Source organism: Nocardiopsis sp. LOL_012, from assembly GCF_048060475.1.
Lineage (GTDB): Bacteria > Actinomycetota > Actinomycetes > Streptosporangiales > Streptosporangiaceae > Nocardiopsis.
In genome coordinates this window covers 55,016-111,483 of record NZ_JBHMIV010000017.1, presented here as the reverse complement: position 1 = coordinate 111,483, position 56,468 = coordinate 55,016, and the positions used below count along the sequence as shown (strand labels likewise).

Genomic DNA, 56,468 nt, shown 5'->3' with positions numbered 1-56,468 from the left:
TGGAGGAGCCGGAGGAGGGTGAGACCAGGAGCAGGTCCAAGGCCAAGGCCAAGCCGCGCACGGCCTCACTGCTGAAGTCGATGACCCTGGACACCGTCACGCTGGAGGACGCGCTCCGGCTGCTGTCGCTGCCCCGCGTGGTCGGTGAGCTCGACGGTGAGCAGGTCACCTCCCAGAACGGCCGATTCGGCCCGTACCTGAAGAAGGGCACCGACAGCCGCTCGCTGGAGACCGAGGAGCAGATCTTCACGGTCACCCTGGAGGAGGCCCAGGCGCTCTTCGCCCAGCCCAAGCAGCGTGGCCGGCGCGCGGCCAAGCCCCCCCTGCGCGAACTCGGCAAGGACCCCGAATCGGGTGCCTTGATGGTGATCAAGGACGGCCGCTTCGGCCCCTACGTCACGGACGGGGAGGTCAACGCCTCCCTGCGCAAGGGCGACGAGGTCGAGTCGATCACCGACGCCCGTGCCGCGGAACTGCTCGCCGAGCGCCGTGCCAAGGCTCCGGCGAAGAAGAAGCCCGCCGCGAAGAAGGCTCCGGCCAAGAAGCCCGCGGCCAAGAAGGCCGCTGCCAAGAAGCCCGCCGCGAAGAAGACGGGGACGACCACGGCCAGGAAGACCTCGACGGCCAGGAAGGCCGCCGCCGCGAAGAAGGACGGCACCCCCGGTTCGACCGCCAAGGGCTCCTCGGGCGGCACCTCCTGAGCCGTCTCCCGGGGGCGCCGCCCCCCACGGGCCTCCCCGCGTCCGACGAGGGCCCGCGGACCGTCCTCCGGTGACGAACGGTCACAGGCCGGTGCACCCCCTGTTGGCGGGTGATCTTCCGTACTAGTCTGTCTGTGACGGAGGAGAACACGTGAAACGTCTGTGACTTTCGGCTCCGTCTCCCGAATCATGTGGCGGGTCGCCGACCCGTCTGGCCCTATCCCCCGCACGGATAACCTTGAGCGCTATGAGCAGATCTGCACCCCTGGGAGCGCCGTCCGAGGCGCGCCACGTCCTGGCGATCTCACCTTTCAGAAGGCTGTGGATCTCGCTTTCCCTCTCCAGTCTGGGTGACTGGCTGAGCCTGCTGGCCCTGATGTCCCTGGCGGCGATCTTCACCGCCGACGGGTCGCGGATGGTGCAGTACCTGGCCGTCAGCGGCGTCGTGGTCATCAAGCTCGCCCCGCCGATCCTGTTGAGCCCGCTGGCCGGGGTGGTCGCCGACCGCCTCGACCGTCGCTGGACGATGGTCATCGGCGACATCCTGCGCGGTCTGCTGTACGTCTCCATCCCCCTGGTGGGGCTGGGCTTCCCCGGTTTCGCGCTGGAGTGGTTGCTCATCGCCAACCTCCTGGCCGAGATCGTCGCCCTCTTCTGGGCCCCGGCCAAGGACGCCACCGTCCCCAACCTGGTGCCGAAGAAGTTCCTGGAGCAGGCCAACCAGCTCAGTCTGCTGACCACCTACGGCACCGCGCCCGTGGCGGCCCTGCTCTTCGCCGCACTGGCCTCGGCGAGCAACGTGCTCGGGGCCCTGGTGCCCTCCATGGCCAGCCCCGAGGCCGACGTCGCCCTCTACCTCAACGGCGTCACCTTCTTCATCGCCGCGATCGTCATCGTCGGCCTGCCGATCCCCAAGCACAAGTCGCCGGTCGAAACCGACGACACCTCCGACAGCGGCATCCTCCGCGCGGTCTTCACGGGATGGCGCTACCTCGGTGGGACCCTGCTCGTGCGCGGCCTGGTGCTGGGCATGCTCGGCGCCTTCGCCGCCGGGGGCGCGGTCGTCGGTGTGAGCCGCATCCACGTCGAGCACCTGGGTGCGGGCAACGCCGGGTTCGCGGTCGTCTTCGCCGCCGTCTTCGCCGGTATGGCCCTGGGCATGCTCGCCGGGCCGCGCGTCCTCAAGAAGTTCAGCCGTCGCCGCCTGTTCGGCCTGAGCCTGGCCGTCTCCGGCCTAGCCCTGCTGCTGGCCGGAGCGGTCCCCGACATGGTGTTCACCGCGGTGCTCACCGGTGTGCTCGGCGCGGGTGCCGGGATCGCCTGGGTGATCGGGCTGACGATGCTCGGCCACGAGGTCGAGGACGCCTACCGGGGCCGGGTCTTCGCCTTCGTGCACGGCGCCGCGCGCGTGGTCCTCGTGGCGTCCACGGCGCTGGCCCCGCTGGCCGCCGGGCTCATCGGCGACTACAGCCTCCCGGTCGGATCGCTCACCTACGACCTGTACGGCAGCGGTGTGGTCCTCATGGCCTCCGGCCTGCTGGCGGTGGTCGTGGCGCTGGTCTGCTACGGCCAGATGAACAAGGGCGCGTCCGACTCCGGGCCCGGCCTGCTGCCCGAACTCTCCGCGGCCCTGCGCGGCGTCGACCTCTCCGACGAGGACGAGCAGCGGCAGGAGCGGCCGCCGGGGGTGTTCATCGTCGTCGAGGGCGGTGAGGGCTCGGGCAAGTCCACACAGGTCAGGGAACTGACGGTGTGGCTGCGCGACCAGGGCTTCGAGGTGCTCGGCACCCGCCAGCCCGGCGCGACCAAGCTCGGTATGCGCCTGCGCGGCCTGCTCCTGGACCGGGAGAACTCCCACATCACGCCCCGCGCCGAGGTCCTGCTGTACGCGGCCGACAAGGCCGACCACATCGACCAGGAGATCCTCCCGGCGCTGCGGCGCGGCGCGGTGGTCATCAGTGACCGCTACGTCGACTCGATGCTGGCCTACCAGGGCGTGGGCCGGGACCTGGACCCCGAGGAGATCCGTGGGATCGCCGACTGGTCGACCCGGGGCGTGGTCCCCGACCTCACCGTGCTGCTCGACGTCGTGCCCGAGGACGGCCTCGCCCGCCTGGGCCGCCCCGCCGACCGCATCGAGGCGGAGTCGCTGGAGTTCCACAAGCGGGTCCGCCAGGGCTTCCTGAGCCTGGCCAGGACCGATCCGGACCGCTACCTGGTACTCGACGGCGGTGAACCGCAGGACAAGGTCGGCCGGGAGATCCGGCGCCGGGTCCGTTCCCTGCTGCCGGACCCCGTCCCCAGCAGTTCGGAGGCGGTCACCGGGATGATCCCGGTCATCAGGAACGACTGACGCGGGCCGCGTCCGCCGTCACCGGTGGACGCGGTACCTCAGGTGGGTGACGCCCGGGGCCTCCACCGCCCGCTCCTGCTCCAGCACCGCGCCGTCGACGCCGTCGAACAGCCGCTCGCCGGCGCCCAGGAGCACGGGGACCAGGTGGAGGTCGAGCCGGTCCAGGAGACCGGCGTTCAAGCAGGCGCGCACCGTGGCGGCTCCGCCGGCCACCAGCACGTCCTGACCGTCGGCGACGGCACGCGCGTACCCCACGGCGGCCTCCGGGCCCTCCGTGACGAAGTGGAAGGTGGTCCCGCCCTTCATGTCCACCGGCTCCCGGGGATGGTGGGTGAGGACGAACACGGGGGCGTGGAAGGGCGGCTCCTCGCCCCACCAGCCCGTCCAGGGGTGCTCCTCGTCCCAGGGCCCCGGGCCGCCACCGAACATGTTCCGGCCCATCACCACGGCTCCGACGTTCCCCTCCACCTCCCGGAGCACGGCGGTGGAGGCGTTCTCCTCACCGCCGGACAGTCCGTGGCTTCCGCGCCACTCCGCCAGCGCGAAGGCCCACTCGTGCAGGGCCTTGCCCCCCACGCCCACCGGGTGGTCGACATCCTGTCCGGGGCCGGCCGCGTACCCGTCCAGCGAGACCGACAGGTGTGTCCTCGTGACGCCCATCTCCGGTTCCTCTCATGATCGGATGCGGGCACCGTACGCCATCGGGGTGACGAAGGACACCGCCGTCCTCATCCGGGGTCGGCCCTGTGGACACCGCCCGGGCGTCGGCGGCGGCTCCTATCCTGGACGGGTACATCCACGCCCGTCCCGGGGGAGCCACGTGACCGTCTTCGACGACCTCATCGGCCAGCAGAGTGCGGTGCGCCAGTTCCAGCGCGCCGTCGCCGGGGCGGCGGACCTCGTGGCGGGCGGTCCCGGCACCGGGATGACCCACGCCTGGCTCTTCACCGGCCCTCCGGGGTCGGGGCGCTCGGAGGCGGCCCGCGCGTTCGCCGCCGCCCTCCAGTGCGCCGACGGCGGTTGCGGGCGCTGCCCCTCCTGCCACCAGGTGCTCGCCGGGACCCACCCGGACGTGCTGTACGTGCGGCCCAGCGGACTCAGCTACGGCGTGAAGGACACCCGCGACCTCGTGCTGCGCGCCGCGTCCAAGCCGTCGGGTGGGCGGTTCCGCGTCGTCCTGTTCGAGGACGCCGACCGCGCCACCGAAGCCGCCTCCAACGCCTTGCTCAAGGCGGTGGAGGAGCCCTCGCCCCGCACCGTCTGGCTGCTGTGCACCCCCACCCCGGACGACCTGCTCGTCACCATCCGCTCCCGCTGCCGCCTGGTCACCCTGGCCACCCCGGGGACGCCTGAACTGGTCGATGCGCTGGTCCGGCGCGAGGGTGTCGATCCCCAGGCCGCGCGGGCCGCCGCGAAGGCGGCGGCGGGCCGGATCGACCGGGCCCGCCAACTGGCCACCGACCCCGAGGCACGCAGACGTCGGGAGGAGGTGCTGTCCATCCCGGCCCGGCTCGACGGCCCCGGCGCCTGCGTGGTCGCCGCGGCCCGCCTCTACGCCATCGCGGAGGAGGAGGCCAAGACCCTCACCGCCGCCCTCGACGAACAGGAACGGAGCGAGCTGAAGGCGGCCTTCGGCGAGGGCTCCTCGGGCAAGGGCGTGGCCAAGGCGGTCCGCGGTTCGGCGGGGGCGCTCAAGGAACTGGAGGAGCGGCAGAAGCGCCGCGCCACCCGGACCAAGCGCGACTCCTACGACCGGGCGCTGCTCGACCTCGCCGCCTTCTACCGGGACGTGCTCACCCTCCAGTTGGGCGCACGGGTGGAGCGGTCGACCGACGAGCGCTCCGGCGACCTCGAACGCCTGGCGCGCTCCGGTTCGCCCGAAGCCACGCTCCGCCGGATCGACGCGATCATGGAGTGCCGCGGGCGCATCGCCGCCAACGTGCACCCCCAGATCGCCATGGAGGCCATGACATCGGCACTCCTGGTCGGCTAGCGGGAGGGACCGGCCCCACCCGATGGTGAGGGAGGGCACAATGGTGCGGCAGCGACGGCACGCCGACCGTGGTCGGCCGGACAGGAAGAGGGCGACCAGGCGTGGGGACCAGGAAACGAGGGCCACTGGCGGCCGTGCTCGCGGGCGTGCTGTTGGCGTCCGGCTGTGCCTCCGGGGGTACCGGACCGCTGGAGGAGGCGTCCGAACAGGCCGCGGACGTCGATGCGCTGGCCGACGTCACCGGCCAGGAACTGGAGTGGGGCCCCTGTGAGGAGGGGCTGGAGGAGGCCGAATGCGCCCTCTTCGAGGTGCCCCTCGACTACGGTGACCCGGGCGGTGAACGGATCGAGATCGCGGTCAAGCGCCTGCCCGCCGAGGGCAGCGACCCCATCGGCTCCCTGGTGGTCAACCCGGGCGGTCCCGGCGGCTCCGGGTACGACTACGTCGACCTCGCCGCCTACACCGTCAGCTCCGAGGTGCGCCGGAGCTTCGACGTCGTCGGGTTCGACCCGCGCGGCGTGGGCCGCAGCACCCCGCTCACGTGCCTGGACGCGCGGGAACTCGACGACTACCTCGGCATGGAGGCGGACACCGCCGACGGCGACGCCGACATGACCGAGGTCACCGAGGAGGGGATGGCGGAGCTGGCGGAGAGCAACCGGGGCTTCGTCGAGGCATGCCGGGCCAACCATCCGGAGCTCATGCTGCACGTGGGCACCGTGAACGTGGCGCGCGACATGGACGTGCTGCGCGAGCTGCTCGGGGACGAGAAGCTCACCTATCTGGGCGCCTCCTACGGCACGCACATCGGTGCGGAGTACGCCGACCAGTTCCCGAGCCGGGTGCGCGCCCTCGTCCTCGACGGCGCGGTCGACCCCAGCCAGGGCCAGTTGGAGCTCAGCGTGCAGCAGGCCACCGGGTTCGAGACCGCCCTGCGCTCGTTCGTCGAGGACTGCCTCACCCAGACCGACTGCCCTCTCGGCAGGCCCGGGGACAGCGTCGAGGACGGGATCGCGGTGCTCACGGGCTTCCTGGAGGACACGGGGGAGGAGCCGCTCGCCAACCACCGCGACGACCGCGAGGTGAACCGGCCCCGCGCCGAACTCGGGGTGCTCGCCGCCCTGTACTCGGAGTCCTGGTGGCCGCGTGTGCGCGGTGCGCTGACCGAGGCGATGGACAGCGGCGACGGCACCGCGCTGGTCCTGCTCGGCGACGAGCTGTACGGGCGCTCCGACCCCGAGGAGTACGAGAACTCCACGGCGGCGCTCATCGCGGTGAACTGCTCGGACTCGGCCAGTCCCCGCGACATCCGGGCCTACGCCGAGGCCGCGGAGGACGCGGCCGAGGAGTCACCGATCTTCGGCCCTCCGCTCGCCTGGGGCGCGCTGGCGTGCGCCTACTGGCCGCAGGAGGCGGTGGACCCCGGCGGTGAGCTCGACGCCGCGGGTGCCGACCCGATCATGGTGCTCGGCACCACCAGGGACTCGGCCACGCCCTACGCCTGGTCGGTCGCACTGTCCGAACAGTTGGACTCGGGCTTCCTGGTCACCCGGGACGGTGACGGCCACACGGGCTACCGGATGGGCGACACGTGTATCGACGCGATGGTGGACGCCTACCTCATCGACCTGGAGGTCCCCGAGGACGGCATGGCCTGCGCGTGAATCCGGTGCTGCCGTGCGCCCGGCGTGTGCGAGACACCCTGGGGAGGCGCTAGACTGGTCACCGCTTCGCCGCGTTCCACGCGGTGCGGCGCCGCCTTAGCTCAGTCGGCAGAGCGATTCACTCGTAATGAATAGGTCGTCGGTTCGATTCCGACAGGCGGCTCCGCTGTGACCAGCACGAACGCCACCCCGGTACGGGGTGGCGTTTCGCTTTGGGGCCGGTCGGGTGGCCAATTGGGTGGCCAATGCCTGTGCCGAGCCCCGGAAGCGTTGACCTCACTCCCAGCACCGGTCCCGGGCGGGTGAGGCCCTGCATCGGAAGCAAGATCGAACCCGAGTGCTGACGTAGGGGCCCGGCGTGTCGCTGCCGGTCAATGGATGCTTACTGTACGTTCTGTGGATGAGTGTCTCTTATGGGCGGAATGCGGGTAGATGTGCGCCATGAGCTTAGTGTTCATGGTGTTCCTACTGGTAGCCGCTGTCCTCGCGATCGGGGGAGGCTCCTACGCGGTGCGGCGCGTCGTCGCCTCGCTGGAGGAGCGCCTCAGGCCGGGACCGGCGGCTCCGCCCGCCGACGTGGCGGACGCCCCGCCCCGGGAGGTGGGCGGCTACGTGGCGGCCCAGCGCCGGGCGGGGGAGCTGCCGCCGTCCCTGCGGACGCGGGTGCGGGGCCTCCTCGCCCTGGGGCGGACCGAGGAGGCGGTCCGCCTCGTACGCGAGCACACGGCCGAGGACGAGGAGACCGCCCGGGGGATCGTCGCCGACCTCGACACGGGTCGGGGGCCGGGACGGCTCCTGGAGCCGTAGACCGCCCCCGGTGCCGCTAGGGCCAAGTACCGTCCACCACGGTGCCGTGGTCGGGCTTGGTCCGGTCCAGCCACTCCTGGCGGCCGCGAGCGTACTCCAGCGCCCACGCCACCTGCTTCCTGTGCAGTTCGGCCAGTTCCAGTGCCGCCACCGCCGGGTGCCGGGCACCGATCTCCTCCGCCACGGCCAGTGCCGCGGAGGCGTCCGCCGCGGCCGTGTGGGCCTCGGTCAGGGCCACACCGTAGTACTCGCTCATCGCACCCAGGTTGCGCTTGCCCTTCCGGTAGGGCTCGACGCCGCGGTCGATCACCAGGGGGTCTACGACCGGTGCCACCTCGCCCCCGAGCCGGTCCTCCAGCGAGGCGAGCCCGTGCCGTTCCAGTTCCAGGGCGAGCACCTTCAGGTCGTAGGGGGCGTTGAACACGACCAGGCCCCGTGCGGCCCCCAGGTGCGCGGCGAGGGCCTCGGCGATCTCCTCCAGGCACTCGGCGGCGGGGCGCCCCTCGGCGCGCGCCCGCTCGGTGCTGATTCCGTGGATGGCCACCGCGTCGGCGGGGATCTCGCGCGGTCCGGGATCCACGAGCCAGGTGCGTCGGCCCCCGTCGCGGTCCACGAGCGCCGCCGAGACGAGGAAGGCGGTGCGGGGGTCGCGCGCGGAGGTCTCGGAGTCGAACCCGAGCAGGGCGGTGGTGTGCCATCCCGCGTGTGCCGCGCGCGGGGGCGGTACGGGGCGGGGTTCGTGGTCGGTGCAGTAGGTGCGCCAGCGCCCGGTCTCCTTGAGGACGACGCCCTCACCGGCGTCGACACGGACCGAACAGGTGGTGCAGGTGCCGGGATAGCGGTTGCGCATGGATTCCCTCTCCGCCCGGGTTCGCGGTGCCGCGGTGTACGGCGGTGATCGTGGATCATCGTAAGTCGGGGTGGGGACAGACCGGAGGGGAACGGCTCGGAACGTGCGGGTCTTGTGGGACGGGTGTGTGCGTCCGCCTGGTTGTGGGGTAGAGAAGGGGCATGAGTCTGGAAGAGGCATCACGCCAGTTGGAAGCAGCGATCCACGACGCGCGCGTCGCCTTCGACTGCATCCTCCTGGAGGAACTGGACCGGGCGCACACGAACGCCATCACCGCCCGGGCCGCGGTCGACGCCGCCGAGCAGGCGATCAGGGTCGCGCTGGAGAAGCAGGAGGCGGCCAAGGCCGGGGATTCCGAGGAGGACGAAGGGGCCGACGGCTCCGCGGGGGGCACGGTGAAGGCCGAGGAGGTGGAGTCAGCGGACTGATCCCCCAGGGGTATCGAACTTATTTTCGAACGACGGGTATGCTGAACGCATGCCCGATCAGTCGCTGAGGCCGGACTGGCCCGCGGGTGTGCACCCACCCGGGGCGGACTCCTTCGAACAGACGGCGCTGGTGTGGTTGTTCGACCACGTACCGGCCGACTACCGACTGCACGGGGTGCTGCGGCGTCATCCGGTCGCGCTCTCCCGGCTCGCCCACCAGTACGTGTCCGCCGCGCTGGAGGCGGCCAGGGAGGGTTACCGCACCGCCCGGGTGGACCTGCGCGAGCACCTGCCACCGCACGCCCTTGACCAGGTGATGAACGCCTACCGCGACGAAGGGCGGCGTATGGCCGCGCTCCTGCGCTCCGTCGAGGCGGTGGACGCCGAACTGCGCGCCGCCGCGACCGGCGGGGGCGGCGATGGGTGAGTACCGGTCAGGCGGTCACCCGGACCACCACGGCGACCTCGTCGCCGGTGTTGACCAGGTGCTGGCGCCCCCGCGCCGCGGACCCCACGACACGCGCCCGGCCCTGGGTGAGTTCGGCCGCCGACAGGATGGACCCGTCCGCCCCGGAGGCGACCAGGTGCGCCCGGCCGCCGACCAGGAACAGCACCTCCAGCGCGGGCCCATGGCCGGGGCGCCCCTCCGGCTCGGGGACGAAGCCGTTCGGTTCGAGCGCCACCACGCTCACCCGGATCCGCCCGGCCGCGTGGCGTCGTGCGGCGCGGGGCGCGGGCTGCCAGCGTCCCCGCAGGGACGGCCGCAGCGCGGGGCGGCCCAGCGCCTCGGCGGCACCGCGGGCGGCGGCCACCAGGCGGCCGACGGTGGGCAGAGGACGCTGCGCCAGGTGGGCGTAGCCGGAGCGGCGCCCGGCGTCGACCACGTCACCGATCCCTTCCAGGGAGACCTGGTCGGTACGGGCGGGGGCAGTGGGAAGCACGGAGGTGGAGGCCTGGTGCGGCATTGTGGAAGGATCCTTCGCGTGTGCGCGTCCGAGGGCCTCGGACGCGCGACTGTCGTCGACGGCCCCGCTCGGGCGGGGCGGTGGCGGTCAGGCGTCTCGACGCGCGAAGGCGGAGACGGCCGGTTCCGCAGGAGGAGCGGGCACCGCGCCGGGCGCGGGCGAAAGCCTCAGTGGCGACAGCGACAACACGGACACGTCGGGAACGCCTGGTGGCGAGAGGCCTCGAAGGCCGTGCGAGCCGTGGCGGACGACGTGTGCGGATGCATGCTCCCAAGGAGACCAGCAGAGCACGGGAGGCGTCAAGCGATCATGGATATTCGGGCGTGTCGATCACGCCACTCCGAGCGCGTCCGGCTTCTGTTGCGAGCGGCGCCACGGGGTGGTGACATGTGGGAACCGTGAACGGTGTGGGAGCGGTACCGACACGGGAAGTCCCCCGTCCCCCAGCCGCAGTGATCAGGAGAGGCCGCGATGGCGCCCAGCTCCAGAGGCCTTCGTTGACCCCGGGAACCCCGGGGCTGTGGGCGCGCGTGTTCGTACGCGCGCTCGTCGTCGTGGCCGCCGGGGTGATGGCGCTCGGCTTCCTCGGACCGGGGGAGGGGCTGCTCATCGCGGGCCTCACCACGCTCACGTACGTACTGATGTGGCTGCGCGGCCGGACCTCGGGCGTCGTGCCCGAGCCGCGGCGGGCGCCCGGGCCGGGAGGCGGGGAACCCGGGGCCGGGTGAGCACCTTCCGGGGCGGCCGGTCTTTCGGCAAAGGCCGGGGGGCGCCACCGGCGGCGGCGTAGATTCTAGGTCTATGACGGACCGGGACCTCCTCCGCGCCCTGCGCTCCAGCCGTACGTCCGCCGAGGACGCCTACACGTACCTGCTCGACGCCTACGGGGAGGAGCTGTACCGGAGCTGCATCCTGGCCCTGCGCGATCGGGATGCAGCGCACGTGGCGCTCAGGGACACGCTGATCGTCGCCCGTGCGCACATCCGGCACGTGCCGGACGCCTGCCGCCTGCGGGAGTGGCTGCACGTGCTGGCCGAGGCCGAGTGCGCTCGGCGCGCGGTCCGGGGAGCCGCTCCAGGACCGCAGTGGCGGATGCCGGAGCACGTCGAGTTCGTGCGGTCCAGGGTGCTCGACGGCATGGCCGGCCCCGGCCTCGACGCCTACCGGGCGCACGTGAGCGCCCGCGCCGACCACTTCGGCAGGGACGGCTTCCCGCTCCCGGCGGCGGCCCGCCCGCTGGCCAGGGGACTGGTCACCCTGCTGCCCGTCCTCGTGGTCCTGCTGTGCCTGCTCCTGGCGATCCTCGTGGCGGACTACCTCCTGGGCGGCGGCTGGGGCACGGCGCAGGAACCGCCGGTCGACGCCGTGCGCTGACTCTTCGTGTTCCCACAGCCCGCTCGTCACCCACCGCCGCCCTCAGCGGACGCCTGCGGCGCGGTTCTCTCGGGCGCTCGCGGCAGGTACGGACACGACGACGGCCCGGGTTCCTCCGGGCCGTCGTCGAGCGGTGCGCCGACCCCTACTGGGAGTCGCCGGTGGTGATGTGGGAGGCGTCGCCGTGGCCGCCCTTCTCCTCGGCGCGCTTGATCGAGGCGATGATCTCCTGCTCCGCCTCGTGGCGCCCGGCCCAGTTGGCGCCCTCGACGGACTTGCCGGGCTCCAGGTCCTTGTAGACCGTGAAGAAGTGCTCGATCTCCAGGCGCTCGAACTCGTTCACGTGGTGAATGTCACGCAGGTGCTCCTGGCGCGGGTCCGTCGCCGGGACGCACAGCAGCTTGTCGTCGCCGCCCGCCTCGTCGCGCATCCGGAACATGCCGACGGCACGGCAGCGGATCAGGCAGCCCGGGAAGGTCGGGGCCTTGAGCAGTACGAGGGCGTCGAGCGGGTCGCCGTCCTCGCCGAGGGTGCCCTCGATGAAGCCGTAGTCCGTGGGATAGGTGGTGGAGGTGAACAGCATGCGGTCGAGACGGATACGACCTGTCTCGTGGTCCACCTCGTACTTGTTGCGCTCCCCTTTGGGGATCTCGATGGTGACGTCGAATTCCATGCTGATCTCGGCTCCCATTGCGACTAATGTCGCCATATAACTACTACGTCTGACCGCGACACCGAAGGAAGGGCAGGTGCCCCGGGTGCGACGGATACGAGGCGAGGCCTACTGCGCTCTGGCCCTGCTCAACGTGTTCGTGCTGGTGGCTGGTCTGGTCGCCCTCGATGTGATCGAGGCGCGACCGGCCCCGGCCGAGCCCAGTCCGGTCACGAACGCCGAGGGTGCGGCGGTGGCCGTCCCCGCGGCTTCGGCCCCGGCCGATCCGGCCAGGGTCGCGGACGCCCTCGATGATCCCATGTCCACCTCCGGGCTCGCGGAGGGCCTCTCCGGTTTCGTGGTCGACTCCGCGACCGGAGAGACGCTCTTCGAACTGGCTCCCGACACACCGGTCACGCCGGCGTCGACGACGAAGATCGCCACGGCGGTCACGGTCCTCACCGCTGTCGGCCCCGATCACGTGCTTGAGACCGAGGTGTTCCTCGATGCCGGGCCCGGCCGCGTGGTGCTGCGCGGCGCGGGTGACGCGACGCTGACCGTGTCCGCTGATTCCGCAGCCTACCCGCAGGTAGCGACGCTGGAGTCGCTCGCGGACCGCACCGCGCGGGCCCTCGCCGACCACGGACTGGACACGGTGTCCGTCGGCTACGACGACACGCTCTTCACCGGACCCGACACGGCGCCGGGGTGGAAGCCCAACTACGTCACCGAGGGCAGCACCGCCACCGTCCACGCGCTGATGATCGACTCCGGCCGCTACTCCCCCGAGGCGCGCGGCTACGGTTCACGCGTTCCGGACCCGCCCCTGTTCGCGGCCCGGGCCTTCGCGGAGCAGTTGGAGGAGGCCGGGGTGGTCGTCGAGGGCACCCCCGCCCCAGCCGAGGCCACCGGGGAACCTGTGGCCGTCGAGGAGTCCCCGCCGGTGTCCGCGCTCGTGGAGCACATGCTGCTGGCCAGCGACAACAACATGGCCGAGGCGCTCGGCCGGATCGCCGCACTGGGGACCGGACATGAGGCCTCCTTCACCGGCGCAGCCGAGGCCACCCACCGTGTGATGGAGGACCTGGGCGTCAACGGTGTCCGGCTCTCCGACAACAGCGGGCTCAGCACCGAGAACCTCATCTCCCCCCGGGCACTGGTGAAGCTGCTCCGGGCCGCCTCGGACTCGGAGAACGAGCACCTGAGCGCGGCCGTGTCGGGCCTGCCCACCGCGCACTCCACGGGAACCCTGGCGGGCCGCTACTCGGCGTACTCCACCTCCCACGACGCCGCCGGCCTGGTGCGCGGCAAGACCGGCACCCTGAACGGGGTGAGCACCCTCGCCGGGACCGTCCGCGACCAGGAGGGGAACACGTTCCTCTTCGCCTTCATGGCCAACACGCCCTCCGCCTCCGGCCCCCGGCTGGACACCCTCGCCGCCGAGCTGAGCCGCTGCGGCTGCTCCTGAGGACCCCGGGACGGCATGGGGGACCTCCCGGGTCCTTCCCCGAATTCGTCCGCCGATCCCCGTGCCCTCCGGCGCCCCGTGGGTAGGCTGGCCGTGTGACTGTGATCGACTGGGACGTAGCCGTCAGCACCGGTGTCCGCCTCGTGCGGCCCGGACCCCAGGTGGACCTGCGCGACGCGCGGGAAGCCGTGGCGCAGTTGCGCGACCTCTCCGGCGCGGCCGCCGGGCACGTGCGCGACTTCACCGGGATGAACCCCCTCGAACCGGCCGGTCCGGCGGTCGTCGTCGACCGGCCAGGATGGATCCGGGCCAACGTCGACGGCTTCCGGACGGTGATCGAACCCGTCCTGGAGCAGATGGCCTCCGAGCGCCTCGGCAACGCCCCCGTGGCCGACCTCTCCGCCATCGGCTCCCGGATCACCGGTGTGCAGTTGGGCGCGGTCCTGGCCTACCTCGCCGGGAAGGTCCTCGGGCAGTACGAACTCTTCCTGCCCCCGGACCCGGACGGCAGGACCCCCACCGGGCGGCTCACCCTGGTGGCGCCCAACATCGTCGCCGCCGAACGCGAGATGGACGTCGACCCCCGTGACTTCCGCCTGTGGGTGTGCCTGCACGAGGAGACCCACCGCATGCAGTTCACGGCCACGCCGTGGCTGCGCGCCCACGTCCAGGACCTGATGCGCGAACTGCTGCTGTCGTCGGAGATGGACGCCTCCGACCTCATCGCCCGCCTGCGCGCCGCGGGCGAGGCCGTCGCCGACGCCGTGCGCGGCGGCGACTCCAATCTTCTGACCGCCTTCCAGAGCCCCGAGCAGAGCGAGATCATGGACCGCGTCACCGCGGTCATGAGCCTGGCCGAGGGACACGGCGACTTCGTCATGGACGCCGTCGGACCCGACGTCGTGCCGAGTGTGGAGCGCATCCGCGCCCGTTTCCGGAAACGGCGCGAGGCGGCCAACCCGCTGGACCGGATCATGCGCCAGCTCCTGGGCATGGACATGAAGATGCGCCAGTACGAGGAGGGCGCCGCGTTCGTCTCAGCGGTGGTCGCCCAGGTCGGCATGCCCGCGTTCAACAAGGTGTGGACCTCGCCGGAGACGCTGCCCACCCTGGCCGAGATCCGCGACCCGAACGCGTGGATCGAGCGGGTCGTGCGCCCCGCCGCCATCACCGAGTGAGCGGACCGCCCCCCGAGGTGGCCGCGGTGCGCTCGGCGGTCCGGCGGGCGCTGTGCACCCTGCCCGAGGACGCCACCGTGCTGGTGGCGTGCAGCGGCGGTGCCGACTCCCTGGCCCTGGCCGGGGCGGTGGCCTTCGAAGCGCCGCGTCTGGGCCTGGCGGCCGGGGCGGTCACCGTGGACCACGGGCTCCAGGAGGGGTCGGCGGAGCGGGCCAAGGCCGTGGCGGGCGTGCTGCGCGGTCTGGGCCTGGCGCCCGTCGCGGTCCGCCGGGTGGAGGTCGCCGGGCACGGCGGCCCCGAGGCGGCGGCCCGGCGAGCACGCTACGGGGCTCTCGACGCCGTCGCCGCCGACCACGGCGTCGTGTTGCTCGGCCACACACTCGACGACCAGGCCGAGACCGTCCTGCTCGGGCTCGCACGCGGTTCGGGTGCCCGTTCCCTGTCCGGAATGGCCGCGCGGACCGGGCGCTACCTGCGCCCCTTCCTCGAACTGGAGCGCGCCACCGTGCGCGCCGCCTGTGAGCGCATGGGGCTGGACGCCTGGGAGGACCCCCACAACACCGACCCGCGCTACGCCCGTTCGCGGGTACGCCACGAGGCGCTGCCCGCGCTGGAGCGCGCACTCGGCCCGGGGATCGCCGGGGCCCTGGCCCGGACGGCGGCCCTGCTCCGCCAGGACGCCGACACACTCGATGCGCTGGCCGCCGACCTGTACGCCGATGCCGGGGACGCTTCGGAGGCACCCGTGGACGGAACGCGGAGCGCAGGGCCGGTGCTCCGGGCGGAGCCGCTCGACGAGGCCCCCGCCTCCCTGCGCACCCGGGTCCTGCGCCGCGCCGCACTGGAGGCGGGCTGCCCGCCCAGCGCCCTCACCGCCCGGCACGTACGCGAGGTCGAACGGCTGGTCACCGAGTGGCGTGGCCAGTCCCACATCGATCTCCCGGGCGGGGTGCGGGCCCGCCGTGCCGGCAAGCGTGTGCGCTTCGAGCGGTGACCCGAGCGGGTTTCCTCGCTGTTCGCGGCCGTGTCCGGCACGTCTATCCTGGGTGCCGCACACGGGGAACCCAGCAGCGAGGACAGTGAGCGTGGACGCTAACGACATGGGCAGCGATCTTGAGAAGATCCTGGTCACCGAGGAAGAGATCAAGACGCGCCTCGCGGAGCTGGGGGAGCGTATCGACGCCGACTACGAGGGCAGGGACCTGCTCATCGTCGGTGTGCTCAAGGGGGCGGTCATGGTGATGGCCGACCTGGCGCGGGTCCTGCACAGACCGGTCTCCATGGACTGGATGGCGGTCTCCTCCTACGGTGCCGGGACCACCTCGTCGGGGGTGGTGCGCATCCTCAAGGACCTGGAGACCGACATCAAGGACCGCGACGTCCTGATCGTCGAGGACGTCATCGACTCCGGCCTCACGCTGTCGTGGCTGGTGGGCAACCTCAAGTCCCGCGGCCCCCGTTCGGTGGAGATCTGCACGATGGTCCGCAAACCGCTGGCCTTCGAGGTCGACCTCGACGTCAGGTACATCGGGTTCGACCTGCCCAACGAGTTCATCATCGGCTACGGGCTGGACTACGCGGAGAAGTACCGGAACCTGCCGTTCATCGGCACCCTCGCCCCGCACGTCTACAAGGACTGAGCCCGCGGGGCCGTCCCCCGGCGGACGTGTGCCCTGCCGGGCACGGGGATCCGGGAACAACGGCCCGGTCTCCGGTCGTTCGTTCTCATGACGGCCCGCCGGTGGTAGGGACCCGAGCGGTGTGCCCGCTCCGGGGGGCGAGGTGTACCGTCGATTATCCCGGCGTGATCGCAGGGAGCACGTGTCCGATTGGTCCTGCTTCGGAAAGTTCTCTGGGGCGGGGCGGCCTGGTCAGGAGGGACGGACCCGTCAGGGTTCCGCTCACATGAATCTGAAGCGTTTTTTCCGAGGCCCGTGGATCTGGATCCTGGCTGTCACCCTCATGCTCATCATCGGCTTCAGGGTGTTCGACATCGGCGGGGGGCCGCAACCCGAGCCGACCGACATCTCGACCGTGTACCAGCACATCGAGCGGGACGAGGTCGAGAGCGCGGAGATCATCGACAACGACCAGCGGATCCTGGTGACCACGACCGACGGGGACATCCTGGAGGCCTACTGGGTCGAGAACCAGGGCATGCAGCTCGCCGACCTGCTCCAGGAGCAGGCCGACGCCGAGGACGGCAACCTGGAGTCCTACAAGGTCTCGGTCGCCACCACACCCGTGTGGGCCTCCGCACTCTTCAGCTTCCTGCCGCTCATCCTCATCATCGCCATCTTCTGGTTCATCTTCAGCCAGATGCAGGGTGGCGGCTCGCGTGTGATGAACTTTGGCAAGTCCAAGGCCAAGCTCATCACCAAGGACACCCCGAAGAACACCTTCACCGACGTCGCCGGAGCGGACGAGGCGATCGAGGAGCTCCACGAGATCAAGGAGTTCCTGGAGAACCCGGCCAAGTTCCAGGCCATGGGCGCGAAGATCCCCAAGGGCGTACTGCTCATGGGCCCGCCCGGGACCGGTAAGACCCTGCTGGCGCGCGCCGTCGCGGGTGAGGCCGGGGTGCCGTTCTACTCCATCTCCGGCTCCGACTTCGTCGAGATGTTCGTCGGCGTGGGCGCCTCCCGGGTGCGCGACCTCTTCGAACAGGCCAAGGCGAACGCCCCCGCGATCATCTTCATCGACGAGATCGACGCGGTGGGGCGCCACCGCGGCGCCGGCATGGGCGGCGGCCACGACGAGCGAGAGCAGACCCTCAACCAGATGCTGGTCGAGATGGACGGCTTCGACGTCAAGGGCGGCGTGATCCTCATCGCCGCCACCAACCGCCCCGACATCCTCGACCCCGCGCTGCTGCGCCCGGGCCGCTTCGACCGCCAGGTCGTCGTCGACCGCCCCGACATGGACGGCCGCCGCGACATCCTCAAGGTCCACGCCAAGGGCAAGCCGATGGCCGAGGACGTCGACTTCAACGTCATCGCCCGCCAGACCGCCGGGATGACCGGCGCCGACCTGGCCAACGTCATCAACGAGGGCGCGCTGCTGTCGGCCCGCGCAGACGACAAGGTCATCACCCACGCCACCCTGGAGGAGGCGATCGAGCGGGTCATGGCCGGCCCGGAGCGCAAGACCCGGGTGATGTCCGACGAGGAGAAGAAGGTCATCGCCTACCACGAGGGCGGCCACGCCCTGGTGGGCCACGCCCTGCCCAACGCCGACCCCGTCCACAAGATCACGATCCTGCCGCGCGGCCGTGCGCTCGGCTACACCATGTCGGTGCCCACCGAGGACAAGTTCCTCACCTCCCGGTCGCAGATGATGGACCAGCTCGCCATGATGCTCGGCGGACGCGCCGCCGAGGAGCTGGTCTTCCACGAGCCCACCACGGGTGCCGGCAACGACATCGACAAGGCCACCAGTCTGGCCCGCAACATGGTCACCGAGTACGGCATGAGCGAGCGCCTGGGCGCGCGCAAGTTCGGCTCCGCCAGCACCGAGCCCTTCCTGGGCCGCGAGATGGCACACGCCCGCGAGTACTCCGAGGAGATCGCCTCCGTCATCGACGAGGAGGTGCGGCGCCTCATCGAGTCCGCGCACGACGAGGCCTACGAGGTCCTCGTCGAGTACCGGGACGTCCTCGACGACCTGGTCGTGGCCCTGCTGGAGAAGGAGACGCTCACCAAGGACCAGGTGTTGGAGATCTTCGCCCCGGTCCGCAAGCGGCCCTCGCGCGGCTCCTACACCGGCTACGGCAAGCGCAGGCCCTCCGAGCGGCCCCCGGTGCTCTCCAAGAAGGAGCTCGCCGAGGCCGACGGCCCGGAGGCCGCTGAGGAGGCCGCGCACGCCAACGGACGGCTGCCGGAGACCGCGTCCACACGCGGAGAGGGTGATGAGGGTTGAGCGAGACCTCGGAGCAGGAAAGACCTTCCAGGACCATCGACCGCCTGCGCATCGAGCGCGCCGTGCGCGAGATCCTCATCGCCATCGGAGAGGACCCGGACCGGGACGGGCTCCGCAAGACCCCCGAGCGGGTCGCCCGGGCCTACGAGGAGCAGTTCTCCGGCCTGGGACAGAAGCCCGGCGACGCGCTCACCACGGTGTTCGAGGCCGAGCACGAGGAGATGGTCCTGGTCAAGGACATCGAGCTGTACTCCACCTGTGAGCACCACCTGGTCCCGTTCTACGGCGTGGCGCACGTGGGCTACATCCCCGGTGCCGACGGCCGGATCACCGGACTCAGCAAACTCGCCCGGCTCGTGGACGTGTACGCGCGCCGCCCGCAGGTCCAGGAGCGCCTCACCGGCCAGGTGTCCGACGCCATCATGGACCACCTCCAGCCGCGCGGCGTCATCGTGGTGGTGGAGGCCGAGCACCTGTGCATGACCATGCGCGGGGTCCGCAAGCCCGGCGCCAAGACGGTGACCTCCGCGGTGCGCGGGATCTTCCGCAGCAGCGACCGCACGCGCGCCGAGGCGATGAGCCTGATCCTCGACCGCCGCTGAGCCCGCTCCCGCACCCCGTCGGGTCCCCGGGGCGTCGGCGTGTCCGGGGCCGGGCGGCCGGGACATAGGGTGATCCGTATGGGGCCGAAACAGACAGTTCCGGGCCTGCCCGACCGAGGGCGGTGTCTGGTCATGGGGGTCGTCAACGTCACACCGGACTCCTTCTCGGACGGTGGCGCCTGGTTCGATACCGAGCGTGCCGTCCGGCACGGGCTGGACCTGGTGCGCGAGGGCGCCGACATCGTCGACGTCGGCGGGGAGTCGACCAGGCCCGGGGCCCAGCGGGTCTCTGCGGAGGAGGAACTGCGCAGGGTCGAACCGGTCGTGCGCGAACTCGCCGCGCACGGCGTCGCGGTCAGCGTGGACACCATGCGGGCCGAGGTCGCCGAGCGCGCGGTCGACGCGGGGGCGGTACTGGTCAACGACGTCAGCGGCGGACTCGCCGACCCGGCGATGGCCCGACTCGTGGCCTCTTCCGGTGTCGCCTACGTGTTGATGCACTGGCGTGGGCATAGTCATGACATGCAGAGCCGTGCCGTGTACACGGATGTCGTCCAGGAGGTCCTCGATGAGCTCCGCGACCGTATGGAGGCCATGATCAGTGCAGGTGTCGACCCGGGCCAGATCGTCCTGGACCCGGGGCTGGGATTCTCGAAGGTCCCCGAACAGGGGCACAACTGGGCGCTGCTCCAGGAGCTCGCCCGGTTCCACGGACTGGGCCGCCCGGTGCTCGTGGCGGGGTCCCGCAAGCGTTTCCTGAGCCGACTGCTCGGCGGCGCCGAAGGGGACAGGCCCTTCACCGAGTGCGACGCCGCGACCGCCGCCGTCACCACCCTGGCCGCCCACCAGGGCGCCTGGGCCGTGCGCGTCCACGACGTGCGCCCCAATGCCGACGCGGTGCGCGTGGCCGCCGCCTGGTCCGCCGGGGGGCGGGGCCTCGACGCGGCGGGACGAGCCGAGCCGCTGGACCGGGGTCGCCCGTGAAGTCCCGCCAGGAGGTCATGGAGCGCGTCGCCGAGGCGAACGCGCAGTTCTACAGCGCCATCGAGAACGGCGACATCGACCTGATGCAGAGCGTGTGGGCCGACGAGCACGAGGCCCCCGACCTGGTGTGCGTGAACCCCGGCTGGCCCCTGTTGCGGGGGCGTGCCGAGATCATGCGGGCCTGGTCGCTGGTCATGGCCAACGTCACCTACATCCAGTACGTGCTGACCGAGACCCACATCGGGGTCGGCGGCGACATCGCCATGGTGACGTGTGAGGAGAACGTCCTGACGGCGGAGGACGACAGCACCGGGTTCGTCGCCGGCGGGAAGGTGGTCACCACCAACCTCTTCGTCGACACCGGAGAGGGGTGGCGGCTGTGGTCGCACCACGCCTCGCCGGTGCTCATGGACGACGAGGGTGAGGACGGGGACTGATGCCCGACCGCATCGCGCTCCGGGGCCTGCGGGCCCGCGGCCACCACGGGGTGTTCGGCTTCGAGCGCCGGGAGGGGCAGGACTTCGTGGTCGACGCGGTGCTGCGCGTGGACACCGCGCCTGCCGCGGCCAGCGACGACGTCGGCGACACCGTCCACTACGGTGAGCTGGCCGAGGACCTCGTGGCGGTCGTGGAGGGGGAGCCGGTGCACCTCATCGAGACCCTTGCCGAGCGGCTGGCGGCCGTGTGCACGGCCCACCCGCTGGTTGAGGGGGTGGAGCTGACGGTGCACAAGCCCTCGGCCCCCATCCCCCACGAGTTCGCGGACGTGTCGGTGACCGTGCTGCGGGGGGAGCGGCCGTGACGGCCGTCCGCGCAGTCCTGTCCCTGGGCTCCAACCTGGGGGACCGCCAGGCCGCCCTCCAGGGCGCCGTGGACGTGCTGCTGGAGGGCGGTGGAGCGCCGGTTCCGGTCGCCGTGTCCCCGGTCTACGAGACGGCCCCCGTGGGCGGGCCAGAGCAGGGGGCGTTCCTCAACGCGGTGCTGGTTGTGGACGCCGTCGGCGGCGCACGGGCGCTGCTGCGGCGCGCGCAGGCCGCCGAACGGGCCTTGGAACGGGTCCGCGGGGTCCGGTGGGGGCCGCGTACCCTCGACGTGGACGTCATCGCGTTCGGGGACGAGCGGGACGACGCCCCGGAACTCACCCTCCCGCACCCGCGTGCCCACCTTCGGGCGTTCGTGCTGAGGCCGTGGCTGGACGCCGACCCCGCCGCGGTGCTGCCCGGCCGGGGTCCGGTCGCCGATCTGCTCTCCGCCGTACTGTCGGCGGACACTTCGGGGGAACAGGAACTGCACCTCCGCGACGACCTGGAACTGCGGCTTCCGGAGGGGACGGGACACTGATGCCGGAGGAGGACGAGGGGCGGCTCCGCCCGACCGGGTGGCGGCTCCCCCTGGCGCTGGCTGTCTGCGGAGCGGTACTGGGCTGGCTCGTCACCGACGCCCTCAGGGCGCTGCCGCCGCTGCCGTGGACGGCCATCCCCACGCTGACGCTGTTGGCGCTGGCGGAGGCGTTCACGGCCAGGCGTACCCGCAGGCGCATTCGAAGGGAGCCCGGGACCGAACCGGTGCCCCCGATCAGCGCGGCGCGCCTGGTCGCGCTGGCCAAGGCCAGTGCCCTGTTCTCGGCGCTGGCGGCGGGCTTCTTCCTGGGCATGGCGCTGGAGGTCTCCCCGATGCTGGAGCTTCCCGGCCACCGTGAGGTGTTCCTGACGGCCCTGGGGACGTCGGTCTCCGCCGCCCTGCTGCTCGGCGCGGCGCTCTGGCTGGAGTTCGCGTGCCGGGTGCCCGATGACGGCCGCGGGGAGGACCCGCCGGGCGCGGTCTGAACCCCGGACCGGTCCCCACGGGCTGCGCCGCAGGCTCTCGGTTGAGGGTGGTGGAGGGTGACGGGGAGTTTGGCGGAGCCGCAGGCTCTCGGTTGAGGGTGGTGGAGGGTGACGGGCGGGCCGGTCCGGCCGACCCCCGCCCGACAATGGTTGACTGGGTCCGTGGAGACCAGCAGCCCTACACCGCCTCCGGACAGCCCCGGACCCCGACCGCTCGCCGCGGCGTTCGGCCCGCCGGAGGGCGTCGAGTGGCAGCGGGTGTCCCCCGCCCTGGCCGTGTACCGCAGGCTGGTCCTGGCCGCGCTGTGCCTGGTCGGGGGCGGCGTCGTCGCAGTTCTGGCCTACGCCTGGACCGGTCCGGTGTGGGCTTCCGTGTCGGGTGCCGCGGCGCTGTCGGCGCTCGTGTGCGGATGGTTCCTCGCCGGGCGCTTCCAGCGGTCGTGGGGGTACGCCGAGGCGCCCGAGGAGTTCTACACCACCTACGGGGTGCTCGTCCGGCAGATGATGGTGGTCCCCTACGGCCGTATGCAGGTGGTGGACGTCACCTCGGACCTACTGGAGCAGGCCCTGGGCCTGGCCACCGTCCGGGTGCGCACGGCCGCGAGCACGGCCGACACTCGTGTGGTCGGGCTCGGGCTGGAGGAGGCGGCCCGGTTGCGCGACCGTCTCGCGGCACGCAGTGAGAGCTTCTCGACGGGATTGTAGTGAACGGACCGATCCGGCCTCCGGGGCCCTTCCAGCCGCCGCACCGGCCTCCGCAGCCGCCGGGGTGGGGCCGCCCGCCCGTGCCGCCGCCTCCGGGTACCGTGCCCGCAGGGCCGGGGGCGGTCGCGGTGCCGTACGCGGGTCCGCGTTCGCAGCCCGTGCGGCGCCCCCGCCCGGAGGACGACGTCACCGCGGGCGTGTTCCGGCCCCACTGGTCGATCGTCCCGGCCCAGGTGGCCGTGGTGACCCTGGTGTTCGTGGCGCTCGGCGGTCCGATCCTGCTCACTTTCGGGGTGTCGTGGGTCCTGCTGCTGGTGATCGCGGTCGTCTCCGGTACGTTCGCCTACGCCCTGCCTGCCTGGTGGTACGGCACCTTCGGCCTGCGCGAGGACCATCTGGTGGTCCACACTGGACTGGTGATGCGCGAGTCGCGGGAGGTGCCGCTGAGTCGGCTCCAGGCCGTCGACGTGGTCCAGCCGCTGCTGATGCAGGTGTTCGGTCTGGCCGATCTGCGGATCGAACTGGCGGGCGGCGACGGGACCGCGATCCGCCTGAGGTTCCTGAACCGCCGGTTCGCGGAGCGGTTCAGGGCCGCGGCGCTCGCGTACGCGGCCGGGCTTCCCGGACGTGCGCCGGAGGCCCCCGAGTGGCCGTTCTACCGGTTGCCGTTCCTGCTCCTGCTGGGGGCGCTGACCTTCCGGGTACCGGTCCTGCTCGCTCTGGTCGCGCTGTTCATGCTGGCCACGGCGGGTGTCGTCTTCTTCGAACCCGGGGTGGCGGGTGCGATCGTGCCGCTGGTCCTGGGGCTGATCCGCTACTACTGGGGCCCTCTGGTCCGCTATACGGACTACTACGCCTCGCTCTCCTCCGACGGGCTGCGGCTGCGGTACGGCATGTTCCAGCGGCGCATGCAGACGGTGCCTCCGGGGCGCGTGCAGGCGGTCCGGGTCGTGGAGCCGCTGCTGTGGCGTGTCCTGGGGGTGGCGCGGGTCGAGGCCAACGTGGCGGGGTACGCGGGTGCCCGCCAGGGGGACTCGGCCGCCCTGCTGCCGGTGGCTCCGCGGCACAAGGCCTTCGCCCTGGTGGGCGAACTCTTCCCCGACGCTGAACCGGCCCTGGTACCGCTGGACTCCGACCGGCGCTGGGCGCCGCGGTCGGCAGGTGTCGACGCGCGACTGTTCGTCGGCGCGCACGGCCTGTTCTGCAAGGTGACGGAGATCGTTCCGGTGGAGCGTGTGCAGTCCCTGCGCCTAGTGGCGGGGCCGCTGTCGCCGCTCACGGGCCGGGTCTCTTTCGAGGTGGACACGCCTCCGGGGCCGGTGCGGGCGCGGACGCGCGGCCGGACGGCGCGTGAGGGTCGCGCTCTGCTGGATTCCCTGGTGGACTTCGGTAGGAGGGCGCGGGTACCCGAGGCGGGGACGGAGCGGTGGGAGACGCGGTCGACGCTGGGCCCCCGGGGGTGGGGCGGGGACACACCCGAGTGACGGTTGTGGCCTTGGTCACATGAGGGCCGGGGGTCTCTCCCCGTTGTCCGTTGCATAACGGATATGTCCGATGACTCTTGGAGATATTTCCTGGTCATGTCCGCGACAATTCTGCGATTCCGGTCTGCGCGGGGCCGCCGAGTATGGCTAAATGGTCTCCGAACACGGCGAGTGTTCACTGACATACACATCGTCAACGATTTGATCCGGTTGGCGCCCCCGCCAGCCGGTGACGGGAGACATTCATGCTGAAGAAGGCCTTCGCCACCGGTGCCGTCGTTGCCGCTGCCGCCGGTGCCCTGCTCACGGGTTCCCCGGCCATGGCCGACGACAACATCCTCACGTCTGGCAACGGTTCCATCCTCGGTGGCAACCAGCTCGTGGCCGACGTGAACATTCCGGTCAACGTCTGCGGCAACGGCATCGCCATCCTCGGTGTGGCCGGCGGTAGCTGCGTCGACTCCGGTGCCAAGGTCTTCGAGTAAGGAGCCGGGGCACCGCGGGCCCGCCCGGGGAGAGGGTGTCCGGCGGGGAGGCGTCCCGGCCGATTCGCCCCGAACGGGTCCGTAGCACCAAGCCTGGAGGGTGCCGTTCCGCGACCAGCGGAGCGGCACCCTTTCCTGTGTCCGTAAGTGCCCCCGAAACCGAGACCGGAACCCCGGCCCCCGTGCCCCGGCGTACACGCCCGGGGTGCCCGGGTGGGCAAGCGCCCCGGACCGCCGACGCGGGTGAGAGCACGGAGGGGCACGGCGCATGGAGACGACGCGGGGCCGACCTGCGGTCCGTCGCACCGGGACGGCTATCGTGTGCTCAGGCGCCACGGAAGACCGCGGGGCGCCGACGCGGGTGAGAGCACGGAGGGGCACGGCGCATGGAGACGACGCAGGGCCGACCGGCGCGGCTTCGGGTCGGTGTCATCGGTCCCGGCCGGGTCGGCTCCGTCCTCGCCCAGGCACTGGGCCGCGCCGGGCACGAGGTCGTCGCCACCACCGCGGTCTCCGACTCCTCCAGGGCCAACGCCGCCTCCCGCCTGCCGACCGCGCGTGTCCTCGAAGCCCCCCAGGTCGTGGCCGCCAGCGACCTCGTCCTCCTGACCGTCCCCGACGACGCGCTGCCCGACCTCGTCGAGGGCCTCGCAGCCACCGGCACCCACCTGCGCGGCACCCTCCTCGTCCACGCCAGCGGCGCCCACGGCCACGGCATCCTCGCCCCCGCCACGCTCGTCGGAGCGCTGCCCCTGGCCCTGCACCCGGCCATGACCTTCACCGGCCGCGACGAGGACATCGAACGCCTCCCGAACTGCGCCTTCGGCGTCACCGCCCCCGACCAACTGCGCCCCATCGCCGAAGCCCTCGTCGTGGAGATGGGGGCCGAGCCCGTGTGGATCACCGAGGACAAGCGCACCCTCTACCACGCGGCCCTGGCCGGAGGCGCCAACCACCTGGTCACCCTCGTCTCCGAGAGCGCCTCCCTGCTCTCCGCCGCCGGGGTGCCCGAACCGGGTCGGATGCTCGCCCCCATGCTCAGCGCCGCCCTCGACAACGCGCTGCGCCTGGGCATCCACGGCCTGAGCGGGCCGGTCCTGCGCGGCGACGCCGGAACCGTCGCCGGGCACATCGAGCAACTGCGCGAGAACGCCCCGGAGAGCGTCGCCAGCTATGTCGAACTGGCCCGGCTCACCGCGGACCGCGCCCTCAACGCCGGGATGCTCAAACCCGAGGACGCCGCGCGGCTGCTCGACGTCCTCCGGCGCTGAGCACCCGCACGGATCCGAAGGACCGGACGACACGGGTACCGCACCGCGGACCCGAGGGAGTACCGGCAAGGCCCTCACGGGAGAGAACGAGATGACCACGACCAGGACACCCGCCACGAGCGGGCCCGGTGTCGCACGCACGCCAGGGGAACTGCGCTCCGCGCTCGCCGGGGCCGGCCGCCTGGCACTGGTCCCCACCATGGGCGCCCTGCACGAGGGCCACCGCAGCCTCATGCGCCTGGCCCGCGCTGAGGCCGACACAGTGGTGGTCAGCGTCTTCGTCAACCCGCTCCAGTTCGGTCCGGGGGAGGACCTCGACCGCTACCCGCGCGACCTGCCAGGGGACGTCCGCCAGTGCGCCGAGGAAGGGGTGGACGTCGTCTTCGCCCCCGACACCGCCACCATGTACCCGCGTGAACAGATGATCACCGTCGACGCGGGCACCATGGGCGAGCGCCTCGAAGGCGCCTCCCGGCCGGGGCACTTCACCGGAGTGCTCACCGTGGTCGCCAAGCTCTTCCACCTGGTCCGCCCCGACCTCGCCGTCTTCGGGGAGAAGGACGCCCAGCAGATCGCCCTCGTCCGGCGTATGACGGCCGACCTGAACCTCCCGGTACGGATCGTCGGCGCGCCCCTCCTGCGCGACCCCGACGGGCTGGCGGCCTCCAGCCGCAACGCCTACCTCTCCGCGCGGGAGCGGGAGAGCGCCCTCGCCCTGCCGCGGGCGCTCTCGGCCGGCCGCGCCGCCGCGGACCGGGGGCCGGACGCCGTCCGCGCCGCCGCCCGCGCCGTCCTCGACGGGGCCGCGCGGGCCATCCCGCCGATCGCGCTCGACTACCTCGCGCTCGTGGACACGGCCACCTTCGACGAGGTCGGTGCAGACCACACGGGGCAGGCCTGCCTGGCAGTCGCCGCCCGTGTGGGGAGCACCCGGCTCATCGACAACGTGACCGTGCGCCTGGCGGCCGCGGACATTGGCGGCACTCCTGAAGGGGACAGCAGTTGAGCACACCCGAACAGACCCGGATGCACGCACCCGAGCCCTCGTGGACCGTCGGCGCCGACGTCGCCGTCATCGGTTCGGGCGTGGCCGGCCTGAGCACCGCCCTGCGCTACGTCCAGCGCACTGAGCGCGGACGCGTCGTCCTCGTCACCAAGGACCGCCTCTCCACTGGCTCCACCTTCTACGCCCAGGGCGGTATCGCCGCCGCTATGGCCCCCGGGGACGGCCCTGTGGCACACATGGTGGACACCCACATCGCGGGGGCCGGGCTGTGCGACCCCAACGCCGTGCACGTCCTGGCCAACGAGGGCCCCGGCGCGCTGCGCTGGCTCATCGGCCTGGGAGCCGACTTCGACCGCACGGACCGGGGCGAACTGGCCCTCACCCGCGAGGGGGGCCACCGTGCCGACCGGATCGCCCACGCCGGAGGGGACGCCACCGGTGCCGAGATCCAGCGGGCCCTCCAGGCGGCCGTCCTGGCCGAGGAGCGGATCGAGGTGATCGAACACGCCCTCGCCCTCGACGCCCTGCGTGCCCCCGGCACCGGCGCCGTGTGCGGTGCCACCCTCCACGTCATGGGCGAGGGGACGCGCGACGGTGTCGGCGCGGTCCTGGCGCCCGCCGTCGTCCTGGCCACCGGCGGGCTGGGACAGGTCTTCGCCGCCACCACCAACCCGCCGGTCTCCACCGGAGACGGCCTCGCCCTCGCCGCCCGCGCCGGGGCTCGCCTGCGTGACCTGGAGTTCATCCAGTTCCACCCCACCGTCCTCTGGTTGGGTCCCGACGCCCGGGGGCGGCAGCCCCTGGTCTCCGAGGCCGTGCGCGGCGAGGGCGCCTACCTGGTGGACGGCGACGGCAACCGGATCATGAAGGGCGTCCACGACCTGGCCGACCTCGCCCCCCGGGACGTGGTCGCCACGGCCATCGCCCGCACCATGGCCGCGACCGGGACCGACCACGTCCGCCTGGACGCGCGCCACTTCGGCCGGGCCCGGTGGGAGCGGCGCTTCCCCACCATCCTGGCCTCCTGCCGCGCGCACGGCGTCGACCCGGTCACCGAGCCGGTCCCGGTCTCACCCGCGGCGCACTACGCCTCGGGCGGGGTCGAGGTCGACATCGACGGGGCCACCGGGGTCCCCGGCCTCTGGGCCGTCGGCGAGGTGGCGCGCACCGGTGTGCACGGGGCCAACCGGTTGGCCTCCAACTCCCTCCTGGAGGGGCTGGTGTACGCCGACCGGATCGCGGCCCGTCTCGCGGAGCGGCGGCGGCCAGTCCCGGCCGAGGGGCTCGCCACCGGCACGGCCCTGCCCCTGGCAGCCCCCGAGGGGACCTCCCGGATGCGCGCCCTCATGTCCCGGCACGCCGGGGTGCTGCGCACCGGTGAGGGGCTGGCCGAGCTGACCGCCGACCTCGACGCCCTGGCCCGGGCGGGCGGGGGCGCGGCCCCCGACACCGCCTCGTGGGAGGCGACCAACCTGCTCACCGTGGCGCGGCTCGTGGCCGCCGCGGCACTGCACCGTACCGAGAGCCGGGGTTCGCACCAGCGTGCCGACCGCCCCGGGCCCGTCCCCGCGCTGCGCGTGCGGAGGAGTGTCCTGCGCCTGGAAGGGAACACGCCCGTGACCACCGACGAGGACTGGACCCCGTCCCTGCCGACCGCACTCGTCGCCGAACTGGACGCGATCACGTTCCCCCTGGCGACGGGCGGGGCCGAGCCGGACGCGCGCGCCGAGTTCACCCTTTCCTGCACCGCGCCGCACCGGTCCCACGTGGACCTGGTCCGGCGCGCCCTGTCCGAGGACCTCACCGCGGGGCCGCGCATCGACGTCACCACCGTGGCCACCATCCCCGAGGACCAGGTGCGCACGGCCCACGTCGTGGCCCGCGCGGACGGCACCGTGAGCGGTCTGCCCCTCGCCGAACTCGCCTTCTGGCTCGTCTGCTCCGGTGCCCTGGAGGTCACCCGCAGGGCCGTCGACGGCGACGCGGTCGCGCGCGGGGACGTGCTCATGTCCGTCACCGCCAGGACCCGGGACCTGCTCACCGCGGAGCGGACCGCGCTCAACCTGCTCACCCACATGTCCGGCATAGCCACCGCCACCCGTGCGTGGGTGGACGAGGTGGAGGGGACCGGGGCCCGGATCAGGGACAGCCGCAAGACCACACCCGGACTGCGCGCCCTGGAGAAGTACGCCGTCCGCTGCGGGGGCGGTGCCAACCACCGCTACGGTCTCAGCGACGCGGGGCTGGTCAAGGACAACCACGTGGTCGCCGCCGGCGGCGTCGGCGCCGCGGTGCGCGCCGTCCGTGAGCGCTTCCCCGAGCTGCCGCTGGAGGTCGAGGTGGACCGGATCGACCAGATCGAGGACGCCATCGGCGCCGGGGCCGGGGAGATCCTCCTGGACAACTTCACCGTGGAGCGGCTGCGGGAGGCCGTCGCCCTGGTCGACGGCCGCGCCCGGCTGGAGTCCTCCGGCGGGCTGACGCTCGACGTTGCGCGGGAGGTGGCCGAGACGGGTGTGAACTATCTGGCCGTGGGAGCCCTCACACATTCCAGTCCGGCATTGGATATCGCTCTCGACCTGTCGTGACTGTCCCTGTTGGTGCAAGATGCCCTGAGATAAGCGTTCCGACCATGGATGAGGGTCCCCAGCATGCTGCTCGCGATCGACGTCGGCAACTCCGAGACGGTGTTCGGTCTCTTCCAAGGCGATGACCTCGTCGAACAGTGGCGGGTGGGTACCGACCGGCGCCGCACCGCCGACGAGTGGGCGGTGGTGTTGCGCGGACTCATCGACGGCAGCGCGATGGGCGGTCAGGGGGACGTCGACGGCCTCTCGATGTGCTGCTCGGTGCCGTCGGTGCAGCACGAGATGCGCGACATGTTCCGGCGCCACTTCGGGGACGTGCCCGCCGTGATCGTCGAACCGGGGGTCCGGACCGGGGTACCGATCAGGATGGACAACCCCAAGGAGGTGGGCAGCGACCGGATCATCAACGCGCTGGCCGCCAAGCACCTCTACGGCGGGCCGGCCGTCGTGGTCGACTTCGGCACCGCGACCACGTTCGACGCGGTCAGCGTGAAGGGGGAGTACGTCGGGGGAGCGATCGCTCCGGGGATCGACATCTCGGTGGACGCCCTCTCCCGGCGCGGCGCGCAACTGCACATGGTGGAGATCGTCAAGCCGCGCGCGGCGATCGCCAAGAACACCACCGAGGCCCTGCGCTCGGGGATCGTGTTCGGGTTCGCGGGGCAGGTGGACGGGATCGTGGACCGCATGGTCACCGAGCTCACCGACGCCCCGGACGACGTCACCGTGGTCGCCACCGGCGGCCTGGCCCCGGTGGTGGTGGGGGAGTGCGAGACCGTGGACGTGCACGACCCGTGGCTGACGCTGGCGGGGCTGCGCCTGGTCTTCGAGCGCAACGTGGCCTGACACCGTCGCGCGGGGGCGGCGTGTCCGCCCCCGTGAAGGCTCCTAGGCCTGGTTGTGCCGCTGGACCCGCAGACGGGGGAAGACCTCGGCCAGGTGGTCGAAGTCCCGGTCGCAGTGGACGAGGACCGCGTCCGTGCGCAGCGCGACGGCGGCGATGAGGCAGTCCATGTGCTTTCTGATCGTCTTGCCCTTGGACCGGGCCGTTCTGTAGATGATCGCGGCTTCGCGGAAGTCGAACGTGGGCTCGACCGTCAGCCGGCTCTGTGCCTGGAGCATCGCGTCCAGTCGGAAGAACGCGTTCTCGGACCTGGCACCGGAGAGGAGCTCGCACATGACGGGGTCGGTGGTCGCCACCTCCTGTCGGGTGTCGCGCAGCTCCTTGACGAACAGGTGGGTCTCCGACCCCGTGCCCCCGATGTATTCGAGCCAGGCGGAGGTGTCGAGAAGGTAGGTCTTGTCCATGTGCCTATGCGTCCTCGAAGCCTGAACGGCGCATCTCGTCCAGATCGCCCTCCCAGATGTTGCTTCCTTCGAGTTCTTCCATCAGTTCGTAGCGGCGTCCCGTCCCGGCCACGTGGCGCAGTCCGAAGTCCACGGCTTCCCGTTTGGTGCGCAGACCGTACTTCTGCATGACCGATGTGACCAGTTCGTCGTCGATGTCAATGTTTGTGCGACTCATGCACCCAGTTTACACCTGTCGCGGAAGGTGATGAGTCAATCGCGCTATGTCCGCATTGTCGGATTGCGGGCGGGTGTCGGTGACCGGAAGCCGCCTGTGGACGGCGACATTCGGGTGCCGGGAGGAGAGTAGGATCGGGGCCGTGAATCACGCGCACGACGACACCTACGACGACCTGCCCGAACAGATGCGGGTCCGGCACCAGAAGCTGGACCGTCTCCGGGAGGAGGGCACCGACCCCTTCCCCGTGACCTTCCCGCGGACCACGTCGACCGGTGCCGTGCGAGAGAAACACCAGGGGCTGGAGCCGGACACCCACACCGGGGACAAGGTCGGCATCGCCGGCCGGGTGATGCTCTACCGCACCGGCGGCAAGCTGTGCTTCGCCACCCTGCGCGACGAGACCGGCGACCTCCAGGTCATGCTGTCCCTGGACCGGGTCGGCAAGGAACGCCTGGATGCCTGGAAGGCCGACGTCGACCTCGGCGACCACGTCGGGGTGGAGGGCGAGGTCATCACCTCCCGCCGCGGCGAACTGTCCGTCATGGTCACCTCCTGGACGCTGACCGCCAAGTGCCTGCGCCCGCTCCCGGAGAAGCACAAGGGGCTCACCGACCCCGAGGCACGGGTTCGCCAGCGCTACCTCGACCTCATCGTCAACCCCGAGTCCCAGCAGATGGTGCGCCGCCGGTCGGCGGCGGTCCGCGCGATCCGCGACGGGCTCAACGCCCGGGACTTCGTCGAGGTCGAGACCCCGATGCTGATGCGGGTGCACGGCGGGGCGACGGCCCGCCCCTTCACCACGCACATCAACGCCTACGACATGGACCTGTACCTGCGGATCGCCCCGGAACTGTCGCTCAAGCGGCTCGTGGTCGGCGGTCTGGAGAAGGTCTTCGAGATCAACCGCAACTTCCGCAACGAGGGCGCGGACTCCACGCACAACCCCGAGTTCACGATGCTGGAGTTCTACCAGGCCTACGCCGACTACAACGTCATGGCGGACATCACCCGGGAGCTCATCCAGGACGCGGCGCGGGCCGTGTTCGGCACCACGGTGATCGAACGCGACGGCCAGAGCTTCGACCTGTCGGGGGAGTGGCCGCAGGTCACCCTCTACGGCACCGTGTCCGAGGCGCTGGGCACCGAGGTCACCCCGCGCACACCGGTGGAGGAGCTCCGGCGCCTGGCCGAGGGGCGGGGCATCGAGTTCGACCGGGGCTGGGGGCCGGGCAAGCTGGCCGAGCACCTCTTCGAGGAGCTGGTGGAGCACACCCTCGTCCAGCCCACGTTCGTCAGGGACTTCCCGCTGGAGACGAGCCCGCTCACCCGCCAGCACCGGGAGGACCCGCTGCTGACCGAGAAATGGGACCTGATCGGCTTCGGTATGGAGCTGGGCACGGGCTACTCGGAACTGGTGGACCCGGTCGAACAGCGCCGCCGCCTCACCGAGCAGTCGCTGATGGCGGCCGAGGGCGACCCGGAGGCCATGCAGTTGGACGAGGACTTCCTCCGCGCCCTGGAGTACGGCATGCCGCCGTCGGGCGGGGTGGGGGTCGGTATCGACCGGCTTCTGATGGCCTTCACCGGAAAGAACATCCGGGAGACCGTCCTCTTCCCGATCGTCAAGGGCGAGTGATCCGGGACGGGTATCGGGGACACCACCGGCCCGAACGGCCGGACGGGGGTGCCGCGTGCCGACGCGGCGCCCCCGCCCGCCTTCCGGAGTGTGGTGTACGACACTGTGCCGGGTCCGCTGCCGAGCGATCCGGTCTGAACGCGCCGCCGTGCCGGGATATCTCCGGGGATACTGTTGCGTTCCCTGCACGGGAGTGTTTCCCAGGTCACTAGCGTGCGAAGTAGGTGGTCGACGCAGGGTGGTGCGCCGTACGTCGGTTCCCTTCATCCTCTCGGTCACCGAAGGGGACTCTTCTGCTGCACATGGTGATTTGCCAGGTCTTGACGGTATCCGTGCCGACGCCTAGCGTGCACATGCGGACCTTGGTCCGTGATCATCGAAGTGGATCGGATCCGACAGCGAACGAGGGAGGCCGCCCCGCGGTCTGAGAATCCCGTATGCACGCGCACTCCTCGCCGTGGCCTGACCGTCCCGGGCCGCTAGGAGCCGGTGCGTGCGACTCGTGTGCCCCCGTCCCGCCCCCTGTGCCAGAGGGGGCCGACGGCGGCAGGCGGGGTTCGCGCCCTTCGGGGCATCCGGTCCGCCCAGGTGAGGAGGTTGTTCCGCACTCACATGGATGAGGGAGGACGGAGTGGAACAGGCCGTACTCGCACGACGCGACGTCGAGGACCAGGACGTTCTACAGGAGCGGGAGCACCGGCCGAGCGTGGTCCCCTTGCAGGGCGGCTCGCGTGACGCGGCGCTCAAGGGCGTCTACGCCCCGCCTGAACTGGACCGCGAGGACCTGGAGCTGCTCGCGGAGATCGCCACCGGCGTCACCACCGAGGTGGCCGCACGGCACCTCGAACTCAGTGCCCGTACTCTGCGCCGCCGTATCCGTAACATTTGCGACGTGCTCGGGGTGAACACGTCCATCGAGGCGGTCGTGTGGGCGGCCCGCCGCCACCTGATCTGAACCGCGCCGCCCCGGTGCCTCGGGGCCCGCGTGGGGTCCACCCGGTCTGGGCGGGTGGACCGCACCCACCGGAAGGTGTTCCGGTGGGTGCGTGGACCCGGCGAGGCGTAGTCTGGTGCGGCTATGTCCGTTCGCCATGTCCGAGTGCGTCGAGCCAGAACGCGCGACGTACTCCATATCCGCCGTCTCGTCGACACGTACACGGTCGATCGCCGTGTGCTCTCCAAGAGCACGGTCAACCTCTACGAGGACGTCCAGGAGTTCTGGGTGGCCGAGACGGAGGCCGACGCGCCGCCACCGAACCCGTCGGCGGCCGCGGCTGAGGGCGGGCCGGCGCCGCGGGTCGTGGGGTGCGGTGCCCTGCACGTCCTCTGGGAGGACCTCGCGGAGGTGCGCACCGTCGCGGTCGACCCCTCCTTGCGCGGATTCGGGGTCGGTCACCGAATCGTGACCGAGCTGCTCGACACGGCGCGTGAGTTGGGGGTCCGCCGTGTGTTCTGTCTGACATTCGAGACCGGATTCTTCGCCAAACACGGCTTTGCCCCTATCCAGGGCACCCCTGTGTCGGCCCGGGTGTACGAGGAACTCCTCCGATCCTACGACGAGGGTGTCGCCGAATTCCTGGATCTGGAGAGGGTTAAGCCCAACACCCTCGGGAACACGCGGATGCTCGTGCACCTGGACGACGGGCACTGAAGCGCCTTGCCTAAAGGCTTTCGGACCGTCTCGGGCCGGAGTTCCCGATACCTCGTGTGTCGGCGCGAGTGTTCGGGTACGCCGGGTGACGCGGTTATACGCACCGCGCGGTATGCCGGTGCAACAAGCGGGGTAATGTGGAGTCGCCGGATCGAGTTCGGCCGGGCGGCTACCAAGGGTCGCGATTCGGGTTCGCTGTGCGGACCGTGGCCGGAGAGCACCGCGGATCCGAACACACCGACAGGGATTCGGGTTCGGTCACGGGCCCTGTGCCCAACCGCCGACATGCGATGGTGAAGCCGGGTATACGTTTGCACGCCGACTCAGTGGCATCCCTGAGAGCCGGACCCGACCCTGAGTCGGTTATTTGCTGCAATAAGTGACAAGCAGGAAGGGTGGCCGCTTCGATGGGTGACCTCATCTCGTCCGTGGTTCCCGCCGGGTTGATCGACGTATTGTCCGCGCTGATCCCCCCGGTGGTCGTCGCGTCCGTCTTCTCCGCCTTCGTCATCAAGCTGCTGCGCCGTGAGATGGCGCCGCGCAGGATGGACGGAAGCCGAGCCTCGGATAACGCCGCCGAGGTGAAGGACGACGTGAACGCCTCCGGAGGCTCCGGGGCCGAGACGGCGGACGGTACGCCGATTGTCGGGAGCGGGAACACCTCGGAATCCGACAGCCGTTGATACGGTACTCGCCGAGTCGGGCGCCCAGGGGCCGATCGGGCTGCCACCGCCGGTGAGCGCTGCCCGCTTCCGGCGGCCGATCCCCTCCGAAACCCTCCGGTGACCGGAAGGCCGATTACTGGCGCGCCGGGGAATTGTCTTTTGCGCACTCGCGAGATAGCTTTATATTCAGGTGCGAAGGCACCGCTCTTCCGAAAGGTTTGAATCCATGGCACAGAAGGTCCAGGTTTTCCTGGTCGATGACCTCGACGGCGGCGAGGCCGAGGAGACGGTGACGTTCGGTCTGGACGGCTCCGTGTACGAAATCGACCTCAGCGCGGGTAATGCCGCCAAGCTTCGCGAGGCCCTTACGCCCTTCGTCGACGCCGCCCGTAAGGCTCCGGCCAAGTCACCGCGCGGTACCGCCCGTAAGGGAAGCCGGAATGCACCCAGCCGTGAGCGCAGCGCCGAGATTCGGGCGTGGGCCAAGGCGGCCGGCAAGCCCGTCAATGAGCGCGGCCGTATCCCGGCGAAGATCGTTGCCGAATATGAGGCCGTCAAGGGCTAGTGCACCGACGGAGCCCGGGTTAGCCGAAATGTTGTGAGTTCTTGATCTGATGAAGGCCGCCGTCTTCGGTGGGCCGACCCGAACCTGAAGTCCCCGGACCCCCGGAACGTTGGGAGTCCGTGTGACGCGGGGATATGAGGGGATAGCCGGGAGTGCATCGGAACTCATAGTGAGGGGCCCGGCGAGAGGATGCCCGGCGCTCGGGGCGGCGGGCGGAGAACGCCGCGCGCATGATCCCGTGGCGGCGGAGGGTGTGCCGTGGCCGAGAGGGCCCGGTACGGCCTCGCGGTCCCCGTTCTCGCGGAGGCCCTCTCTTCCGCCCCGCGCCTCTGGGCGGAACCGAGCCTCCTCTTCTTCCGCGGTCCTATGCCGGGTCGTTCACAACTACACATCCGCGTGTTCGCTCAGAGCCGATTTTCGGGCTTACACAGGTGCGGTCCGGGGCTCCTGTGATGGATGGGAGCCCCGGACCGTTCGCCTTCGGCGTACAGGGAAATCTAGCGCCCTGATTAGTAGTTGGATGTTGGGTGAACGCCCTATCGTCGGGGAAAGTCTCTGGCACGGACGGCTGCGGCCGACCGGGCGGAGAGGCGTCCGACCGGTCGGCAGCCAGCCGCCCGGCAGGACGGGTGCGGCAGTGCTCCCCGGGGCGGTTATCCCTGTGGGGCCGATATGCGGAAGAGTTGGGTCGGCGAGTACCGTCCCTGCCTGACCGCTCTGTAGAGGAGCGACGAGACATGTTCGAGAGGTTTACCGACCGCGCGCGGCGAGTGGTTGTCCTGGCCCAGGAAGAGGCCAGGATGCTCAACCACAACTACATCGGTACGGAGCACATCCTGCTCGGCCTCATCCACGAGGGTGAGGGTGTCGCCGCCAAGGCCCTGGAGAGTCTTGGCATCAGCCTCGAAGCGGTTCGGCAGCAGGTCGAGGAGATCATCGGCCAGGGGCAGCAGGCGCCTTCGGGGCACATCCCCTTCACCCCGCGCGCCAAGAAGGTCCTGGAGCTGTCGCTGCGCGAGGCGCTGCAACTCGGCCACAACTACATCGGTACCGAGCACATCCTGCTCGGCCTGATCCGCGAGGGCGAGGGTGTGGCCGCCCAGGTCCTGGTCAAGCTCGGTGCCGACCTGAACCGTGTTCGCCAGCAGGTCATCCAACTGCTGCACGGGTACCAGGGCAAGGAGCCCCAGGCCACCGGGGCGTCCACCGAGTCCACCCCGTCCACGTCGCTGGTGCTGGACCAGTTCGGTCGCAACCTGACCCAGGCCGCCCGGGAGAGCAAGCTCGACCCGGTCATCGGCCGGGACAAGGAGATCGAGCGCGTGATGCAGGTGCTCTCGCGGCGGACCAAGAACAACCCGGTGCTCATCGGTGAGCCCGGCGTCGGTAAGACGGCGGTCGTCGAGGGCCTGGCGCAGAAGATCGTCAAGGGGGAGATCCCCGAGACGCTCAAGGACAAGCAGCTCTACACCCTCGACCTGGGCGCACTGGTCGCGGGCAGCCGCTACCGCGGTGACTTCGAGGAACGCCTGAAGAAGGTGCTCAAGGAGATCCGCACCCGCGGCGACATCATCCTGTTCATCGACGAGCTGCACACGCTGGTCGGCGCGGGCGCCGCCGAGGGCGCCATAGACGCCGCCTCCATCCTCAAGCCCATGCTGGCGCGGGGCGAGCTGCAGACCATCGGTGCGACCACGCTCGACGAGTACCGCAAGTACCTGGAGAAGGACGCCGCGCTGGAGCGCCGCTTCCAGCCGATCCAGGTGGACGAGCCGACCACCAAGCACGCCATCGAGATCCTCAAGGGGCTGCGCGACCGCTACGAGGCCCACCACCGCGTGTCGATCACCGACAGCGCCCTGGTGGCCGCCGCGCAGTTGGCCGATCGCTACATCAGCGACCGGTTCCTGCCGGACAAGGCGATCGACCTCATCGACGAGGCCGGCTCCCGGATGCGCATCCGCCGGATGACCGCTCCGCCGGACCTGCGCGAGTTCGACGAGAAGATCGCCGACGTGCGCCGGGAGAAGGAGTCCGCGATCGACGCGCAGGACTTCGAGAAGGCCGCGTCCCTGCGCGACGACGAGAAGCAGTTGCTGAACAAGAAGGCGCAGCGGGAGAAGGAGTGGAAGGCCGGCGACATGGACGTCGTGGCCGAGGTCGACGAGGAGCTCATCGCCGAGGTCCTGGCCGCCTCCACCGGCATCCCGGTCTTCAAGCTCACCGAGGCGGAGAGCTCCCGGCTGCTGCGTATGGAGGACGAGCTGCACCGGCGGGTCATCGGCCAGGAGGACGCCATCAAGGCGCTCTCGCAGGCGATCCGCCGCACCCGGGCGGGTCTGAAGGACCCCAAGCGTCCCGGTGGTTCGTTCATCTTCGCCGGCCCGTCCGGTGTGGGTAAGACCGAGCTGTCCAAGACGCTGGCCGAGTTCCTGTTCGGGGACGAGGACGCGCTCATCCAGTTGGACATGAGCGAGTTCATGGAGAAGCACACCGTCTCCCGGCTGTTCGGCTCCCCGCCCGGATACGTGGGCTACGAGGAGGGCGGCCAGCTCACGGAGAAGGTGCGGCGCAAGCCGTTCTCGGTGGTGCTGTTCGACGAGATCGAGAAGGCCCACAACGACATCTTCAACTCGCTCCTCCAGGTGCTGGAGGAGGGCCGTCTCACCGACGCCCAGGGTCGCAACGTCGACTTCAAGAACACGGTCATCATCATGACCACCAACCTGGGCACCCGGGACATCTCCAAGGGCGTGGCGATGGGCTTCGCCAAGGAGGACGACGCCCAGACCAACTACGAGCGGATGAAGGCCAAGGTCAACGAGGAACTCAAGCAGAACTTCCGGCCGGAGTTCCTCAACCGGGTGGACGACGTCATCGTCTTCCACCAGCTCACCGAGTCGGAGATCTTCCAGATCGTGGACCTGATGATCACGAGCCTGGACAGCCGCCTCAAGGAGAAGGACATGGGGATCGAGCTGCGCCCCGCCGCCAAGAAGGTGCTGTCCGAGCGCGGGTTCGACCCGGTGCTGGGCGCGCGGCCGCTGCGCCGCACGATCCAGCGGGAGATCGAGGACCAACTGTCCGAGAAGATCCTGTTCGGCGACCTCAAGTCGGGCCAGATCGTGGTGATCGACGCCGAGGGCGAGGGCACCGACGCCAAGTTCACCTTCAAGGGCGTGCCCAAGCCCGCGGAGGTTCCGGACACGCCCGCGGTCGAGGGCTCGGCCGCCGGCAAGGGCGAGTAGGGCGCCGACCGGTCCGCGGACCGGACGGCGTGCGTGAGGGGGCGTCCCGCCGGGGCGCCCCCTCCGCCGTGCGGGTACGCGGACCGGTTCTAGGATTCTCGGATGAGCCATCCCCAGGAACCGCAGGGGCCCGGTCTGCCGCCCCAACCCCCAGTCGGACCGCCGCAGGGCGGCCCTGCGCAGCCCCCTCACGGTCCACCGCCCCACTACGGTCCGCCGGGCATCCCACCTCCCGGATACGGGCCACCCGCTTATGGCCCGCCCGGTCCGCCGCCCCGGAAGAAGGGTGTCGGCGCCGGAACCGTCGTCGGTCTGGTCGTCGGTGCCGCGGTGCTGGCGGTCGCGCTCCTCGTCGGTACCACCCTGGTCCTCGTGAACCTGAGCGAGGAGGGGAGCGGAGGGGGCCTGGCAGACGGTTCCACGGGAGAGGTCAGCGAGTACGAGGGCCTGTCCCAGTCTCACGTGGCCGACGGCGTCACGGTCGACTACGCCGTGTTCCCGCCGGTGGGGGGCGACCACTACAACCGCTGGCAGAACTGCGGGGTCTACACCGAGCCCATCATGAACGAGACGGCCGTGCACTCCCTGGAGCACGGGGCCGTGTGGGTGACCTACGATCCCGCCGCCGTGGACACGACGGAGGCGGGGCTCCTGGGGGGCCTGTACTCACCGGGCTCCTACGTGATCGTCAGCCCGATCGAGGCGGGGATGCCGGCTCCGGTGGCGGCGTCGGCCTGGGGTGTGCAACTGCTGCTCGACGCACCCGACACCATAGCTCTGGAGGACTTCCTCCAGGAGCACGAGCAGGGGCCGAACACACCCGAACCCGGTGCCCCGTGTGCCGGGGGCTTCGGGGGCACCGCCGCCGACTTCCGGTCCTCCTTCGAGGGCACCACGGTCTGAGCGCCTCCTGCGGACCCTCCCGGGGTCACCCCGGGAGGGCGTAGCGGCCGTCGTCGAGGGGGTCCACGAGCCCGTCAGCCACGAGGGCGTCGAGCGCGCGCTCACGCTGGACACCCTCGTCCCAGACGGCGTCCAGCGCCTCCTTGGGCACCGGTTCGGCGGACTCGCGCAGCACGGCCAGCAGCCGCCCGCGCACCTGACGGTCGGTACCGGCGTAGCGCTGCCCCCGCCGGGGCGGCCCGTCGTGAGCGGGCTTTCCGGCCAGCTTCCAGGCGCACTGGTGCGCGATCGGGCAGTCCGCGCACGCGGGGGCGCGGGCGGTGCACACGAGCGCGCCCAGTTCCATGACGGCCACGCCCCACCGGGCGGCCACTGACGGTTCGGTGGGAAGGAGGGACTCGGCGAGCGTGGTCTCCGCCTTGGTCTGGGTTTTCGGCGGGTACTGAATGCCGGTTTCGGCTCGGGCGAGAACGCGGCGCACGTTGGTGTCCAGAATCGCGTGCCGTTGACCGAAGGCGAAGCTCGCGACGGCCGCGGCCGTGTAGGCGCCCACACCCGGAAGTGACAGCAAGGTCTCGTGGTCGTCTGGAACCTCGCCGCCGTACCGCTCGGTGAGCGCCACCGCGCAGGCGTGCAACCGGAGCGCGCGGCGAGGGTAGCCGAGCCGGTTCCACATGCGCACGGCCTCCCCGGAGGGTTCTTTCGCCAGGTCAGCGGGGGTGGGCCACCGCTCCATCCAGGAGTGCCAAGCGGGCAGGACCCGGACGACCGGGGTCTGTTGGAGCATGATCTCACTGACCAGGACGGACCAGGGCGAGGCGTCGGGAGTACGCCAGGGCAGGTCACGTGCGTGGGATTCGTACCATGCCAGAACCGTGGCGCTGTAAGGGTTATCGCTCATCTTTAACGGGAAATCGGCGGGTTGGGTGGGTGTGCGGCCCGAGAAACCGCAATACTACGGGCCATGGCGTCAAGTACCGGACATCCAGGAGCCGTCAGCCGCGAGATCTACTGGAGGAGGCGTGTGTTCGTCCTCGTGGGGGTCCTGTTGGTGTTGGCGGTGATCGCTGTCGCCTGCCTACCCTCGGCCGGGGACGAGACCGATCCGACCACGGCCCAGGCGGATGCCGGGGGAGCGGCGGACGTCTCCCCTTCCCCCAGTCTCTCACCCGAAGACCTCGCCGGGGACGAAAGCGGAGAACCCGAGGAGGAGGCCTCCGAGGGGGAGGAGGACTCCGAGGGCTCCTCCGGTGACGGGGATTCCGAGGGGGCCTCCGACGGGGAGGGATCACAGGAGGGCTCCGGCGGACCGGCGGTTCCCCAGCGGGCCAGTGACCCGTGCCGGCCCCAGGACGTCGTGGTGACGTTCGAGTTCGAGGAGGAGGACCGGCAGGTCTACGGATCGGGGCAGGAGCCCGGGTTCCGGATCACCGTGGTCAACACCGAGGAGCAGACCTGCACCGTGGACGTGGGCCCCGAGGCCATGGAGATCCGTATCCACTCTGGAGACGACCGGATCTTCTCCACGGCCGACTGCGTCGGCAAGGGCGCCGCCTCCGACGAGCAGCGGATCAGCCGGGGCGTGCCCTACGAGCACACGTTCACCTGGGGGCGGGAGCGCTCCTTCACCGACTGCCGTGACGCCACCGGCACCCGGCCGGGCTGGTACCGCGCCAACCTGCACGGGGACTACGCCGGCGGCACCGGGGAACTCGTGTTCCAGCTCAAGGTGTGAGCCGGGGCAGGGAGCGGCGCGCTCCCGGCTCGCCGACACGGGGCGCGGGTCCCGGGGCGGACGCACCGGCGCGGTTACGCTCTGTGCTCTGGTCCACGAGTTTTCCTGGAGTACCTGTGAAGCGATGGGGAATCGTCCTGGCCGGAGCCCTCGCCCCGGCTCTCGCGCTGCCGCTCTCCGCCCCCGCCCAAGCGGACGAGAGCGAACGGCGCACCTCCTACCGGATCCAGATCGAGCGGCAGGCCACGGGCCAGACGAGGGAGGTGACCCTGTTCTGCGGCCCGGACGACGGCACCCACCCCGACCCGGCCGGTGCGTGCACGCTCATCGAGGAGTTCGGCTCGATCGCCGACGTGGACGTCCGCAGCGGGTTCTGCCCGGCCGTCCACGACCCCGTGACCGCCAAGGCCTGGGGGGCTGAGCACTACCGGCGGGACTTCTCCAACCTGTGCCTGCTCCTGGAAGCCAAGGGCGCGGTCTTCGACCTCTGGAGCGGGGGGAACCGCGCCGGGGCCCAGGAGACGGAGGGGGCGGCCGAACGCGGTGACACGTGGGTCCGGGGCTACCACGGCTAGAGCCGGTCAGCCGCCCTTGGAGCGTTTGGAGCGGCGCGCCACCCAGGCGAGCGCTTCGGAGAGCTCCTCGACCTCGTGTGTGCGGATGCCCGGCACCGGGTCGCCGAAGTGCTTGGGGACGACCGCTTCGACGAAGCCCAGGCGCTGGGCCTCCGCCACCCGGCGCCGCACCCCGGTCACGGACCGGATGTCGCCCGCCAGCCCCACTTCGCCTATCGCGACGAACCCGCGCGGCAGGGGCACGTCGTTGTTGGAGCTTCCTGCGGCCAGCGCCAGGGCGAGGTCCACGGCCGGCTCGCCCAGCCGCACGCCGCCCACGGTGGAGGCGTAGACGTCCATGTTGGCCAGCCGCATGCCCGTTCGCTTCTCCAGGACAGCGAGGATCATGTTCACCCGTGAGGTGTCCAGCCCCGACGTGGCCCGGCGGGGGGCGGGCAGCGGGGTGGGCGCGACCAGCGCCTGGACCTCGGTGATGAGCGGGCGACGCCCCTCCAGCGTGACCGTCACGCACGTGCCGGGGACGGGGTCGGTGCGTTCGGTGAGGAAGAGGCCGCTGGGGTCGGGGAGGCCGACGATGCCGCTGTCGGTCAGTTCGAAGCAGCCGATCTCGTCGGTGGGCCCGTAGCGGTTCTTCACGGCGCGGAGCAGGCGCAACTGTGAGTGGCGCTCGCCCTCGAAGTGCAGCACCACGTCCACCAGGTGTTCCAGCAGGCGCGGACCGGCGATGGAGCCGTCCTTGGTGACGTGCCCGACCAGGACGGCGGCGATCCCGCGCTCCTTGGCGATCTGGATGAGCGCCCCCGTCACCTGGCGGACCTGGGTGACCCCGCCGGGGACACCGGAGACGTCGGGGGAGACCATCGTCTGGACCGAGTCGACGATGAGCAGGCGGGGGCCGACCGCGTCGACGTGGCTGACCAGGGAGGCGATCGAGGTCTCGGCGGCGAGGAACAGCTTGTCGGAGAGCGCGCCGAGCCGCTCCGCGCGCAGCCGGACCTGGCCCGCGGACTCCTCGCCGGTGACGTAGAGCACCGGGCCCTGCGCGGCGCGCTCGGCGGCCACCTCCAGCAGCAGGGTCGACTTGCCGACCCCCGGCTCGCCCGCGAGCAGCACCACGCCGCCAGGGACGGCGCCGCCGCCGAGGACCCGGTCGAGTTCGTCGACACCGGTGGGCACGGCCTCGGCGCTCTCCACGCTGATCTCGGTGATGGGGCGGGCCCGGGAGGTCACGGGCGCCGCCGCAACGGCAGCCGGGGCCGGGGCCCCTGCCTCCTCGACGGTGCCCCAGGACTGGCACTCCCCGCAGCGGCCCACCCACTTGAAGGTGGTCCACCCGCACTCGGTGCACTGGAACGTGGACTTCGCTTTGGCCATGTCCGACACGCTAACCGGTCGGTGGGACAGGCGGGGACGGCCTGTGGACAGGCCGGGGAGCGGGAAAGTTACCCGTGGGTCGGCGTCCTTGTCGCGCAGGACGTACAGGAGAATGCGTTCCGTCACCCTCGCAGTCCCCCGCCTTGGAGAGGAACCCGCGTGCCCCGCACCGACCGCAGTACGGCCGTGTCCGAAAACCGCTATCCGCGCTCCTTCCACGTGGTCGTCTCGCTCTCGGCCGTCCTGTGCCTGACCGCCTCGCCGGTGTTCGCCGACACGGGAGAGGGAGCCGGGTTCGAGAGCTACACGGCCCTGGGCGACTCGTTCACCTCGGGGCCGCTGATCCCTCCGCAGGCGCCGGGCGCCGATCCCCGCTGCCTGCGGTCCTCGGTCAACTACCCGAACCTGGTGGCCGACGCGCTGGGCGTCGCCGAGTTCACCGACGCGAGCTGCTCGGGGGCGGTCATCGCCGACCTGAGCGGTCCCCAGTACACGGAATTCGCCGACGTGCCCGCGCAGTTCGACGCGCTCGACACCGGCACCGACCTGGTGACGATCGGGATCGGCGGCAACGACCTGGGCTTCTCCGAGGTGTTCGCCGAGTGTGCCAAGAGGAGTCTGCGCAACCCGCTGGGGAACCCGTGCGAGGACCACTACGGGGACGAACTCGACCGCAGGGTCGAGGCGTTGCGGGGGCGTGTGGCGGGGGTCTACGCCGAGGTCGGTGAGCGCAGCCCCGGTGCGGTGGTCGTCGGTGTCGGCTACCTCCAGATCCTCCCGGAGAGCCGGGGATGCTGGCCCACCGCGCCCATCGCCTGGGGCGATGTCTCCTACCTGGACGGGGTCCAGACCGCGTTCAACCGGATGCTGGAGGAGGAGGCGCGGGCCGCCGGAGCCGTGTTCGTCGACGTCTTCGAACGCGGCCACGACGTCTGTGCGCCCGCCTCCGAGCGCTGGGTGGAGGGGCTGGTCCCGGAGAATGCGGCGGCCCCGGTGCACCCGAACGAGGCGGGGATGGCCGCTGTCTCCGAGCGCGTTCTGGCGGAGCTGGGGGCCGGGGTCCGCGTGTAGCCGGTTCGGGAAGATCATCCCGATGCTCGCAGGGGTGGACGTTTGCTACCTGATGAGTCATATGTCCGCGTTGTGTGTCGGGTTTTACCTTCTGCATACGCGACTTTGGCTACGTATGGTTATGAAACCATAGCCAAAAGTGACGAAGAGTGATGCGTTGGTTGCAGCACTCCGCGCTGAGGCGCGGGGGAGCACCACGCACCCGACCGAAGGGGAGAACCTTCGTCATGCTGCAGTCGTGTGATCACGAGCAAACCCGGGCCTGCCGTCCCTCCGACCCCGGGCGGCAGGCCTCGCCCACGCGGCCCACACGGCCCCGTCGGCGTACGCTCGCCGCCACCGCGGCGGCCACCGCGCTCCTCCTGACAGCGGTTCTCGCGCCCGCCCCGGCCCTCGCGGCGGCGGTGCCCGACCGGCTCCAGCCGGCCCTGCCCTCGTCGGTGGCCGAGACCGTCATCAGCGCCGCGCAGTCGAAGATCGGGGTGCCCTACGGCTGGGGAGGCACCGGGCCGCGCTCCTTCGACTGCTCCGGACTCGTCCAGTGGTCCTTCCGCCAGGCCGGGATCACCCTTCCCCGGGTCGCCCACGACCAGGCCGCGTCGGGCACCCGCATCCCCTACTCCAGCGCCCGCCGCGGGGACATCCTCTACTGGTCCAACCGCTCGGGGTACGTCTACCACGTCGGCATCTACCTCGGCGGAGGCCGGATGATCGACGCCCCGAAGACGGGCGACCACGTCCGCGAGCGTGACGTGACGATGTACAACCTCGGCGGAGCCGTGCGGCTGTGAACACGGTCGGCGGCGGGGCGCACGGCACGCCGTGCCCCCCGCCGCGGGCGGCGCTCCGGCCCGCGGAGCGCATACTCTGGGTCCCGTGAGCCCTATCGAGGTCCCAGACGCGCCCGTCGTCCTGTCGACGGCGTCGGTCTACCCGGAGAAGACCCCGGCCGCCTTCGAGATCGCCGCGCGGCTCGGGTACGACGGTGTGGAGGTGCTGGTCTCCTCCGACCCCGCCAGCCAGGACATCGACCTCCTGCGGCGCCTCTCGGACTACCACCGGATGCCCGTCACCGCCGTCCACTCCCCCTGCCTGGTCCTCACCCAGCGGGTGTGGGGTCGCGACCCCTGGGGCAAACTCGTCAAGTCCAAGGAGATGGCCGAGGCCCTGGGGGCGAAGGCGATCGTGGTCCACCCGGCCTTCCGCTGGCAGCGCGAGTACGCCAAGGGGTTCGAGACCGGCATCGCCCGCATGCAGGAGGAGACCGACGTCGTCTTCGCCGTGGAGAACATGTACCCGGTGCGCGTACGCGACCGCGAGGTGGTGCCCTACGCGCCCAGTTGGAACCCCCTCGACCGCGACTACGCCGACGTCACGCTCGACCTCTCCCACACGGCGATGTCCGGTTCCGACGCCATGGACATGGCCAGGCGCCTCGGCGACCGGCTCTCACACGTCCATGTCGCCGACGGGTTCGGCGGCCAGAACCTCGACGAACACCTCATCCCCGGCCGCGGACGCCAGCCCGTCGCCGAACTCCTGGAGCACCTGGCGGCGACCGGCTACGACGGCCAGCTCGTCCTGGAGGTGAGCACCCGCAAGGCCCCCGACCGCCGGACCCGCATGCGCGAACTGGCCGAGGCCCTGGCCTTCACCCGTCTGCACTTCGCGGGGCCCACCGGCGGCCCCGGGCGCCTGGACCGGCGCGAACGCGTCGCCACGGCTCGGCGCAGGCCCGCCGCGCCGCCCCGGCACTTCACCGTCGACCCCGAGGGCAGGGCCGAGGACACGGACGGGACGGAGGGGCCCGGCCACCCCTGAACCGGGTTTCCGCCGTCTGGGACGGGCGGTGCGCGGCGGTCCGTCCGGGCCGTTAGCGTGGAGGTGACCCGGAGAGAGGACACACCTTCATGATCGCGATCATCGGCGCTGGGAAGATGGGCGAGGCGCTTCTCGCCGGGATGCTGGCCGAGGGCCACGAGCCGGAGCGCGTCCTGGTCACCGAACCGCGCGCGGAGCACGCCGAGGAGCTCCGGCGCCACTACGGGATCGACGTGGTCACGGCCACGGACGCGGCCAAGCGCGCGGACACGCTGATCCTGGCGCTCAAGCCTCAGGACCTGCCCTCCCTGCTGGACGACATCGCGCCGCACGTGTCCCCGGACCTCCTCGTCATCTCGGTGGCGGCGGGGCTGACCACCGCCGTCCTGGAGGCGCACCTGCCCTCCGGCGTGCCCGTCGTACGGGCGATGCCGAACACGCCCGCGCTCATGGGCAAGGGCATGACCGCCATCGCGGGCGGCGCCGGAGCCGGATCCGGGCACCTGGACCGCGCCGAGGGCCTGCTGGGCTCGGTCGGCGACGTCATCCGGGTCGGCGAACAGCACATGGACACCGTCACGGCGCTCTCCGGAAGCGGCCCGGCCTACTTCTACTTCATCGCCGAGACCATGGTGGAGGCGGGCGTGGCGATGGGTATGCCGCGCGCCACCGCCCTGCGGCTGGTCCAGCGGACGATGACCGGTGCGGGTGCGATGCTCACGGACTCCGGTGAGCACCCCGTCGTGCTGCGGGAGGCCGTCACCTCGCCGGGCGGCACCACCGCCGCGGCGCTCAGGGAGCTGGAGCGCCACGGTGTGCGCGCCGCCTTCACCGATGCCATCGAGGCGGCGCGCGACCGCAGCAGGGCGCTGTCGGGGGGCTGAACCGGGGGGCCGGTGTGGCCGGGTCCGGCCGCGGGCGGGCGCGTCGATCGTCACGATTGCCGGATATGGTGCGAAGCAGGGACATGCCCTTCCTTGCTGGCCTCGTTGCATGAGGCCCTCCCGACCTCCCGACCCCCACAGGGTGCTCCATGACCTCACCTCCTCCGTTCGACCCTTCGCAGCCCCAGCCCGACGAAGGGGGCGCACAGCAGCCGGCGGGGCCCCAGCCCCCGCCGGGGCCTCCGCAGCCCCAGGGCCCTCCGCCCGGGCCGCAGCCCCACTCGGGCCCCCAGCAGCCGGGCCCGCCTCAGTACATGCCCCCGCACGGCCAGCCGCCGCCGGGCCCCTACGGGCCGCCGTCGGGCCCCTACGGGCCGCCGCCTCCGGGCGGGGAGCCGCCGCGGGGACAGTTCGCCGCGCCGCCGCCGGGCGCCGTCGGTATGGGACCCCCGCCGGGCGGAATGCCGCCGGGCGGAATGCCGCCGGGCGGAATGCCGCCCGGGCAGTTCGGTCCTCCTCCTCCGCGTCCGCCTCGGATGGGGTTGTTCTCGTCGCCTTCGGGTGTGCGTGCGGCGCTGCTCAACCTGTCCGGTCTGGGGATCGGGTACGCGTATCTGAAGCGGTGGCTGTTCTTCGGTGTGGCGCTGGCCGTGACGGTGGGTCTGCTGGTGGGTGCGGCTCTGCACGGTGCGGCCGACCACCTGTTGGTCTGGGTTCCGGTGCTGGTGGTGTGGTTTGCGGCCACGGCGGTGCACGGGTTGTTCGCCGGTCGTGCCCGTGATGAGCGGACCGTGGCCTCGGGCGCGCAGCCCGCGCGCAGGGGTGTGCCGGTGTGGGCGGCGGCGGGTGTGGCCGTGGCCGTGCTGGCCGCTTTCGTGGCAGTGTGGCAGGTGGGGGAGTGGCGGTTGCGGGTGGCCGACGCGGTGCACGCGCGTGGTGAGTGTGGTGAGGCGGTGGGTCTCTACGGGCAGGTGGAGGCCGGGTTCCAGTTGTCGATGAACCCCTCGCTGACCGAGCGCGCCCGCGACGGTGTCGAGGCCTGCGAACTGCTGACCCGTGCCCAGGACCAGGTCGCCTCCGAGCACTACGACCAGGCCCTGGACACCTACAGCACCTACTTCGACCACTCGGCCTCCCAGTGGGAGGACACCGACGGCGAGGTGGCGGGCACCTACCTCTCTTACGCGCGGACCGTGGCCGACACGGCCGCCGAGTCCTACACCGGAGTCGTCACGGACGAGATCCGCGAGGGCTTCCAGAGGGCCTACGAGATCTACAGCACCATCCCCGAGGACTACTCCGGCACGGAGGCCGCGGACCAGGTGCCCGAGGCGCTGGTCTCGCTCTACGACCTGGGGACCGGGGACTACGCGGAGGAGCGCTGGTGCGCGGCCTTCGACCAGATCGAGGTGTTCGCCGACCTGGACTGGTCGGCCGCGCCCGAGGTGGTCGACCGTATCGACGCCGAGGCTCCGGACGCGGCGCTCAAGTGCGGCTGGGCCGAGGTCGAGGACGGCTCCGCCGACACGGCGCAGGAGATGGTCGACTTCCTCGGCGCGGACTACCCCGGCCACGAGGCCGAGGACGTGGAGGACCTGGTGCGCCACGTGGGCGCCGCCCACCTCGAAGAGGAGATGGACTCGCTCACCGCCATCGGCGAGAGCGACTTCGACCCGGTGCCGATCGGTGGCGGGGGCGGCGACAAGACCGTCCTGGAGATCACCAACGACAGCCAGTACGAGATGCGGTTCCTGTACGTCGGCGAGGACGGGGTCCACGACGAGGTCACCACCCCGGCCTGTGACGACTGCGGGGAGTACAGCTCGCCGCCGACCGGCAACTCCTGTTTCGAACGGGGCGGGGAGGTCATGCGGCTGGAGCTGGAACCGGGTGAGTACCGCGTACTGCTCACCCGGGGCGGTTCGCTCTCCGTCCCGCTGCACGGCACTGTGGACTTCAGCGCCGGGGACACCTACGACCTCTGCTACTACGTCACCACTCAGCAGTAGCGGTGCGCGTTCCGGGGCGGCGGGGAGGAACCTCCCCGCCGCCCCGGCGTTTCTCCGCCGGGTCGGCTGTGCGTACTGTGTGCGGTAGAGCACGCTTACCTGGACGGGGGTCGGGACATGGGAGGGCGCACGCCCTGTTCGCTGCGGGTGGCCTGGGACGACGGACTCACCGCCTACGACTTCGGGCCCCAGCACCCCCTGGCGCCCATCCGCGTGGAGCTGACCATGGCGCTCAGCCGCGAGCTGGGAGTCCTCGACGAGCCCGGGGTCGCGCTCATCGACGTCGAACCCGCCTCCGACGAACTCCTCCAGCTCGTGCACGACCCCGCCTACGTGGCCGCCGTCAAACGGGCGGGCAAGACACTGCGTCCCGACGACGAGCACATGCTCGGCACGGCGGACAACCCGGTCTTCCCGGACATGCACGACGCGGCCGCGCTCATCTCCGGTGCCTCGGTCGCCGCGGCCCGAGCCGTGTGGAACGGCGAGGCCGCGCACGCCGCCAACATCGCGGGCGGGCTCCACCACGCCATGCGCGGCAACGCCTGGGGCTTCTGCGTGTACAACGACCCCGCGATCGCCATCGCGTGGATGCTGGAGCAGGGCGCCAAACGGATCGCCTACGTGGACGTGGACGTCCACCACGGCGACGGGGTGCAGCGGGCCTTCTACGACGATCCGCGCGTGCTCACCATCAGCCTCCACGAGTCGCCCACCACCCTCTTCCCCGGTACCGGGCACCCCTTCGAGACCGGAGGCCGCGGGGCCGAGGGGTACGCGGTCAACGTCGCCCTCCCGGCCGGGACCGGTGACGCCGGCTGGCACCGAGCCTTCGAGGCCGTCGTCCCGCCGCTGCTGCACGAGTTCCAGCCAGAGATCCTGGTGACCCAGCAGGGCTGCGACACCCACGCCCTGGACCCCCTGGCCAACCTCACGCTGAGTCTCGACGGCCAGCGCCGGGCCTACGAGGAACTGCACAGGCTCGCGCAGAAGACGGCGGGCGGCCGGTGGCTGCTGTTCGGCGGGGGCGGCTACGGTCTGGTGCACGTCGTGCCCCGGGCGTGGACCCACCTGCTGGCGGAGGCGGCCGGGGTGCCGATCGCCCCCCGGGCGGCGACCCCGCAGGCCTGGCGCGAGTTCGCCCGCGAGCGGACCGGCGAGACGGCCCCGCTGTACATGACCGACGGCCGCGAGGTGGAGTTCGCCCGGTTCGAGGACGGCTACGATCCGGGCGACCCGGTCGACAGGGCCATCAACGCGACCCGCACCGCCGTCTTCCCCAGCCACGGGATCGATCCGAGCCTGTGACGCCCTTCCCTTGAGCAAGGGGGAGAACACCTCCAACGCGGGTGTAGAGCGTCGAGTGGGTAGGAAGAGGTTGAATACCGGGCGAACGGGAGCAGGCGTCGTGGTGGTCGCACGGCGTGGCGCGTGCTCGCCGCGCATATGAGGAAGGGGAACACGTGACGCCGCCGACACGCGCTGAGCTCATCACCCATCTGGTGCGAACGGGGATCGCGGGGCATGTCGACACCCCCAGACAGAACAACCTCCGGCACTACCGCCGACTCGTCCAGGGGGACCCTTACCACCGGTTCGGCCTGACCTTCTCCCAGGACTGGAGCTTCTCCGAGGTCCTCTCCCTGATGAACAAGCGCTGCGGTGTGGTGGACGACGAGGAGCACGTGTGGGGGATCGACACCATCGACCCCGACCTGACGGTGGACGCCCTCGAAGGCGTGGCAGACAGGTTCGCCCTGGCAGCCGAGCGCCGTGAGCGCGTCATGTTCGCCACCGGACACCCGCTCAAGCTCAGGGAGACCTACCGGGCGTGGAAGGACGCGCTCGCCGCGCGCGGATGCCCAGTCGTGACCGCCGCCGCGGGGTTCAGGTACGAACTGGACACCGAGCGGCCCCCCAACGGCCGGATCGTGGAGTGGAGAGGCGGGGTCGCCATCGTGACCGACGGTCACACTCCGCGTCACAGCCATCACCCGTTCGCGATGCGCGCCATCCTCGACGACCTCTCCTCGCGTGGCGAACCGTGGCCGCAGTTGGTCATCGCCGATCACGGGTTCGCCGGTGCCGCGGCGGAGTCCGGAGTCCCCACCGTCGGCTTCGCGGACTGCAACGACCCCGCTCTGTTTCTCGCCGAACACGAGGGGAAAGTGCTGGTCACCGTGCCTTTGGACGACGGATACGAGACCGAGGACTACGTCCCCCTGCGTGATTACGTTCTCGCTCGGGCGGGGCTTATGTGACCAGGGTCGACCATTTATACCCACGCTTAAACATCCTTGGCGCCTTCACACGGGGGTGGCGCGGAAGAGAGGACAAACGCCCTTTCGCTCCGGCGAACTCCGCTCTACTCTGAAATACGGACGTGTCAGTAGTGACGGCATGACACACCGGCGTGGCGGTGGGACGGGCGCGCACCGGGGTCGCCCATCCATAGGGCCTCCGCGTCGGATTGAACGACAGACAATGCTCACGTCCGGAAATGAGGGCGTCGGAAGATGAACGGGAGCAAGCCTCCTCTCGACGAGGTCAGGTTTCTGACCGTGGCGGAGGTCGCCGAGATCATGCGCGTGTCCAAGATGACGGTTTACCGAATGGTGCACTCAGGGGTCCTCCCCGCGATTCGTGTGGGGCGTTCCTACCGGGTCCCCGAGCGCGCCGTTCACGACTATCTCCGTGAGGCCTTCGTCGAGGCCGGCTGACGACGGAGCGGCCGACCGGGACGGGACCGCGCACCCGCCCCCGGTCAGCCGACGGCCCCCGGGGCGGTGATCCTCCTCCTTCATCGCCCCGCACGGGGTCCTCGTGCCGCCGGGCGGCACGCGCTTCGACCGGGGCGCCCGAATCGGGCCCAGGGCATCTACTACACTTTGTCGTTGTTGTAGTCCGCCCTGTTCACGCCCCTTTCACGAGGTTCCCTGATGCCCAGTGCCAGAGTCGGCGCGCGGCGCCGTCCGCCGCGAACGGCGGTGACGCTGATCGCTGCCGTACTCGCCCTCTCCGGCTGCGGCGGGGGCAACGAGATCCAGAGCGGCGAGGGCGAGCGCTTCATCTCCGGTGACGGCAGCGCCACCGTGTTCGACACCGCCGACCGGGTCGAGGCACCCGAGGTCACCGGCACCACCCTGGAGGGCGACGGCCTCTCGCTGGACGACTACGAGGGCGGGATCCTCGTCCTCAACGTCTGGGCCAGTTGGTGCGGCCCCTGCCGCGCCGAGCAGCCCGTGCTGGACGAGGTGCACGCCGAGTACGCCGATCTGGGGGTCGACTTCCTCGGGGTGAACATGAAGGACGACGACACCGCGGCGCTCGCCTACACCTCCGCCCAGGAGGTGGGGTACCCCAGCCTCTTCGACTACCCGGGCGAGGTCGCCCAGGCCTTCCGCGACACCGTGCCGCCCAGGGCCATCCCCAGCACCATCGTCATCGACCCCGACGGCCGTATCGCCGCCCGAGTGATCGGCCCCACCACCTACGGCCAACTCACCGGGCTGCTCGACCCGCTGGTGGTCGAGTTCGGCCTCGGAGACCCCGCAGAACGTCCGCGCGTGGCCGACGAGGAGGCGGCGGCCTCCGACACCGGGGACCCCGAGTCGGCCGGGTCCCCCTCCGCGTCCGGGGGCGGCTCCGGCGGAGGCGGTGGCTGATGGGACCGATCGACAGCACCGTCCTCTCCGGCTCCCTGCTCCTCGCCGTGCCGCTCGCACTGGCGGCAGGGCTCGTGTCCTTCCTGTCGCCGTGCGTCCTGCCCCTGGTCCCCGGCTACCTGTCCTACGTGACGGGCATGAGCGGCACCCAGGTGCGCGAGCGCGCCGCCGCCGGGGGCGCGGCCGTCGACACCGACACGGCGCTGGCCTCGCGCCGCTGGACGATGGTCACGGGCAGCGCGCTGTTCATCGCCGGGTTCACCCTCGTGTTCGTGGCGTTCGGCGGCTTCGTCGGCTGGCTCGGCGACCTCTTCATCGACCACACCGAGTCCATCACCCGGGTTCTGGGCGTGCTGACCGTCGTCCTCGGACTGGCCTTCATGGGCCTCTTGCCCGGGTTCGGGCGCGAGTTCCGGTTCCACCGCCTGCCGCGCGCGGGCCTGGCCGGGGCGCCGCTGCTCGGCGTGCTGTTCGGCCTGGGGTGGACGCCGTGCATCGGCCCGACCCTGGCCGCGGTGCAGACCCTGGCCTTCGTGGAGGGCGGCGCGGGACGGGGCATGCTGCTCTCCCTCTTCTACTGTGTCGGCCTGGGCCTTCCGTTCGTCCTGGCCGCGCTGCTCTACCGCAAGGCGCTGGGCGCGTTCGCCCGGCTCAAACGCCACACCCGGACGGTCACCGTGGTCGGGGGTGCCATGCTGGTCCTGGTCGGCCTGCTGATGGTGACCGGCCTCTGGAACGGCGTGACCACCGCTATGCAGGGCTGGACCGGCGGCTTCCAGACGGTGATCTGATGACCAAGACAACGACCGGCGCGTCCGCCGGCGCGAGCACCGGACCGGAACGCTCCCCCGGACCGCGGGGGCTGGGCCCCCTCGGGTGGTTCCGCTGGGCCTGGCGGATCCTGACCTCGATGCGCACCGCCCTGATCCTGCTGTTTCTCCTGGCCGTGGGCGCCATTCCGGGGTCGATCCTGCCGCAGAACGTCGTCAGCGTCGACGAGGTCGCCACCTACTTCCGCGAGCACCCGGAACTGGCGCCGTGGCTGGACCGGTTCTACCTGTTCGACGTCTTCTCCTCGCCCTGGTACGCGGCGATCTACCTGCTGCTGTTCGTCTCACTGGCGGGCTGCGTGATCCCCCGGGCCCTCACCCACGCCCGAGCCGTGGGGGCCCGCCCCGTGCGCACGCCGCGCCACCTGGACCGCATGCCCTACTCGGCCCGGTTCACCACCGGTGCGAGCCCGGAGACCGTCCTGGAACGGGCCCGCGGCTCCCTGAGGGGCTACCGGACCGAACAGTACGGCGACTCGGTCTCCAGCGAGTCCGGATACCTGCGGGAGGCCGGGAACGTCCTGTTCCACCTGGCGCTCCTGGGGCTGCTGCTGGCCCTGGCGGCGGGGTCCTTCTTCGGCTACCGAGGCAACATGCTCGTCGTCGAGGGCGACGGGTTCGCCAACACCCTGCCCTCCTACGACGCCTTCTACCCCGGGCACTGGACCGACGTCGACGACCTCCAGCCCTTCACGCTGCACCTGGACGACTTCGAGGCCGCCTTCATCGAGGAGGGCGACCTGCGCGGCCAGGCCGCCTCCTATGTCGCGGACATGGCCTACACCGAGGCGCCCGGCGCCGAGGAGGGGCGGCACCGGCTGGAGGTCAACCACCCGCTCACCGTGGACGGTGTGCAGGTCTACCTGCTCGGCCACGGGTACGCGCCGGAGTTCACCGTCCGCGGCGCCGACGGCGAGGTGGTCTTCGACCAGGCGGTGCCGTTCCTGTACCGGGAGACGGCGAGCTTCACCTCCGACGGTGTCGTCAAGGTGCCCGACACCGGAGGCGAACAGCTCGGGTTCGTCGGAGTCTTCCTGCCGACCGCCGCCGCCGACGGGGCCGGCGGCCTGGTCTCCACGTTCCCGGACGCGGAGGACCCGGTGGTCACCCTGGAGGGATACCGGGGCGACCTGGGGCTGGTCGAGCCGCAGTCCGTCTACCAGCTCAGGACCGGCGGCATGGAGGAGCTCGGTTCCTCGCCCGCGCTGCGGATCGGCGACACCTGGGAACTGCCGGACGGGGCCGGGTCGATCACCTTCTCCGGCCTGAGCGAGTACGTCAGCCTCCAGACCAACCGCGACGCGGCCCGCCCGTTCGCCCTCGGATCCGCCGTCACCGCTGTCGCCGGACTGCTCCTCACCCTGTTCGTCCGGCCGCGCCGCGTGTGGGTGCGCGCCACCGGGGGAGCCGACGGCCGCACGGTCGTGGAGGTCGCCGGGCTCGGCAAGACCGAGGCCGCGGGTGACAACGCCGCGTTCCACGACATCACCACCCGGCTCGCGGAGCGGCTGCGAGGCGAGGAGCCAGAACCCCGACCAACGAGACCAGGGAGTGACCGGTGACGTACACCCTCTCCGCACCGGCGAACGACGCGATGGCGTCGGCCAGCGACACGCTGATCATCGGCATGATCGTCGTGTACGCGGCTGCGCTGTTCCTCTTCGCGATCGAGGCCGCCTACGGCCGCCGCACCAAGCTGAAGGCGGGGCGGCTCATGCCCGTCGCGGCCGGGTCCGCGGAGTCCGGGGCCGACGACGACGGCATCGAGGTGAGGGTCCGCACGAACGAGGGCGAGGCCCGGGCCTCCCAGAGCGTCCTGGGCCACATCGCCCTCGGTGTGACGGCGGTCGGCTTCCTGATGAGTGTCGCCCAGATCGTCACCCGCGGTATCGCCGCCGAACGCTGGCCGTGGGGCAACATGTTCGAGTTCGTCGTGGCCCTGTGCCTGGTGGCGGTCGCCGGGCTGCTGTTCGCCTCACTGCGGTTCCAGGCCCGCTTCCTGGGCGCCTTCGTCCTGGTCCCGGTGCTCCTGCTGCTCGGCATCGGGGTCCGGTGGCTGTACGTGGAGCCCGGCCCGCTCATCCCGGCGCTGCACTCCTACTGGGTGCCCATCCACGTCACCGCGCTCATCGTCGCGGGCGGCGCGTTCATGGTCTCCGGCGCGGCCGGGATCACCTACCTGGTCTCCCACCGAACCGAGGCCAAGCGGTCCCGCGGCGAGGAGGTCACCGGTATCGCCGGACGCCTGCCCAGCCCTGAACTGCTCGACCGGATCTCCCACCGCTTCATCCTGTTCGCGTTCCCGCTGTGGACGTTCGGCATCATCGCGGGCGCCGTCTGGGCCGACGAGGCCTGGGGCCGGTTCTGGGGCTGGGACCCCAAGGAGGTGTGGTCGTTCATCTCCTGGCTGATCTACGCCGCCTACCTGCACGCCCGCGCCACCGGCGGCTGGCGCGGCCCGAAGGCCACCTGGATCAACGTCCTCGGCTTCGCGACCGTCATGTTCAACTTCTTCGCCGTGAACTACGTCTTCAGCGGACTGCACTCCTACGCCTGAGGGAAACATGAAGGTGGGGCCGCACCCAGAGGGTGCGGCCCCACCTTCATGTTCCTGCTGTGCTATTCGTCCGGATCGATACGGCGGTCGAGCCGCCTCAGGAACTCGGGGTCGTCGTCCGGCCCGAGAGGATGCGGGCTGCCCGAGGGCCGGGTGAAGTCCGACGGGTCAAGGTCGTCGGTATCCATCGTCGTGGTGGACGTGCCGCCGTAGACCGGGGCCGCCTGGCGGGACCGTCCCAGGAAGAGCCAGAGAAGCGAACCGAGCGGCATGAGCACCGCGATGACGACAAGCCAGAGGACCTTCGGCAGGATCCGTATCTGCTGCTTGGGAGTGGTGAGCGCATCGCAGAACGCGTACACCCACAGAACGATCGTCGCGAAAGTGATCAGGCCACCGAGCCACACCATGTTCCCAGGGTACTCCGGCCTGTCGACTCCTGACAGCC

The 56,468-nt window shown here is 71.2% G+C and carries 57 protein-coding genes and 1 tRNA gene (1 of these 58 cut by a window edge); 49 read left to right on the top strand and 9 right to left on the bottom strand.

The features are described 5' to 3' along the window. Together topA and tmk are read left to right on the top strand one after the other, a co-directional pair. Positions 1-701, top strand: the 3' end of a protein-coding gene (gene topA, locus ACFHWE_RS13360) for a type I DNA topoisomerase (protein WP_416601626.1). Its footprint begins 2,158 nt before the window's first position; only the last 701 of its 2,859 coding nucleotides appear in the window; its start codon lies beyond the left edge, outside the window; it ends in the stop codon at positions 699-701. Between the two features lie 247 nt (positions 702-948). Then, entirely contained in the window at positions 949-3,054 is a 2,106-nt protein-coding gene (gene tmk / locus ACFHWE_RS13355; RefSeq protein WP_416601625.1) for a dTMP kinase, read from the top strand. 18 nt (positions 3,055-3,072) lie between these two features. On the opposite strand, the gene ACFHWE_RS13350 is transcribed toward tmk, so the two are convergent. Next, entirely contained in the window at positions 3,073-3,714 is a 642-nt protein-coding gene (locus tag ACFHWE_RS13350; RefSeq protein ID WP_416601623.1) for a dihydrofolate reductase family protein, read from the bottom strand. Positions 3,715-3,874: 160 nt separating this feature from the next. On the opposite strand from ACFHWE_RS13350, the gene ACFHWE_RS13345 reads away from it, so the two are divergent. The 4 genes from ACFHWE_RS13345 (at position 3,875) to ACFHWE_RS13330 (ending at position 7,518) form a co-directional block, all read left to right on the top strand. Then, the gene (locus tag ACFHWE_RS13345) at positions 3,875-5,047 is read left to right on the top strand and encodes a DNA polymerase III subunit delta' (protein ID WP_416601622.1); all 1,173 of its coding nucleotides are present in this window, start codon (positions 3,875-3,877) and stop codon (positions 5,045-5,047) included. A gap of 101 nt (positions 5,048-5,148) precedes the next feature. Further along, complete coding sequence (locus ACFHWE_RS13340; protein WP_416601621.1) at positions 5,149-6,711, top strand: alpha/beta hydrolase; 1,563 nt, start codon at positions 5,149-5,151, stop codon at positions 6,709-6,711. Positions 6,712-6,801: 90 nt separating this feature from the next. Then, positions 6,802-6,874 (top strand) — tRNA-Thr (locus ACFHWE_RS13335). Positions 6,875-7,152: 278 nt separating this feature from the next. Then, positions 7,153-7,518, top strand: a complete 366-nt coding sequence (locus ACFHWE_RS13330) for a hypothetical protein (RefSeq protein WP_416601619.1) — start codon at positions 7,153-7,155, stop codon at positions 7,516-7,518. 16 nt (positions 7,519-7,534) lie between these two features. On the opposite strand, the gene ACFHWE_RS13325 is transcribed toward ACFHWE_RS13330, so the two are convergent. Beyond that, positions 7,535-8,368, bottom strand: coding sequence for an exonuclease domain-containing protein (locus ACFHWE_RS13325; protein WP_416601617.1), 834 nt, complete (start codon positions 8,366-8,368; stop codon positions 7,535-7,537). Between the two features lie 161 nt (positions 8,369-8,529). Between ACFHWE_RS13325 and ACFHWE_RS13320 the strand changes: the two genes are divergently transcribed. Both ACFHWE_RS13320 and ACFHWE_RS13315 read left to right on the top strand, forming a co-directional pair. Further along, positions 8,530-8,796 carry a hypothetical protein gene (locus tag ACFHWE_RS13320; RefSeq protein WP_416601616.1) on the top strand — a complete coding sequence of 89 codons (267 nt, stop codon included), beginning with the start codon at positions 8,530-8,532 and terminating at the stop codon, positions 8,794-8,796. A gap of 49 nt (positions 8,797-8,845) precedes the next feature. Further along, entirely contained in the window at positions 8,846-9,223 is a 378-nt protein-coding gene (locus tag ACFHWE_RS13315) for a hypothetical protein (RefSeq protein WP_416601615.1), read from the top strand. Between the two features lie 7 nt (positions 9,224-9,230). Here the strand turns inward: ACFHWE_RS13315 and ACFHWE_RS13310 are convergent, their stop codons facing one another. Next, on the bottom strand, positions 9,231-9,761 hold the full coding sequence (locus tag ACFHWE_RS13310) for a hypothetical protein (RefSeq protein ID WP_416601613.1): 531 nt from the start codon (positions 9,759-9,761) through the stop codon (positions 9,231-9,233). Between the two features lie 497 nt (positions 9,762-10,258). On the opposite strand from ACFHWE_RS13310, the gene ACFHWE_RS13305 reads away from it, so the two are divergent. Next, positions 10,259-10,489, top strand: a complete 231-nt coding sequence (locus ACFHWE_RS13305; protein ID WP_416601612.1) for a hypothetical protein — start codon at positions 10,259-10,261, stop codon at positions 10,487-10,489. Between the two features lie 73 nt (positions 10,490-10,562). Continuing rightward, on the top strand, positions 10,563-11,135 hold the full coding sequence (locus tag ACFHWE_RS13300) for a sigma-70 family RNA polymerase sigma factor (RefSeq protein ID WP_416601610.1): 573 nt from the start codon (positions 10,563-10,565) through the stop codon (positions 11,133-11,135). 145 nt (positions 11,136-11,280) lie between these two features. On the opposite strand, the gene ACFHWE_RS13295 is transcribed toward ACFHWE_RS13300, so the two are convergent. Next, complete coding sequence (locus tag ACFHWE_RS13295; RefSeq protein ID WP_197024147.1) at positions 11,281-11,808, bottom strand: inorganic diphosphatase; 528 nt, start codon at positions 11,806-11,808, stop codon at positions 11,281-11,283. Between the two features lie 76 nt (positions 11,809-11,884). On the opposite strand from ACFHWE_RS13295, the gene dacB reads away from it, so the two are divergent. From dacB to ACFHWE_RS13205, 18 genes are all read left to right on the top strand, one after another. Continuing rightward, positions 11,885-13,255 carry a D-alanyl-D-alanine carboxypeptidase/D-alanyl-D-alanine-endopeptidase gene (gene dacB / locus ACFHWE_RS13290; protein ID WP_416601608.1) on the top strand — a complete coding sequence of 457 codons (1,371 nt, stop codon included), beginning with the start codon at positions 11,885-11,887 and terminating at the stop codon, positions 13,253-13,255. Between the two features lie 101 nt (positions 13,256-13,356). Further along, on the top strand, positions 13,357-14,433 hold the full coding sequence (locus ACFHWE_RS13285) for a zinc-dependent metalloprotease (RefSeq protein WP_416601635.1): 1,077 nt from the start codon (positions 13,357-13,359) through the stop codon (positions 14,431-14,433). Then, positions 14,430-15,428, top strand: a complete 999-nt coding sequence (gene tilS, locus ACFHWE_RS13280; protein ID WP_416601607.1) for a tRNA lysidine(34) synthetase TilS — start codon at positions 14,430-14,432, stop codon at positions 15,426-15,428. The genes ACFHWE_RS13285 and tilS overlap by 4 nt, the downstream gene beginning before the upstream one ends. Positions 15,429-15,519: 91 nt before the next feature. Next, positions 15,520-16,074, top strand: coding sequence for a hypoxanthine phosphoribosyltransferase (hpt, locus tag ACFHWE_RS13275; RefSeq protein ID WP_028646650.1), 555 nt, complete (start codon positions 15,520-15,522; stop codon positions 16,072-16,074). 265 nt (positions 16,075-16,339) lie between these two features. Beyond that, complete coding sequence (gene ftsH, locus ACFHWE_RS13270; protein WP_416601604.1) at positions 16,340-18,352, top strand: ATP-dependent zinc metalloprotease FtsH; 2,013 nt, start codon at positions 16,340-16,342, stop codon at positions 18,350-18,352. Next, positions 18,349-18,954: a GTP cyclohydrolase I FolE gene (gene folE, locus ACFHWE_RS13265; RefSeq protein ID WP_416601603.1), complete on the top strand. Its 606-nt coding sequence runs from the start codon at positions 18,349-18,351 to the stop codon at positions 18,952-18,954. The genes ftsH and folE overlap by 4 nt, the downstream gene beginning before the upstream one ends. Positions 18,955-19,086: 132 nt before the next feature. Then, complete coding sequence (gene folP, locus ACFHWE_RS13260) at positions 19,087-19,938, top strand: dihydropteroate synthase (RefSeq protein ID WP_416601602.1); 852 nt, start codon at positions 19,087-19,089, stop codon at positions 19,936-19,938. Further along, on the top strand, positions 19,935-20,375 hold the full coding sequence (locus tag ACFHWE_RS13255; protein WP_416601601.1) for a nuclear transport factor 2 family protein: 441 nt from the start codon (positions 19,935-19,937) through the stop codon (positions 20,373-20,375). Before folP ends, ACFHWE_RS13255 begins: the two co-directional genes overlap by 4 nt. Continuing rightward, complete coding sequence (gene folB / locus ACFHWE_RS13250; RefSeq protein ID WP_416601599.1) at positions 20,375-20,740, top strand: dihydroneopterin aldolase; 366 nt, start codon at positions 20,375-20,377, stop codon at positions 20,738-20,740. Before ACFHWE_RS13255 ends, folB begins: the two co-directional genes overlap by 1 nt. After that, entirely contained in the window at positions 20,737-21,279 is a 543-nt protein-coding gene (folK, locus tag ACFHWE_RS13245; RefSeq protein ID WP_416601597.1) for a 2-amino-4-hydroxy-6-hydroxymethyldihydropteridine diphosphokinase, read from the top strand. Before folB ends, folK begins: the two co-directional genes overlap by 4 nt. After that, complete coding sequence (locus tag ACFHWE_RS13240) at positions 21,279-21,764, top strand: DUF3180 domain-containing protein (protein ID WP_416601596.1); 486 nt, start codon at positions 21,279-21,281, stop codon at positions 21,762-21,764. Before folK ends, ACFHWE_RS13240 begins: the two co-directional genes overlap by 1 nt. Before the next feature lie 258 nt (positions 21,765-22,022). Beyond that, positions 22,023-22,469 carry a PH domain-containing protein gene (locus ACFHWE_RS13235; RefSeq protein ID WP_416601634.1) on the top strand — a complete coding sequence of 149 codons (447 nt, stop codon included), beginning with the start codon at positions 22,023-22,025 and terminating at the stop codon, positions 22,467-22,469. Between the two features lie 128 nt (positions 22,470-22,597). Further along, entirely contained in the window at positions 22,598-23,953 is a 1,356-nt protein-coding gene (locus tag ACFHWE_RS13230) for a PH domain-containing protein (RefSeq protein WP_416601595.1), read from the top strand. A 245-nt stretch (positions 23,954-24,198) separates the two neighbouring features. Next, the gene (locus ACFHWE_RS13225; RefSeq protein WP_416601593.1) at positions 24,199-24,438 is read left to right on the top strand and encodes a DUF320 domain-containing protein; all 240 of its coding nucleotides are present in this window, start codon (positions 24,199-24,201) and stop codon (positions 24,436-24,438) included. Between the two features lie 386 nt (positions 24,439-24,824). Further along, the gene (locus tag ACFHWE_RS13220) at positions 24,825-25,709 is read left to right on the top strand and encodes a Rossmann-like and DUF2520 domain-containing protein (RefSeq protein WP_416601591.1); all 885 of its coding nucleotides are present in this window, start codon (positions 24,825-24,827) and stop codon (positions 25,707-25,709) included. Between the two features lie 91 nt (positions 25,710-25,800). Continuing rightward, entirely contained in the window at positions 25,801-26,715 is a 915-nt protein-coding gene (gene panC, locus ACFHWE_RS13215) for a pantoate--beta-alanine ligase (RefSeq protein ID WP_416601589.1), read from the top strand. Further along, complete coding sequence (locus ACFHWE_RS13210) at positions 26,712-29,303, top strand: L-aspartate oxidase (RefSeq protein ID WP_416601587.1); 2,592 nt, start codon at positions 26,712-26,714, stop codon at positions 29,301-29,303. Before panC ends, ACFHWE_RS13210 begins: the two co-directional genes overlap by 4 nt. A gap of 63 nt (positions 29,304-29,366) precedes the next feature. Further along, positions 29,367-30,149 carry a type III pantothenate kinase gene (locus ACFHWE_RS13205; protein ID WP_416601586.1) on the top strand — a complete coding sequence of 261 codons (783 nt, stop codon included), beginning with the start codon at positions 29,367-29,369 and terminating at the stop codon, positions 30,147-30,149. A gap of 42 nt (positions 30,150-30,191) precedes the next feature. Here the strand turns inward: ACFHWE_RS13205 and ACFHWE_RS13200 are convergent, their stop codons facing one another. Both ACFHWE_RS13200 and ACFHWE_RS13195 read right to left on the bottom strand, forming a co-directional pair. Continuing rightward, positions 30,192-30,611, bottom strand: coding sequence for a PIN domain nuclease (locus ACFHWE_RS13200; protein WP_416601584.1), 420 nt, complete (start codon positions 30,609-30,611; stop codon positions 30,192-30,194). Positions 30,612-30,615: 4 nt separating this feature from the next. Beyond that, positions 30,616-30,828, bottom strand: coding sequence for a type II toxin-antitoxin system VapB family antitoxin (locus tag ACFHWE_RS13195; protein WP_416601582.1), 213 nt, complete (start codon positions 30,826-30,828; stop codon positions 30,616-30,618). Between the two features lie 142 nt (positions 30,829-30,970). Between ACFHWE_RS13195 and lysX the strand changes: the two genes are divergently transcribed. The 7 genes from lysX to ACFHWE_RS13160 all read left to right on the top strand — a co-directional run bounded on the left by lysX (position 30,971) and on the right by ACFHWE_RS13160 (position 39,499). Next, positions 30,971-32,467, top strand: a complete 1,497-nt coding sequence (gene lysX / locus ACFHWE_RS13190) for a bifunctional lysylphosphatidylglycerol synthetase/lysine--tRNA ligase LysX (protein WP_416601581.1) — start codon at positions 30,971-30,973, stop codon at positions 32,465-32,467. 631 nt (positions 32,468-33,098) lie between these two features. Next, positions 33,099-33,422 (top strand): LuxR family transcriptional regulator, encoded by a 324-nt coding sequence (locus tag ACFHWE_RS13185; protein WP_416601632.1) that lies wholly within the window; start codon positions 33,099-33,101, stop codon positions 33,420-33,422. 123 nt (positions 33,423-33,545) lie between these two features. Beyond that, a complete protein-coding gene (locus ACFHWE_RS13180; protein ID WP_416601579.1) occupies positions 33,546-34,118 on the top strand; it encodes an amino-acid N-acetyltransferase in 573 nt (190 codons plus the stop codon). 407 nt (positions 34,119-34,525) lie between these two features. Continuing rightward, positions 34,526-34,801, top strand: a complete 276-nt coding sequence (locus ACFHWE_RS13175) for a hypothetical protein (RefSeq protein WP_416601578.1) — start codon at positions 34,526-34,528, stop codon at positions 34,799-34,801. A 208-nt stretch (positions 34,802-35,009) separates the two neighbouring features. Continuing rightward, positions 35,010-35,348, top strand: coding sequence for a histone-like nucleoid-structuring protein Lsr2 (locus ACFHWE_RS13170; protein WP_028646632.1), 339 nt, complete (start codon positions 35,010-35,012; stop codon positions 35,346-35,348). Between the two features lie 737 nt (positions 35,349-36,085). Then, complete coding sequence (locus ACFHWE_RS13165) at positions 36,086-38,596, top strand: ATP-dependent Clp protease ATP-binding subunit (protein WP_081748527.1); 2,511 nt, start codon at positions 36,086-36,088, stop codon at positions 38,594-38,596. Positions 38,597-38,698: 102 nt separating this feature from the next. After that, positions 38,699-39,499 carry a DUF3105 domain-containing protein gene (locus ACFHWE_RS13160; protein WP_416601576.1) on the top strand — a complete coding sequence of 267 codons (801 nt, stop codon included), beginning with the start codon at positions 38,699-38,701 and terminating at the stop codon, positions 39,497-39,499. A gap of 25 nt (positions 39,500-39,524) precedes the next feature. Here ACFHWE_RS13160 and ACFHWE_RS13155 read toward each other — a convergent pair whose 3' ends face one another. After that, a complete protein-coding gene (locus ACFHWE_RS13155) occupies positions 39,525-40,400 on the bottom strand; it encodes an A/G-specific adenine glycosylase (protein ID WP_416601574.1) in 876 nt (291 codons plus the stop codon). 63 nt (positions 40,401-40,463) lie between these two features. Between ACFHWE_RS13155 and ACFHWE_RS13150 the strand changes: the two genes are divergently transcribed. Together ACFHWE_RS13150 and ACFHWE_RS13145 are read left to right on the top strand one after the other, a co-directional pair. Beyond that, the gene (locus ACFHWE_RS13150; protein ID WP_416601573.1) at positions 40,464-41,234 is read left to right on the top strand and encodes a hypothetical protein; all 771 of its coding nucleotides are present in this window, start codon (positions 40,464-40,466) and stop codon (positions 41,232-41,234) included. Positions 41,235-41,350: 116 nt separating this feature from the next. Next, positions 41,351-41,809: an SSI family serine proteinase inhibitor gene (locus tag ACFHWE_RS13145; RefSeq protein WP_416601572.1), complete on the top strand. Its 459-nt coding sequence runs from the start codon at positions 41,351-41,353 to the stop codon at positions 41,807-41,809. 6 nt (positions 41,810-41,815) lie between these two features. On the opposite strand, the gene radA is transcribed toward ACFHWE_RS13145, so the two are convergent. Beyond that, a complete protein-coding gene (gene radA, locus ACFHWE_RS13140; protein WP_416601570.1) occupies positions 41,816-43,183 on the bottom strand; it encodes a DNA repair protein RadA in 1,368 nt (455 codons plus the stop codon). 159 nt (positions 43,184-43,342) lie between these two features. Here radA and ACFHWE_RS13135 point away from each other — a divergent pair, with 159 nt between their 5' ends. The 12 genes from ACFHWE_RS13135 (at position 43,343) to ccsB (ending at position 56,020) form a co-directional block, all read left to right on the top strand. Continuing rightward, positions 43,343-44,254 (top strand): SGNH/GDSL hydrolase family protein, encoded by a 912-nt coding sequence (locus ACFHWE_RS13135; RefSeq protein ID WP_416601568.1) that lies wholly within the window; start codon positions 43,343-43,345, stop codon positions 44,252-44,254. Between the two features lie 227 nt (positions 44,255-44,481). After that, a complete protein-coding gene (locus tag ACFHWE_RS13130) occupies positions 44,482-45,045 on the top strand; it encodes a C40 family peptidase (RefSeq protein WP_416601566.1) in 564 nt (187 codons plus the stop codon). Between the two features lie 85 nt (positions 45,046-45,130). Continuing rightward, entirely contained in the window at positions 45,131-46,075 is a 945-nt protein-coding gene (locus ACFHWE_RS13125) for a sugar phosphate isomerase/epimerase family protein (protein WP_416601564.1), read from the top strand. A gap of 89 nt (positions 46,076-46,164) precedes the next feature. After that, positions 46,165-46,959, top strand: coding sequence for a pyrroline-5-carboxylate reductase (proC, locus tag ACFHWE_RS13120; RefSeq protein ID WP_416601562.1), 795 nt, complete (start codon positions 46,165-46,167; stop codon positions 46,957-46,959). 476 nt (positions 46,960-47,435) lie between these two features. Further along, complete coding sequence (locus tag ACFHWE_RS13115) at positions 47,436-48,968, top strand: DUF1109 domain-containing protein (protein ID WP_416601560.1); 1,533 nt, start codon at positions 47,436-47,438, stop codon at positions 48,966-48,968. A gap of 147 nt (positions 48,969-49,115) precedes the next feature. Further along, entirely contained in the window at positions 49,116-50,276 is a 1,161-nt protein-coding gene (locus tag ACFHWE_RS13110; protein WP_416601630.1) for an acetoin utilization protein AcuC, read from the top strand. Between the two features lie 155 nt (positions 50,277-50,431). Next, a complete protein-coding gene (locus ACFHWE_RS13105) occupies positions 50,432-51,229 on the top strand; it encodes a phosphatase (RefSeq protein WP_416601558.1) in 798 nt (265 codons plus the stop codon). 255 nt (positions 51,230-51,484) lie between these two features. Then, the gene (locus ACFHWE_RS13100; RefSeq protein WP_028646619.1) at positions 51,485-51,688 is read left to right on the top strand and encodes a helix-turn-helix domain-containing protein; all 204 of its coding nucleotides are present in this window, start codon (positions 51,485-51,487) and stop codon (positions 51,686-51,688) included. Between the two features lie 219 nt (positions 51,689-51,907). Then, a complete protein-coding gene (locus tag ACFHWE_RS13095; RefSeq protein ID WP_416601556.1) occupies positions 51,908-52,633 on the top strand; it encodes a TlpA family protein disulfide reductase in 726 nt (241 codons plus the stop codon). Beyond that, positions 52,633-53,424 (top strand): cytochrome c biogenesis CcdA family protein, encoded by a 792-nt coding sequence (locus ACFHWE_RS13090; RefSeq protein ID WP_416601553.1) that lies wholly within the window; start codon positions 52,633-52,635, stop codon positions 53,422-53,424. The genes ACFHWE_RS13095 and ACFHWE_RS13090 overlap by 1 nt, the downstream gene beginning before the upstream one ends. Continuing rightward, positions 53,424-55,025, top strand: a complete 1,602-nt coding sequence (gene resB / locus ACFHWE_RS13085; protein ID WP_416601551.1) for a cytochrome c biogenesis protein ResB — start codon at positions 53,424-53,426, stop codon at positions 55,023-55,025. The genes ACFHWE_RS13090 and resB overlap by 1 nt, the downstream gene beginning before the upstream one ends. Further along, entirely contained in the window at positions 55,022-56,020 is a 999-nt protein-coding gene (gene ccsB / locus ACFHWE_RS13080) for a c-type cytochrome biogenesis protein CcsB (RefSeq protein ID WP_416601549.1), read from the top strand. The genes resB and ccsB overlap by 4 nt, the downstream gene beginning before the upstream one ends. A 62-nt stretch (positions 56,021-56,082) precedes the next feature. On the opposite strand, the gene ACFHWE_RS13075 is transcribed toward ccsB, so the two are convergent. Next, the gene (locus ACFHWE_RS13075) at positions 56,083-56,430 is read right to left on the bottom strand and encodes a PLD nuclease N-terminal domain-containing protein (protein ID WP_416601547.1); all 348 of its coding nucleotides are present in this window, start codon (positions 56,428-56,430) and stop codon (positions 56,083-56,085) included. Positions 56,431-56,468: the final 38 nt, after the last annotated feature.

Bases quoted from the DNA above. Each gene is read 5' to 3' on its own strand.
- ACFHWE_RS13095 (WP_416601556.1), top strand. From the start codon at position 51,908: ATGCCCAGTGCCAGAGTCGGCGCGCGGCGCCGTCCGCCGCGAACGGCG.
- ACFHWE_RS13130 (WP_416601566.1), top strand. From the start codon at position 44,482: ATGCTGCAGTCGTGTGATCACGAGCAAACCCGGGCCTGCCGTCCCTCC.
- ACFHWE_RS13205 (WP_416601586.1), top strand. From the start codon at position 29,367: ATGCTGCTCGCGATCGACGTCGGCAACTCCGAGACGGTGTTCGGTCTC.
- folB (WP_416601599.1), top strand. From the start codon at position 20,375: ATGCCCGACCGCATCGCGCTCCGGGGCCTGCGGGCCCGCGGCCACCAC.
- ACFHWE_RS13160 (WP_416601576.1), top strand. From the start codon at position 38,699: ATGAGCCATCCCCAGGAACCGCAGGGGCCCGGTCTGCCGCCCCAACCC.
- radA (WP_416601570.1), bottom strand. From the start codon at position 43,183: ATGGCCAAAGCGAAGTCCACGTTCCAGTGCACCGAGTGCGGGTGGACC.
- ACFHWE_RS13310 (WP_416601613.1), bottom strand. From the start codon at position 9,761: ATGCCGCACCAGGCCTCCACCTCCGTGCTTCCCACTGCCCCCGCCCGT.
- ACFHWE_RS13150 (WP_416601573.1), top strand. From the start codon at position 40,464: ATGGCGTCAAGTACCGGACATCCAGGAGCCGTCAGCCGCGAGATCTAC.
- ACFHWE_RS13225 (WP_416601593.1), top strand. From the start codon at position 24,199: ATGCTGAAGAAGGCCTTCGCCACCGGTGCCGTCGTTGCCGCTGCCGCC.
- ACFHWE_RS13090 (WP_416601553.1), top strand. From the start codon at position 52,633: ATGGGACCGATCGACAGCACCGTCCTCTCCGGCTCCCTGCTCCTCGCC.
- proC (WP_416601562.1), top strand. From the start codon at position 46,165: ATGATCGCGATCATCGGCGCTGGGAAGATGGGCGAGGCGCTTCTCGCC.
- ACFHWE_RS13315 (WP_416601615.1), top strand. From the start codon at position 8,846: ATGCCCGATCAGTCGCTGAGGCCGGACTGGCCCGCGGGTGTGCACCCA.
- tmk (WP_416601625.1), top strand. From the start codon at position 949: ATGAGCAGATCTGCACCCCTGGGAGCGCCGTCCGAGGCGCGCCACGTC.
- ACFHWE_RS13165 (WP_081748527.1), top strand. From the start codon at position 36,086: ATGTTCGAGAGGTTTACCGACCGCGCGCGGCGAGTGGTTGTCCTGGCC.
- ACFHWE_RS13155 (WP_416601574.1), bottom strand. From the start codon at position 40,400: ATGAGCGATAACCCTTACAGCGCCACGGTTCTGGCATGGTACGAATCC.
- ftsH (WP_416601604.1), top strand. From the start codon at position 16,340: ATGAATCTGAAGCGTTTTTTCCGAGGCCCGTGGATCTGGATCCTGGCT.
- ACFHWE_RS13240 (WP_416601596.1), top strand. From the start codon at position 21,279: ATGCCGGAGGAGGACGAGGGGCGGCTCCGCCCGACCGGGTGGCGGCTC.
- ACFHWE_RS13320 (WP_416601616.1), top strand. From the start codon at position 8,530: ATGAGTCTGGAAGAGGCATCACGCCAGTTGGAAGCAGCGATCCACGAC.
- ACFHWE_RS13325 (WP_416601617.1), bottom strand. From the start codon at position 8,368: ATGCGCAACCGCTATCCCGGCACCTGCACCACCTGTTCGGTCCGTGTC.
- ACFHWE_RS13075 (WP_416601547.1), bottom strand. From the start codon at position 56,430: ATGGTGTGGCTCGGTGGCCTGATCACTTTCGCGACGATCGTTCTGTGG.
- ACFHWE_RS13295 (WP_197024147.1), bottom strand. From the start codon at position 11,808: ATGGAATTCGACGTCACCATCGAGATCCCCAAAGGGGAGCGCAACAAG.
- resB (WP_416601551.1), top strand. From the start codon at position 53,424: ATGACCAAGACAACGACCGGCGCGTCCGCCGGCGCGAGCACCGGACCG.
- ACFHWE_RS13170 (WP_028646632.1), top strand. From the start codon at position 35,010: ATGGCACAGAAGGTCCAGGTTTTCCTGGTCGATGACCTCGACGGCGGC.
- ACFHWE_RS13300 (WP_416601610.1), top strand. From the start codon at position 10,563: ATGACGGACCGGGACCTCCTCCGCGCCCTGCGCTCCAGCCGTACGTCC.
- ACFHWE_RS13220 (WP_416601591.1), top strand. From the start codon at position 24,825: ATGGAGACGACGCAGGGCCGACCGGCGCGGCTTCGGGTCGGTGTCATC.
- ACFHWE_RS13175 (WP_416601578.1), top strand. From the start codon at position 34,526: ATGGGTGACCTCATCTCGTCCGTGGTTCCCGCCGGGTTGATCGACGTA.
- ACFHWE_RS13350 (WP_416601623.1), bottom strand. From the start codon at position 3,714: ATGGGCGTCACGAGGACACACCTGTCGGTCTCGCTGGACGGGTACGCG.
- panC (WP_416601589.1), top strand. From the start codon at position 25,801: ATGACCACGACCAGGACACCCGCCACGAGCGGGCCCGGTGTCGCACGC.
- folP (WP_416601602.1), top strand. From the start codon at position 19,087: ATGGGGGTCGTCAACGTCACACCGGACTCCTTCTCGGACGGTGGCGCC.
- ACFHWE_RS13330 (WP_416601619.1), top strand. From the start codon at position 7,153: ATGAGCTTAGTGTTCATGGTGTTCCTACTGGTAGCCGCTGTCCTCGCG.
- ACFHWE_RS13100 (WP_028646619.1), top strand. From the start codon at position 51,485: ATGAACGGGAGCAAGCCTCCTCTCGACGAGGTCAGGTTTCTGACCGTG.
- ACFHWE_RS13115 (WP_416601560.1), top strand. From the start codon at position 47,436: ATGCCGCCGGGCGGAATGCCGCCCGGGCAGTTCGGTCCTCCTCCTCCG.
- ACFHWE_RS13180 (WP_416601579.1), top strand. From the start codon at position 33,546: ATGTCCGTTCGCCATGTCCGAGTGCGTCGAGCCAGAACGCGCGACGTA.
- ACFHWE_RS13195 (WP_416601582.1), bottom strand. From the start codon at position 30,828: ATGAGTCGCACAAACATTGACATCGACGACGAACTGGTCACATCGGTC.
- ACFHWE_RS13200 (WP_416601584.1), bottom strand. From the start codon at position 30,611: ATGGACAAGACCTACCTTCTCGACACCTCCGCCTGGCTCGAATACATC.